The 42287-nt window shown below is 69.5% G+C and carries 31 protein-coding genes and 1 pseudogene; 11 read left to right on the plus strand and 21 right to left on the minus strand.

The features are described from left to right. From E3T49_RS08715 to E3T49_RS08730, 4 genes are all read right to left on the minus strand, one after another. A partial coding sequence (locus E3T49_RS08715) for a PadR family transcriptional regulator (RefSeq protein WP_134424548.1) occupies positions 1-486 on the minus strand: 486 nt, incomplete at its 3' end. Further along, entirely contained in the window at positions 483-1364 is an 882-nt protein-coding gene (locus tag E3T49_RS08720) for a DUF4097 family beta strand repeat-containing protein (protein ID WP_134424549.1), read from the minus strand. The genes E3T49_RS08715 and E3T49_RS08720, both read right to left, overlap by 4 nt. Positions 1365-1534: 170 nt before the next feature. Then, entirely contained in the window at positions 1535-2230 is a 696-nt protein-coding gene (locus tag E3T49_RS08725) for a universal stress protein (RefSeq protein ID WP_134424550.1), read from the minus strand. A 96-nt stretch (positions 2231-2326) separates the two neighbouring features. Then, complete coding sequence (locus E3T49_RS08730; protein ID WP_338145420.1) at positions 2327-3196, minus strand: CPBP family intramembrane glutamic endopeptidase; 870 nt, start codon at positions 3194-3196, stop codon at positions 2327-2329. 46 nt (positions 3197-3242) lie between these two features. Here E3T49_RS08730 and E3T49_RS08735 point away from each other — a divergent pair, with 46 nt between their 5' ends. Both E3T49_RS08735 and E3T49_RS08740 read left to right on the plus strand, forming a co-directional pair. Then, positions 3243-4430 carry a M20/M25/M40 family metallo-hydrolase gene (locus E3T49_RS08735; RefSeq protein ID WP_241972722.1) on the plus strand — a complete coding sequence of 396 codons (1188 nt, stop codon included), beginning with the start codon at positions 3243-3245 and terminating at the stop codon, positions 4428-4430. A gap of 251 nt (positions 4431-4681) precedes the next feature. Beyond that, complete coding sequence (locus tag E3T49_RS08740) at positions 4682-6700, plus strand: GGDEF domain-containing phosphodiesterase (protein WP_134424551.1); 2019 nt, start codon at positions 4682-4684, stop codon at positions 6698-6700. Between the two features lie 45 nt (positions 6701-6745). Here the strand turns inward: E3T49_RS08740 and yczE are convergent, their stop codons facing one another. Together yczE and E3T49_RS08750 are read right to left on the minus strand one after the other, a co-directional pair. Then, entirely contained in the window at positions 6746-7405 is a 660-nt protein-coding gene (gene yczE / locus E3T49_RS08745) for a membrane protein YczE (RefSeq protein WP_198414241.1), read from the minus strand. A gap of 136 nt (positions 7406-7541) precedes the next feature. Continuing rightward, complete coding sequence (locus E3T49_RS08750; RefSeq protein WP_134424552.1) at positions 7542-7745, minus strand: dodecin family protein; 204 nt, start codon at positions 7743-7745, stop codon at positions 7542-7544. A 126-nt stretch (positions 7746-7871) separates the two neighbouring features. Here E3T49_RS08750 and E3T49_RS08755 point away from each other — a divergent pair, with 126 nt between their 5' ends. Continuing rightward, positions 7872-11105, plus strand: a complete 3234-nt coding sequence (locus tag E3T49_RS08755) for an efflux RND transporter permease subunit (protein ID WP_134424553.1) — start codon at positions 7872-7874, stop codon at positions 11103-11105. A 135-nt stretch (positions 11106-11240) separates the two neighbouring features. Here the strand turns inward: E3T49_RS08755 and E3T49_RS08760 are convergent, their stop codons facing one another. After that, the gene (locus E3T49_RS08760) at positions 11241-11834 is read right to left on the minus strand and encodes a DUF4232 domain-containing protein (RefSeq protein WP_166785505.1); all 594 of its coding nucleotides are present in this window, start codon (positions 11832-11834) and stop codon (positions 11241-11243) included. A 179-nt stretch (positions 11835-12013) separates the two neighbouring features. Between E3T49_RS08760 and E3T49_RS08765 the strand changes: the two genes are divergently transcribed. Continuing rightward, complete coding sequence (locus E3T49_RS08765) at positions 12014-13384, plus strand: protein kinase domain-containing protein (protein WP_241972723.1); 1371 nt, start codon at positions 12014-12016, stop codon at positions 13382-13384. Between the two features lie 4 nt (positions 13385-13388). Here the strand turns inward: E3T49_RS08765 and E3T49_RS08770 are convergent, their stop codons facing one another. The 6 genes from E3T49_RS08770 to E3T49_RS08800 form a co-directional block, all read right to left on the minus strand. Beyond that, positions 13389-14687: a hemolysin family protein gene (locus E3T49_RS08770; protein ID WP_134424556.1), complete on the minus strand. Its 1299-nt coding sequence runs from the start codon at positions 14685-14687 to the stop codon at positions 13389-13391. 376 nt (positions 14688-15063) lie between these two features. Next, entirely contained in the window at positions 15064-16275 is a 1212-nt protein-coding gene (hutI, locus tag E3T49_RS08775; RefSeq protein WP_134424557.1) for an imidazolonepropionase, read from the minus strand. After that, complete coding sequence (locus E3T49_RS08780) at positions 16272-17726, minus strand: formimidoylglutamate deiminase (RefSeq protein WP_338145421.1); 1455 nt, start codon at positions 17724-17726, stop codon at positions 16272-16274. The genes hutI and E3T49_RS08780 overlap by 4 nt, the downstream gene beginning before the upstream one ends. Positions 17727-17842: 116 nt before the next feature. Then, entirely contained in the window at positions 17843-19063 is a 1221-nt protein-coding gene (locus E3T49_RS08790) for an allantoate amidohydrolase (RefSeq protein WP_134424558.1), read from the minus strand. 81 nt (positions 19064-19144) lie between these two features. Continuing rightward, positions 19145-20803: a urocanate hydratase gene (gene hutU, locus E3T49_RS08795; protein WP_134424559.1), complete on the minus strand. Its 1659-nt coding sequence runs from the start codon at positions 20801-20803 to the stop codon at positions 19145-19147. A 55-nt stretch (positions 20804-20858) separates the two neighbouring features. Next, positions 20859-21530, minus strand: a complete 672-nt coding sequence (locus E3T49_RS08800) for an IclR family transcriptional regulator (protein ID WP_134424560.1) — start codon at positions 21528-21530, stop codon at positions 20859-20861. Between the two features lie 195 nt (positions 21531-21725). Here E3T49_RS08800 and E3T49_RS08805 point away from each other — a divergent pair, with 195 nt between their 5' ends. After that, entirely contained in the window at positions 21726-22115 is a 390-nt protein-coding gene (locus tag E3T49_RS08805; protein ID WP_134424561.1) for a PPOX class F420-dependent oxidoreductase, read from the plus strand. A gap of 49 nt (positions 22116-22164) precedes the next feature. Here the strand turns inward: E3T49_RS08805 and E3T49_RS08810 are convergent, their stop codons facing one another. Beyond that, complete coding sequence (locus E3T49_RS08810; protein WP_134424562.1) at positions 22165-23913, minus strand: M23 family metallopeptidase; 1749 nt, start codon at positions 23911-23913, stop codon at positions 22165-22167. Positions 23914-24042: 129 nt separating this feature from the next. Then, positions 24043-25029, minus strand: coding sequence for an AfsR/SARP family transcriptional regulator (locus tag E3T49_RS08815; RefSeq protein WP_241972725.1), 987 nt, complete (start codon positions 25027-25029; stop codon positions 24043-24045). A gap of 219 nt (positions 25030-25248) precedes the next feature. Between E3T49_RS08815 and E3T49_RS08820 the strand changes: the two genes are divergently transcribed. The 3 genes from E3T49_RS08820 to E3T49_RS08830 all read left to right on the plus strand — a co-directional run bounded on the left by E3T49_RS08820 (position 25249) and on the right by E3T49_RS08830 (position 33267). After that, entirely contained in the window at positions 25249-30699 is a 5451-nt protein-coding gene (locus E3T49_RS08820; protein ID WP_241972726.1) for a peroxidase family protein, read from the plus strand. A 92-nt stretch (positions 30700-30791) separates the two neighbouring features. Next, entirely contained in the window at positions 30792-32477 is a 1686-nt protein-coding gene (locus E3T49_RS08825) for a multicopper oxidase family protein (RefSeq protein ID WP_134424563.1), read from the plus strand. Position 32478: 1 nt separating this feature from the next. Next, the gene (locus tag E3T49_RS08830) at positions 32479-33267 is read left to right on the plus strand and encodes a hypothetical protein (RefSeq protein WP_134424564.1); all 789 of its coding nucleotides are present in this window, start codon (positions 32479-32481) and stop codon (positions 33265-33267) included. On the opposite strand, the gene E3T49_RS08835 is transcribed toward E3T49_RS08830, so the two are convergent. The 3 genes from E3T49_RS08835 to hutH all read right to left on the minus strand — a co-directional run bounded on the left by E3T49_RS08835 (position 33264) and on the right by hutH (position 37017). Further along, entirely contained in the window at positions 33264-34601 is a 1338-nt protein-coding gene (locus tag E3T49_RS08835; protein ID WP_134424565.1) for a sensor histidine kinase, read from the minus strand. The genes E3T49_RS08830 and E3T49_RS08835 overlap by 4 nt on opposite strands. Before the next feature lie 10 nt (positions 34602-34611). Further along, the gene (locus E3T49_RS08840) at positions 34612-35259 is read right to left on the minus strand and encodes a response regulator (RefSeq protein WP_134424566.1); all 648 of its coding nucleotides are present in this window, start codon (positions 35257-35259) and stop codon (positions 34612-34614) included. 207 nt (positions 35260-35466) lie between these two features. Continuing rightward, on the minus strand, positions 35467-37017 hold the full coding sequence (hutH, locus tag E3T49_RS08845) for a histidine ammonia-lyase (protein WP_134424567.1): 1551 nt from the start codon (positions 37015-37017) through the stop codon (positions 35467-35469). A gap of 124 nt (positions 37018-37141) precedes the next feature. On the opposite strand from hutH, the gene E3T49_RS08850 reads away from it, so the two are divergent. Together E3T49_RS08850 and E3T49_RS08855 are read left to right on the plus strand one after the other, a co-directional pair. Then, positions 37142-37906 (plus strand): IclR family transcriptional regulator, encoded by a 765-nt coding sequence (locus E3T49_RS08850; protein WP_134424568.1) that lies wholly within the window; start codon positions 37142-37144, stop codon positions 37904-37906. A gap of 120 nt (positions 37907-38026) precedes the next feature. After that, positions 38027-38419 carry a DUF1801 domain-containing protein gene (locus tag E3T49_RS08855; protein ID WP_134424569.1) on the plus strand — a complete coding sequence of 131 codons (393 nt, stop codon included), beginning with the start codon at positions 38027-38029 and terminating at the stop codon, positions 38417-38419. A 201-nt stretch (positions 38420-38620) separates the two neighbouring features. On the opposite strand, the gene E3T49_RS08860 is transcribed toward E3T49_RS08855, so the two are convergent. From E3T49_RS08860 to E3T49_RS08870, 3 genes are all read right to left on the minus strand, one after another. Then, positions 38621-39646, minus strand: coding sequence for an alpha/beta hydrolase (locus tag E3T49_RS08860; protein ID WP_166785506.1), 1026 nt, complete (start codon positions 39644-39646; stop codon positions 38621-38623). Between the two features lie 138 nt (positions 39647-39784). Further along, positions 39785-40870 (minus strand): FUSC family protein, encoded by a 1086-nt coding sequence (locus tag E3T49_RS08865; protein ID WP_241972727.1) that lies wholly within the window; start codon positions 40868-40870, stop codon positions 39785-39787. Positions 40871-40947: 77 nt separating this feature from the next. Further along, on the minus strand, positions 40948-41436 hold the full coding sequence (locus tag E3T49_RS08870) for a GNAT family N-acetyltransferase (RefSeq protein WP_134424572.1): 489 nt from the start codon (positions 41434-41436) through the stop codon (positions 40948-40950). 261 nt (positions 41437-41697) lie between these two features. Here E3T49_RS08870 and E3T49_RS08875 point away from each other — a divergent pair. Then, positions 41698-42287 (plus strand): annotated as a pseudogene (locus tag E3T49_RS08875) (DEAD/DEAH box helicase); the annotation flags it as partial.

The following is a 42287-nucleotide window of genomic DNA, read 5'->3' on the forward strand; positions in this document are numbered from 1 at the left end:
ACCGGCTGCCGCGCCGGCGGCGGCTCCGGCCGCGGTTCGCGCCGCGTTGCCGGCCGCGGTCGCAGCGTACGTGCCCGCCTTGCGTGCGCTGCGGGCATCGCCGGCCTGGCGCTTGGCGGAGGCCAGGTCGAGGCGCAGACTGCGCATCGCGGCACTGACCCCCGTGCGCACCTCGTCGGCCAGTCGCCGCACGGAGTCGGCAACCTCGGTCTCGAGGTCGTGCAGATCTGCCTGGCGGGCCTGGAGTTCGGCGCGTCCGGCGTCGGTGATCTCGTAGACGGTCTTGCGGCCATCCGTCGACTTCGTGACGAGTCCTTCTTCTTCGAGCTTGGCCAGTCGGGGGTAGATCGTGCCGGCACTCGGGATGTAGGTGCCGCCGAAGCGGTCGCTGAGCGCCTGGATCAGCTCGTAGCCGTGCCGGGGCTGGTCGGCGAGCAGGCTGAGCAGGTAGAGGCGGAGACTGCCGTGGGCGAAGACGGGGGTCATTCCCAGACCTCCCCGTGAGCGTGGGCGTCGCCGGGTTCGGCGTCGGCCTGGCCGGAGGCTGCGGCCGCGGTCTCGACGTGCTGACGCACCACCGTGATGTCGCCCGAAACCGAGTTGGCCTGCAGTTCGAGCCAGTGGCCCTCGAGGGTGCCGGTGCTGGACTCGTAGCCCTTGCCGAAGGTGCCGCGGATGGTCTGGTCGTCGAGTTGCAGGGTGCCCGAGACGGTGTTCAGGCGGTAGCGGGTGGCCACGTCGGCGCCGAGGCGCACCGTGAGGTTGCCGCTGACCGTGTTGGTGTTGATGGAGTCGGGGGTGCCCTCGATGTCGAGGAACACCTCGCTGTTCACACCGTCGAGACTGAACCGGGTGATGGCCCCGCTCGCCGTGCAATCACCGGACACCGTGTGCACGATGATGCCGCCCACGTGGTCGCGCACGCTCATCTCGCCGTTCACGGCATTGAGCTCCAGGTCGCCGGTGACGCCGTCGACCACGATCTCACCCGACACCGTGCTGAGGCGCACGCCGGTCGTGAGGCCGGAGATGAGGGCCTCAGCGGAGATGACGCCGAGCTTCAGAGCGACATCGCGAGGAACCATGATGCTGACGTCGGCCTTCGCGGTGCCGCGGAACGAGGCGAACACGTCGAGGAAGTTGTCCCAGCGAAGTTGCGGGTGGTCGATCTCCAGGGTGTCGCCGTCGATCGAGATCTTGAGGTCCTTGCCGGTCACACTGTGCACCTCGATGCGCGTGCCGGGTTCGTCGTGGCCGATCACGTCGATCGTTCCGCCGATCATGCCCACCTTGAGCGTGCGCACGGTCTCGACATCGATCACCTTGGCCTGCCCGGGGGTCACGAGCCATTTTTCCAAAGCCATGGAATTCTCCTTAGTGGTGCGGCCTCCGGCTACGGATGCCCACCTCATTTTCACGATATATCGCGTCTTGGTGACATTCACGATATATCGCGTGTCACGCGGGGGCAAGTGTCCACCGGCACTCTGGGCCGCATTCTCAGGCGAGGCTCAGCGTGCGAGCGCCGCCCGCATCAGGGCTCGGGATCGGGGCTCAGCCCGCGGCCGGCGGCACGCTCGGCCGTTTCGATGGATTCGACCGGCGCAGCCCGTACGGTCAGCAGCGGGATCGAGGACTTGTTGGCGATCTCCCGGGCGACGCTGCCCAGAAAACGGGAGCGGCGCTGCCGGTGCGCGCCGAGCGCGAGGAGGTCGTAGGCGCCTGAGCCGGCCCGACGCAGGATCTGGTCCGCGGCGCTGCCCGTGGCCCGCGTGCTGTAGGGGTGCACGGCCAGTTCGGCGAGCCGGGTCACGGCACCGGACTGGATGCCGGCCGCGATGCGGTCGAGCTTCTCCGGGGCGGTGTCAAGGGCCGTGTCAAAGTCCAGAACCGTGAGCAGGGTCACCGTCTGGAGTCGGGCCCCGAGGAGCAGCACGGTCGTGACGGCGGCATGGTCGGCCGCCTCCGAGCCGTCGATGCAGACCAGAACGCGCACGTCTCCCTCGAGGGACTCGCCGGGCACCACGGCGGCCTCGGCCAGCTCCTCCCGCTCGAGGAAGACGGCCAGCCCGGCCAGCGCGATGGCGAACGGACCCGCGGCCAGACCGAGTGCCAGCCAGATCAGAGCGTCGTGGCCGCGTCGGATCATCACGAACGCTGCCGCGAGTCCCACCAGGACCCAGCCGATGACCACCAGGAGCGGTGTCACCCAGACGCCTTCTGCCCACATGCCTTCAGCATTGGCGGCCTGTGCCGAACCCGCAAGGGTGGCGGGCGGGCATCCGTGTGCCTGCTCACTCGCCGAGGGGGCTCCGGCTCCCTTCCCTTAGTACAGGAAGATCGGCAGCCACTCGCGGGTGTGCGCGTGCACGATCACGAGGAAGACCACCGCGTCGAAGAGCAGGTGCACCACCACGACGTAGGTGAGCGAGTTGGTGAGCTTGAATGTGTAGCCCTGCAGCAGCGCGAAGGGGAACGTCATCAGCGGCCCCCAGCTCTGATAGCCCAGTTCCCACAGGAACGAGGTGAAGATCACGGCCTGCAGCAGGTTGGCCTGCCAGTCGGGAAAATGCCGCCTGAGCAGGGCGAAGGCTGTGCAGATGAAGAAGAGTTCGTCCCAGATGCCGACGAAGCCGACGCCCACGAACAGCCGGGCGATCTCGTCCGGGGCGGTCACGGTGGGCCAGTTCAGGTAGGCGCCGGAGCGGATGAAATAGGTCGGCAGGATCAGGTAGCCCAGCAGCAGCACGAGCGGCAGGTACCACTTCTCCACGGTGGTCCAGCGCTGGCCGGTGCGGATCGGGAACCGGATGGCATGGTCGCCGAACACGTAGCGGGACAGCAGGTAGGGCACGAGCACCGCGAGGGTCAGCACGGTGCCCATCAGCACCATGTTCGGGTAGCTGATGTCGGCCTCGACCGAGATGGTGCTGACGATCAGCAGCCCGATCGCGAGCAGCAGCAGGTCCTTGAACAGGGGACGGTCCAGCACGAACGCGAGCCCGAGGCCGGCGGCAAGGAGCGCATAGCCGGGGACCGGTTCGCGCAGGCCGAACAGCACCACGGCCGACGCGGCGAGCAGCGCCGCGGGCACGAGTCCCCAGGAGGCGCGGGGGCGCATCCGTTCGCCTGGTGTAGCCGGCCCGGCGCTCGCGTCCGAGCCGGTGCCGGTTTCCCGTTTCGCGCCATCATCCATGGAATATGGTACCCAACCGCCCTGGCGTCGCCGCTAGGTTGGGGGTGTGAAAGCGCAGAGCGAAGCGGTGGGGGTGCTGCAGGCGCTCGTCGGCATCGATTCGGTCAACCCCGACCTGGTTCCGGGGGCCGCCGGCGAACGGATGATCGCAGCCTGGTGCGCCGAGTGGCTCACCCGGCGCGGGTTCGAGGTGCACCGACTCGAGGAGCACCCGGGGCGCCCCACGATCGTCGGCATCCGGCGCGGCACCGGGGGAGGACGCTCCCTGATGCTCAACGGGCACCTCGACACCGTGGGCGTCGGCGGATATGCAGGCGACCCGTTCTCGGGCGAGCTCCGGGACGGGCGCGTCTCCGGCCGGGGAACCTTCGACATGAAGGGTGGCGTCGCGGCGATCCTGGTCGCGGCGGCCCGGGCGACCGGGGTCGGGGCTCCGGTGCCCGACACCGCGGCGGCGACCGGCGCATCCGTTCTCGCCGGCGACGTCATCGTGACCCTGGTCGCCGACGAGGAGTTCGGCAGCCTCGGCACCATGGAGGTGCTGCGCCGCTTCCGCGCCGACGCGGCGATCGTGGCCGAGCCGAGCGAGCTGGCCCTCACGCTCGCGCACCGCGGTTTCGCCTGGTTCGAGGTGGAGCTCACCGGGCTGGCCGCCCACGGGTCCCAGCCCGAGCGCGGTGTCGACGCCATCGCGCACGCCGGCCTGGTGCTGCGCGCCCTCGACGAACTGCGGGCCGGGATCCAGGCGGCGCCGGCGCATCCGCTGCTCGGGCACGGCACCGTGCGCGTCTCGACCATCGCCGGGGGCACGGATGCCGCCACCGTCGCCGCCGCCTGCACGCTCACGATCGAGCGGCGCATGCTGCCCGGACAGAGCCCCGATCAGGTCGAGGCCGAACTCCGGGCGCTGCTGGAGCGGCTCGCCGGGAGCGTCGCCGGGTTCCGCTTCCGGCTGAGGCGGCTCGTGGCGCGCGGGGCGTTCGAGGCCGATCCCGAGTGGCCGATCGTGCGCGCCGTCAGCGCCCACGCCACCCACGTGCTCGGGCGCTCGCCGGAGATCCGCGGCGAGCCGTTCTGGACCGATGCCGGACTGCTGCACGAGGCCGGCATCCCCTGCCTGGTCGTGGGCGTCGACGGGGGCGGGGCGCACGCCGACACGGAGTGGGCGGACGCGGAATCCGTCGATGCCCTCACTGACATCCTGACCCGCACGATCGCCGACTTCTGCGCGTAGCCGCGGCGTCTCTCGCCGGCGTCGTCTTCCTGCGCATTGGCCGCGGAGACGAGCGGATTTGAACGCGGCGGCCCCGGCCGGTAATCTTTCCATTGAACTTATGGTTCGACCGGTGCCGGTCCTGGCTGGCGGTCCGGGTGGGGGAGACAGGTTTTGGCCGCATCCGTACACATCGGGAAGGCCGGGCCAATGAGAGAAACCTCTGAGGGTCGTTCGACGTCGTGACCCATCATTGGCCCGCGCGCGCGCGAATGTCAGTTGCGTCCGAGTCCGGCCTGCGAGCCACCTTCCCCGACCTGCCGCCGGTCGGCCCGACCGGGAACGAGACCGGGGGAGTGTTGGTTCGGGCGTTTGCCGCCACGTCCCAGGCCTCCCTGATCACCGATCCGCAGCAGAGAATTCTTCACGTCAGCGCGTCCTTCACCGCCATCACGGGTTATGGCGAAACCGAGCTCCTCGGCCGCGACTGCCGTGTGCTGCAAGGGCCAGGGTCGGACCCGGCGGTCACGGCGGCAATCCGGCGGGCGCTGAACTGCGGGGAGCCGTACGAGGGCGAGGTTCTCAACTACCGAAAGGACGGTTCCCCCTTCTGGAATAGCCTGAGCATCAGGCCGCTTCGTGACGATGACGGAACCATCACCCACTTTGTCAGCGTCCAGCGTGACATCACCGCACGCATGGCACACCAGGAGGAATTGCGGTTCCAGGCCAGCCACGATCCGGTGACCACCCTGCCGAACCGCCGCGCTCTGGATCTGCATCTGTCCGAGCGCGGAGCGCGTCCGGGGGCAGCCCTGGCCATGGTCGACGTCATCTCGCTCCGATCGATCAACGGCGCTTTCGGGTACGAGGCGGGCGACAGCCTGCTCAAACAACTCGGGCGCCGGATGCGGGATCGGCTGGCGGATGGGGACTTCCTGGCGTGTCTCGGCGGTGATCGGTTCGCCGTCGTCCTCGAGAACATCGACGGAGGGACCCGGTTAGCGGACTCTCTGGCGCGCCTGCACGGGGCCGTGGAGGCGCCTTTCTCGATCGCGCATCGGGGCCGGGGCCAGGACTGCGCCATCGCCGTGAGCATGGGATTGGCCCGCATCCCGAGAGACGGCCCGGCCGGTTCCCTCCTCCATCGAGCCGACGCCGCGCTCCGTCAGACCCGTGCGTCCCGGCCCGCGGGCCTCTGGTGGTCGCTGGCCCCGGACCCTCCCGAGGCTGCGCTACACCGGCACGTCGACACTGTCGCGGAAACGACCGATGCGCCTGCCGCCCGGTCCCTTCGGGATCGGCTGTTCGCCGGGGGGCTGTCCATGTTCATGCAACCGGTGCTGGACCTGCGCACCGGCGGGCTCCACCGGGTCGAGGCACTGGCCCGGTTGACGTTGGCGGACGGCACGGTGCTGGTGCCGGCACGGTTCCTTCCCGCCCTGGATGAGGCCGATCTCGACGAGCTGTTCCGGCGGGGCCTGGACCAGGCTCTCGCCTGCCTCACCCAGTGGGACCATGAGGGCCTCTCAACCGGGGTGTCGGTGAATCTCTCGCCGTCGACACTCCGGCATCCGGACTGTGCACGATGGGTCGGCGACGCGATCCGGCGCCATGGCATCGAGCCTGGCCGGCTCGGCCTGGAGCTGCTGGAGACGCTGGCGATGGATGCTGATGTGCAGATCGAGGCGATCGACCGACTCCTCCACCTTGGCGTGGGGCTCTCCCTCGACGATCTGGGCTCGGGCTACAGCACTCTCCAGCGCCTCTTCGCGCTTCCTTTCGATGCGATCAAACTCGACCGTGGCCTGCTCGACGAGATCCGGTCCAGGCCGGTGGAGACGCTGCGTGTCATCTCGGCACTGACCCAGATGGGTCGCGACTTCGGCGTCGGCGTCGTGATCGAAGGACTTGAGGACGTCGGGACGGCGGAGGCCGCGAGCATTCTCGGAGTGCCGCTGGGGCAGGGGTATGTCTTCGCCCGTCCCATGCCGGCAGCGGAGGTACCTGGCTGGGTGGCCGCGTTCGTCGTCCCGTTGCAACCCAACACGGTGCGGAGCGCTCTCGGCGCCCTCGCGTACCACTGGCAGTTTCTGTGCTTGGCATCGCCGCACCCGACCGGGCTCGACGGCTGTCCGCTGACCGACTTCATCTCGCGCCATTCGACGACCTCCGCGGATGCGCGGCGCTGGCACGCATATCAGCACGACCGGGCCGCTGACCCGGTGTACGGACGGATGCTGGCGGATTGGCTGGTCGATCTCGTCCGGGATGAACCCCTGGTCGAGTAGTTCAAGCGCGAATGGTGCGGGTGTAACCCCAATTTCGCGCCCGGGTCAGTTCGCCGGGCTGTCGATCGACGGATCGGAGGGATGCACCGAACCCTCGAGGGTCTCCTCGAGCCGGGCGTCTTCAGCTGTGGGCCGGGTGATCGCGAAGAACGGGATGGTCCAGTGGCAGAGCGGGCCGACCAGCAGTGCGAACAGCACCGTGCCGATGCCCACGTTGCCACCGAGCGCCCAGCCGATGCTGAGCACGGTCACCTCGATGCCCGTGCGCACGATCCAGATGCGCCAGCCCGTGCGCCTGTGCAGACCCGTCATCAATCCGTCGCGCGGGCCGGGACCGAAATGAGCGCCGATATAGAGGCCCGTGGCGATCGCCAGAACCAGCAGCCCCGCCGCGAACAGGATGATGCGTACCCAGAGATCGAGACCCGTCGGGATCAGCCAGAGGCCGACATCCGCCGCCGGCCCGACGAGGAGGGCGTTCAGCACGGTGCCCACGCCCGGTTTCTGACGTAGCGGGATCCAGAGCAGCAGCACGACGCCGCTGATCAGGACGGTGACCAGCCCGAAGCCGAGGCCGGTGCGGCCCGAAATGCCCTGGGTGAGGACGTCCCACGGGGCAACGCCGATCTCTCCGCGCACGATCAGCGCGATCCCCAGGCCGTACAGGAAGAGGCCGATGAGGAGTTGGGCGAGGCGACGGGTCATGGAAGTCCACACTATTGGTCCGCCACCACGCAACGGTCTGACCTGACGTTGCCGGGCCGACCGTGCCCGGCGTCGCGGATGCCGCCCCCGCGACGCCCGCGACCTGTCGGGCCGGCTGCTCGGGCGCTGCCCGGGCTCAGTCGTCGAGCACGAACGTGACCTCGATCACGACGTCGAACGAGGTGATCTCGCCGTCGGTCACCTCCACCTTCTGCTCCTTGACCCAGGCGCCGGAGACCCCACGCAGGGTCTTGCTCGCCCGGGCGATGCCGGCGGCGACGGCGTGCTCGAAGGATTCGTCGGACCGGACGCTGAGCGTGGTTACGCGTGCAACAGACATGGTTTCTCCTTGTCGTTCGGGTTGATGGGGCTTCTTGCGGGTGAGGGTACGCTCCTCCGCCGTCCTCGGCAGCAACGGCTGCCCCGGCCGGGAAGTCTGCACTCTCTGCAATGAGATACTGAACGAGTGCATTTTCTCGCTGTCTTGAGCATGAAGAACCGGGCGCTGATCGCGCTGATCACCATCGTCGTTGCCATTTTCGGCAGCCTCGCCCTGACCAGCCTCAAGCAGGAGCTGATTCCTTCCCTGCAGCTGCCGCAGCTGGTGGTTTCCACGAGCTATCCGGGCGCATCTCCCGAGGTGGTCAACGACGACGTGTCGACGCCGATCGAGACGGCGATCCAGGGCATCCCCGGCCTCGAATCCACCTCGACGACCAGCAGCACCAACGCGTCTCTGGTGAGCGCCACCTTCACCTACGGCACCGACCTGGTCAAGGCCGAATCGCGCATCAGCCAGGCCGTCAACCGCATCAAGTCGACCCTGCCGGAGAACCTCGACCCGCAGGTCCTCTCCGGCAGCATCGACGACTTCCCGGTGCTGTCCCTCGCCGTGTCCGGCGACTCCGAGACCCTCGCCGACGACCTCAAGCGCAGCGTGCTCGGCGACATCCGTGACGTGGAGGGCGTGCGCGAGGCGGCCCTCGTCGGTGACGCCGGCCGCCGGGTGACCATCACACCGGATGCCGCGCAGCTGGCCCAGCGCGGCCTCACCAGCCAGGACATCCGCAGTGCGCTGCAGCAGAACGGGTCGCTGATCCCGGCCGGGTCCTTGACCGAAGGCGACACGACCCTGTCGGTGCAGACCGGCGCGAAGCTGAACCAGGCCGAGGACATCGCCGCGCTGCCGATCATCGCCCCGGTACCCGGCGGGGGACCCACCACCATCGGTGACGTCGCGGGCGTCGCACTCGGAGACAACCCGGTCGCCAGCATCTCCCGCGTCGACGGAAAATCGGCCCTGACCATCGCGGTCACCAAGGTTCCCGCGGCGAACACGGTCGACGTGTCCGAGGCTGTCCGGGCGATCCTGCCTGACCTGGAGGCGGCCGTCTCCGGGGCGACCTTCACGGTGGTCTTCGACCAGGCGCCGTTCATCCAGGAATCCATCGACGCGCTCACCGAGGAGGGCCTGCTCGGGCTCATCTTCGCCGTGCTCGTGATCCTCGTCTTCCTGCTCTCGGTGCGGGCCACCCTGGTCACCGCGATCTCCATCCCGACCTCGGTGCTGATCACCTTCATCGGGCTGCAGAGCGTGGGCTATTCGCTGAACATCCTCACCCTCGGCGCCCTGACCATCGCGATCGGCCGTGTCGTCGACGACTCCATCGTGGTGATCGAGAACATCACCCGCAACCTGGTCGAGGGTGCCGATCGCGCCGCGACCATCGTGCGAGCGGTGCGCGAGGTTGCCGGGGCGATCACGGCCTCCACCATCACCACCGTCACCGTCTTCCTGCCGATCGCGTTCGTCGGCGGCTCGACCGGGGAGCTGTTCCGCCCGTTCGCGCTCACGGTCTCGATCGCCCTGCTCGCGTCGCTGCTGGTGTCGCTGACCATCGTGCCCGTGCTCGCGTACTGGTTCCTGCGGCCGGCCAAGGCTGTCGCTCCCGCTGCCGTCGTGCCGGCCGTCGAGGCTGCACCGGTGGTCGAGCCTGCCGAGACCCCCCGCGCACTGGCTTCACCGGTCTCGACAAGCTCGCCGGTCTCGACAAGCTCGACCACCGGATCGCGCCGCACCCGCCACAACGGCGTCGCCGCGGCCGCAGTCGCTGAGCGCCCGAGCCGACTGCAGACCGGCTACCTCCCGGTCATCCGCTGGACCCTGAACCACGCCGTCGCGACGCTCCTGGTCGCGGTGCTCGTGCTCGGTGGCACGGTGGCCCTGATTCCCTTTATGAAGATCAACTTCCTCGGCTCGAGCGGGCAGACCACCTTCCGGGTCACCCAGACGCTGCCGGTGGGAACCAGCCTCGCCGCGCAGGACGAAGCCTCCACGGCAGCCGAGAAGACCCTGCGCGGCACCGACGGCGTCGAGATCGTGCAGGTCTCCATCGGCGGCGGCAACGCCCTGGCTGCTTTCGGGGGCGGTGTCTCCTCGAGCACCGTGACCTACTCGATAACGACCGACGGGGAGGCCAACCCCGATGAGGTGCAGGATGTCGTGCGCGACCAGCTCACGGCCCTGGACGGTACCGGAGAATTCTCCGTCTCGTCCGGCGGCGGGTTCGGCGGGTCATCCGATATCGCCGTGGACGTAACCGCCGCCTCGAACGCCGACCTGCAGACGGCCACCGACGCGGTGCTCGCCTCCGTGAAGGACCTCGACTCGATCAAGGAGAGCTCGAGCAACCTCGCAGCCTCGCGTCCGTACATCGCGGTGACCGTCGACCGGGGTGCCGCAGGCGCCGCGGGCCTGAGCGAGCTCGCCCTCGGCACGCTGGTGTCGCAGGCGATGCAGCCCAGTGTGATCGGATCCATCGTGATCGACGAGACGACCCTGTCGGTGTACCTGCAGACGGATGCGCCGCCGACCACGACGGCCGAGCTGTCCGCCCTGCAGATCCCGACTCTGGCCGGACCCGTGGCCCTCGACACGCTGGCCACCGTCGCGCAGACCGAGGGTCCGTCGACCCTCACGACGACGAAGGGGCTGCGCACGGCGACCGTGTCCGCCACCCCCAACATCGACGACCTGGGCGCGGCCAACGCAGAGATGACCGCAGCCCTGGCCGACACCGACCTGCCGGAGGGGGCGACCGCCACACTCGGCGGCGTCACGGCCGACCAGACCGAGGCGTTCGCGCAGCTCGGGCTGGCCCTGCTGATCGCCATCCTGATCGTCTACATCGTGATGGTGGCGACGTTCCGCTCGCTGCTGCAACCGTTGCTGCTACTCGTGTCGGTGCCGTTCGCGGCGACCGGCGCGATCGCCCTGCAGGTGATCACCGGCATCCCGCTGGGTGTGCCCTCGCTGATCGGCGTGCTGATGCTGATCGGCATCGTCGTGACCAACGCCATCGTGCTGATCGACCTGGTCAACCAGTACCGGCGCAGTGGGCAGTCGGTGCGCGATGCGCTCGTCAACGGCTCGTCCCGTCGTCTGCGGCCGATCCTGATGACGGCGCTCGCCACCATCTTCGCGCTGCTGCCGATGGCGGCCGGGCTCACCGGAACGGGCGGCTTCATCTCGCAGCCGCTGGCGCTCGTGGTCATCGGCGGGCTGGTCTCCTCGACCGTGCTGACCCTGGTGGTGCTGCCCGTGCTGTATTTCCTGGTCGAGGGCGGCCGGGAGCGCCGGGCCGAGCGGCGCGAGCTGCGGGCATCCGCCGGCGCCATCTCGGACGTCTCCCGGGCCTGACCCGCGCCGGGGCTGGCGCCGGTTGCTCGTCCCCGGCGTGCATAACTCCTGCAAATCCTGAGTCGCGGGTCTGACTGCCGCGGTTTTCCGGGGCAATGGCCGAGGCTGCAGCGAAATTGCAGGAGTTATGCGGCGCTAGAACGTGACCGGGGCCGGCGCCAGCGGGCCGGTGCGCACGATCTCCGTGCTGTCGTCGTCGCAGCCGTCGATGGGGTTCGGCGTGGCCACCCGGCTCGCGGTGTCCCAGCCGGGCAGCGTCACGTCGAGAGCGTCCACCGGAACGAGGGGGCAACCGTACGCGCCGGCCTGGCCGAGGTGCAGCAGGCTGTAAGCGGATGTCCCGGGCTCCAGTGCGACGACCGTCACCGTGTACCAGCGTCCCGGCTCGGTGCCGGAGACGGCCCCGACCGGCTCGCCCGTGGCCGCGCTGACCAGAGTCGTCACCGGGTAGCCCTCGACCGTGCACGCCGCTTCGCCGGTGTTCGTCAGTCGCAGGTCCCAGAAGAAGTTGCCGGCGCCGCTGTCCTGCGGCCGCGACTGCAGGGACGCCTCCAGATCGGCTCGGCCGCACGGGACCGGGCCGGCAGCAGAGTCGGGGGCAGGGGTCGTGGTGGTGGCCGCGGACGGAGCCGCGGACGGCGAAACGGTTGCGGAAGGAGTGGCCGTCGTTCCGGTGCCGGGCGGGGGCGAACTCGGCCCCGCGCATCCGGTCAGAAGCACGGCAACCACGGCGAGTGCCGCTGGTGATCGCCCCCTCGATGCAGACCCCCGACTCCCACTCCGCGTCTTCGACATGACGCCAGTTTCACACGCTTTGGGCGCGCTCGCCGGGCGGGACGCCGTCGCACAGAAACCGGCAGTGGACCCAACCGATCCTGACCTAGACTCAATCCCAAAGGGGGGGTCTGTTGAGCACGCAATTTCCGAAGTTCCTGAACGCACGCTACCGGGTGAAAGACCTGATCGGGCGTGGCGGAATGGCCTCCGTCTACCGTGCCACCGACGAACGCCTCGGGCGGGACGTGGCAATCAAGATCTTTGAACTCCGCGCCACCGACGAACCCGACATCCAGCGCCAGCAATCCGAGATCAACGTGCTGGCGAGCCTGAACCACCACAGCCTCGTCACCCTGTTCGACGTCGGCGTTGATCGGACGGAGGCGAAGCATCCGCAGATCTACCTCGTGATGGAGCTCGTGGACGGCGTCGACCTGCGCCGGAGACTCGATGGGCCTCCGATGTCGACCCGGCATATCGCCCAAATCGGCTATGACCTGGCCGAAGGGCTCGACTACATCCACGGGCGCGGCGTCATTCACCGCGATATCAAACCGGCGAACATCCTCCTCGCGGAATACAGCTCGGATTCTCGGGCGCGCGCCAGGTTGACCGACTTCGGCATCGCACTGTTCCCGGATAGTGCGCGGGTGACCAGCCAGGGGATGACCACGGGAACGGCCGCCTATCTCAGCCCGGAGCAGGCACGGGGAGAGGACGTCGGTGCGGCGAGCGACATCTACGCCTTGGGGCTCGTTCTGCTGGAGTGTTTCACCGGCGAGGCGGCGTTCCCCGGGGAACCGATCCCGTCGGCCCTGGCCAGGCTCCACCGCGACCCGACCATCCCGGAGGAACTCCCCCCGGAGTGGCGGCACCTCCTGTCGACCATGCTGGCCCGCGAGCCGGAGCAGCGGCCGCCGACCGCCGAGGTTGTGCTCGCCCTGCACCAGGCCGTCATCGCGGAAACCGGTCGTCACCGCAGTGCCGCAGATCACCACCTCGCCAGTGACGAACGAGAGCGGCTGCAGGAAATCACCCGCCTCGATATTCTCGACACGCCCTCCGACGGCACATTCGACCGGATCACGTCACTGGCCGCCCGGCTGTTCTCCGTACCGATCGCGATCGTCAGCATCGTCGATACCGATCGCATCTGGTTCAAATCGCATCACGGCCTCGACATCGAGGAGATCCCACGCGATCCGGGCCTCTGCGCCTCGGCGATCATGTCTGATGGCCCCTGGATCGTTGAAAACGCCCGCGCCGACCCGCGTGCGCTGGCGAACCCTCTCGTGGCCGAGCAATTCGGTCTGCAGTTCTACGCCGGGGTTCCCCTGACGACCCGGAACGGCTACAACCTCGGCACGCTGTGTGTTCTCGACTTCGAACCGCGCCTCATCACCGAGGCGGAAATCCGCACCCTCACGGATCTCGCCGCCCTGGTGGTCAGCGAACTCGAACTGCGCCTGGAAAGCCGGCGCCTCGCCCTATCTGATGACTGAGCGGTCAGGCTGAGTCCTCTTTCGGCCGGGCACCGACCTCAATGCTGCTGATGCGTAACCCGTCGAGGGCGGCGACCCGCAGCTGGTAGTCCCCGGTCATAACGGTGTCGCCCACCTGGGGCAGGCGTCCGAGCAGGTAGGTGACGAAGCCGGCCGCGGTCTCGTACGGGCCGTCCTCGAGTTCGACTCCCGTGGCATCCGTGAAGTCTTCGATGTTCAGGTCGCCATCGGCCAGCCGGGCATGACCGAACTCGGCCGCAGGATGTTCCTGGGCCGGTAGGTCGTACTCGTCGTGGATCTCACCGACGAGCTCCTCGACGAGGTCCTCGAGCGTGACGATGCCGTCGGTGCCGCCGTACTCGTCGACGACGATTGCGATGTGCACGCCGGCGCGGCGCAGCTGGGTCATGGCCGGCAGGATGCGATTGTTACCGGGCAGGAAGACAATCGAACGCGCCACTTCGGCGACCGTCGTCGCACCGGGGTGGGCGTCGGGGTCCAGGAGGTCGCGCACGTGCACGAAACCCAGCACCTCGTCGACGGAGCGGCCGATCACCGGGTAACGGGAGTGTGGCAGCGAGCGGATCTCCTCCAAGGCGGCGGGGATCGACTGGCTGCCGACCAGAAAGTCAACGTCCCCACGATGGCGCATCACCTCTTGGACCAGGCGGTTGGTCGCGTCGAGCACCTCGCTCAGGATGTGCCGTTCCTCGATCGCGAGGCCCTCGTGCGCGTCGACCAGATCGCGCAGCTCCTCATCGGTCATGAGTTCACTCCGGGCGTGCGGGTCTCCGCCCAGCAGCCGCACGACGGCGTTCGTGGAGACGGACAGCAGCCAGATCACGGGGCGCATCAGGGTTGCGAATACCTGGAGCGGCGGTGCGAGCGTGAGCGCGAAGCTGCTGGCTTTCTGCAGCGCGAATCGCTTCGGCACGAGTTCCCCGAGCACCAGGGAGAGGTAGGCGACGACAAGAGTCATGCCGATCACGGCGACCGTGTCCGCAGCCCCTGGTGAGAGCCCGAGCCGCTCGAGCAGCGGGGCGATATCGGGTGCCAGGGTGGACGCGCCGTAGGCGGCAGACAGGAACCCGGCGACGGTGACGCCGATCTGCACCGCCGCCAGAAACCGGTTCGGGTCCCGGGCCAGGCGGGAGACGGTCGCACCGCGCCGACCCTCTCGTTCCAAGGCGTGCAGCTGGCTCGCGCGCAGCGACACCAGAGCGATCTCGGTCGCGGCGAACACGCCTCCGATGAGCACGAACAGCAGCACGAGCCCCAGGTTCAACAGGGTGTACCCGTCCATCAGGCGACCGTTCCCGGCTGGCCGCTTCGGCTGGTCGGGTGGGGATTTCGGGAATGCTCCACCTGATCAGTCTAAAGCCGGGTCCGCGCTACTGCCGCTTATGGTCTTCCGGGCCGGGCACGCCGGGCAGGATGTCGGAGATCCCGGTGTCGCGTGACCAGGGCCGGCCGATGCCGCTCCACATCGGTACCCGGCGGATGAACCCCGGGGTGCCCGGTGGCGAAGCCGGCCAATCTCCTGAGTGAGCCACGGTCAGGCGGGCCACCGGCCGCCCGCCAGCGGATCCCGTGCATAACTCCTGCAATATCCGTAGCCTGCTCCGGACATCCGCGGAATTCCGCGGGAGACTGGCCGGCAGCTGAGCAATTTGCAGGAGTTATGCACGAGGGGCTGGGGCGAGCGGCGCCGGGCTGCGACCGACACCGGAGCGAACGCCCTGCCGCCAGACCGCCCAGGTCAGCGGCACGCCGGGGCGGTAGGCGAGATGGGCGACGGATGGCGCGTCGAGCACCTGCAGGTCGGCCCGCCCGCCCACGCGGAGGGCTCCGACCGCGTCCGAACCCGTGTCGCGGTTCAGCGCCCGGGCGCCGCCGCGGGTCGCCGCCCACACCGCCTCCTCGATCGTCAGGCCCATCTGCAGCACGGCGGTGGCCACGCAGAACCCCATCGACGTCGTGTAGGAGCTGCCCGGATTGCAGTTGGTGGCCAGGGCGATGCTCGCGCCGGCGTCGACGAGTCGCCGCGCCGGCGGGAACGGCTGCCGGGTGGACAGGTCGCAGGCCGGGAGCAGGGTCGCCACGGTGGCCGAGCCGGCGAGGGCGTCGATGTCCGCCGACTCCAGGTGATTGCAGTGGTCGACGCTGGCCGCGCCGAGTTCCACCGCGAGCCGAACCCCGCCGCTGAATCCCAGCTGGTTGCCGTGCAGTCGCAGGCCGAGTCCGGCGGCGCGGCCGGCCAGCAGCATCTCCCGGCTCTCCTCCACATCGAACGCGCCCACCTCGCAGAACGCGTCGACGAACTGCACGTGCGGCGCCACGGCGGCGAGCATCGGCCCGGTGACGAGGTCGAGGTAGTCGCGCCGGTCGATGCCCGGGGGCACTATATGCGCGCCAAGGAATGTGACCACATCGGCGACGGATGCCGCCACGCGCGCCGACCGCACCTCGCTCGCCAGATCGAGGCCGTAGCCGGTTTTGCTCTCGAGGAACGTGGTGCCCTGCGCCTCGGCCTCCTGCCTGAGCCGGGCCGCCGAGGCCTCGAGCTGATCCTCGGTCGCGGCGCGGGTGGCGGCCACGGTGGTCAGGATTCCGCCGGCCGCATACGGCTGCCCGGCCATCCGGGCCTCGAATTCGGCGGCCCGGTCGCCCGCGAACACCAGGTGGGTGTGGCTGTCGACCCAGCCGGGCAGGGCGGCCCGGCCGCCGACATCCGTGCGGAGGTCGGCCGCCGGCGCCGCTGACGCCGGACCGATCCAGGCGATGCGGCCTTCCGCGATCACGAGGGCGGCGTCGGCGAGGCGCGGGGTGTCATCCGCCTGGGTGGTCAGCTCCCGGATACCGGTGATCAGCTCGGTCGGTTCGGTGGTCACGGTCGTTCTCCTGACGCGGGTGTGGTGGGTTCGCCCAGCATGGCGAGGGCGTCGCGCAGCAGAATCTCGGGTCTCAGCGCGCCCGGCGGATGTCCGTCGAGCACGCCCGAGCCGCCTGCCACCAGCACCCCGGAGTCGGCGACGACCCGTCCGCCCACGATCACCCGGCGCACGTCGGCGGCCGTCGCCGTCAGCGGCAGCTGCCCCGGCAGCGATCCGGCCGTGCGGATGCTGTCGCCCGCCACCTCCACCAGGTCGCACAGGTCACCGGGCGCGAGGCGCTGCCGGCCGAGTCCGAGCGCCGCGTAGCCGTTGTCCGATGCCGCCGCGAGCAGTTCGGCGGGAGCGAACCGGCCGCGCCGGCCCGAGGCCAGGCGTTCGCCGGCCTCCAGGCCGCGCATCTCGAGCAGCGGGTCGATGACGGCGTTCTGGTCCGAGCCGAGGGCGATCCGCGCGCCCGCCCGTTGCAGAGCAAGGGCCGGCCCGATCCCGTCGCCGAGGTCGGCTTCCGTGGTCGGGCAGATCACGACCGTCGCCCCGGATGTCCCGATCAACGTCACATCCCCGTCGGTGAGGTGCGTGGCGTGCACGATGCTCAGCCGCGGAGCGAGCGCCCCGAGCCCGGCCAGCACCTCGGTCGGGGTGCGCCCGTACGCGGCCCGGCAGTCCGCGTTCTCCTGCGGTTGTTCCGACAGGTGGATGTGCAGCGGCACGGCATCGGGCAGCCCGGCGAGCGACTCCTCCATTGCGGCGTCGGTCACCGCCCGCACGGAGTGGATGGCGGCGCCCAGGGTGACGCGGGAGTCCGTGCCGCCGGCGACCGGGCCGTCGTCAGACCCGCCGAGCGCCGCACGCAGCGCGTGCCACCGGGCCAGCCAGGCTGCTGCCGACCCGTCGCTGAAGGCGCGTTGCTCGGGGGCGAGCGGAACGCCGATCCCGCCGTCGAGGTAGAGCGTGTCGAGCAGCACCAGACGGATGCCGACCTCGCGTGCCGCGGCCGCCAGCGCCAGTTCCATGGCGTGCTCGGCCGGGTACCGGGAGCCGTCCGGCCGGTGGTGCAGATAGTGGAATTCACCGACCGCGGTGTAGCCGCACACCAGCATCTCGGCGAAAACGGCCCGCGCCAGCCGGAAATACCGTTCGGGATCAAGGTGCCCCGCCACGGCGTACATCGCCTGCCGCCACTGCCAGAAGTCGCCTGCGGCGTCGTGCGTGCGGCCCCGCAGTGCGCGGTGGAAGGCGTGCGAGTGCGCGTTGGCCAGCCCCGGCAACACGGTGCCGAGGCGCACGTCGCCGGGCTGCGGTGCGGAGTGCGGGGTGACGGCGATGAGTCGTCCGTTCCAGCCCACCTCGAGGCGCACGCCCGGCAAGGCCACCCCGTCAAGCAGCGCCAGTTCGCACCAGAAGGCGACGGCCGGCAGCCGAGCATTCGACAGCCGAGCATTCGGCAGTCGAGCCGCAGCCGGTGGTCGAGCCGCAGCCGGCAGTCGAGCCGCAGCCGGTGGTCGAGCCGCAGCCGGCAGTCGAGCCGCATCCGGTGGTCGAGCCTGTCGAGACCCGCCCCCGCTCACAGCAGGCTCCGCAGCAGGCTCGCCAGGGCGTCGATCCCGGCCACGCAATCATCCACCTCGGCGAATTCCTCCGGAGAGTGCGAGACCCCCGTGGGATTGCGCACGAAAAGCATGGCGCTCGGCACACTCGCCGCAAGCACGCCCGCGTCGTGTCCCGCGCCGGTCGGCAGGGCCGGAACGAGTGCCCCGCCGCCCAGCACCGCCCGGAACCGCCCCACGAGCACCGCGTCGAACGTGACCGTGCCGGTCCAGGATTCCTCGGTGACGGCCACGGAACATCCGTTCACCGTCACGGCCTCGCCGACGGCAGCCTCGATCGCGGTGACCAGGTCGCGGGTCGCGGCGTCGGTCGGCGCCCGGGCGTCGAGCCAGGCGTGCACGGATGACGCGATCACGTTGGTTCCGCCGGGCACCACCTCGAGGCGGCCGACCGTGGCGCGCGCGCCGGGGTGGTTCAGGGCTTCATCCTGTACGGCGACGACCGCGCGGGCGGCTGCCAGCAGCGGGTCGCGGCGGTCGCCCATGAGGGTGGCGCCGGCGTGGTTGCCCTGCCCGGTCACGGTGAGGCGCCAGCGTCCGTGCGCGAGGATCGACGACGCCACGGCCACCGGCCGTCCCAGGTCGATCAGGCCGCGGCCCTGCTCCACGTGCAGTTCGATGAAGAGTCCGATTCGGGCCAGGGCCTCGCGGTCGACGCCGAGGTGCGCCGGGTCGAGCCCCGCCCGGTGGGCGGCCTCCGCGAGGGTCACGCCGTCGGCGTCGACGAGCGCCCGGGCCCGGCCGGCGTCGATCCCGCCGGTCAGTAGCCGCGAGCCCAGGCAGGCGATTCCGAAACGCGAGCCCTCCTCCTCGGCGAAGACGAGCACCGCCAGCGGGCGAGACGGTGTGAAACCGGATGCCCGCAGCCGCGCCACGGCCTCGAGCGCACTGACCACACCGAGGGGTCCGTCGTAGGCGCCGCCGCCGGGAACGGAATCCAGGTGGCTGCCGGTGACCACGGCATCCGGCCCCGGCTCGCCCCACCAGGCCCAGAGGTTGCCGTTGCGGTCTGTCTCGACGCCGAGGCCGAGTCGTTCGGCGCGCTCGGTGAACCAGGCGCGCAGCTCGAGGTCGGGGCCCTGCCAGAGGTGCCGGGAGTAGCCGCCGCGGCGGGCATCCCGGCCGGTGTCCGCGATCTCGGCGAGCCCGGCGAGCGTGCCGTGGGCGAGCTCGCTCATGCGCGGGCCCCGCTCACTGCGACCCCTCACACAGTAAACGGGGGCGCTGGAGCGGCAGGCCCGACATGCCAGGACTCCCGCTCATTCAGACTCCCACATGGGCACGCGCAGGCCGCGTTCGCGGGCCACCTCCTCGGCCCGCTCATACCCGGCGTCGACGTGTCGCATGACCCCGGTGCCGGGGTCGTTGGTGAGCACCCGCGCGATCTTCTCGGCGGCGAGGGGGGTGCCGTCGGCCACGATCACCTGGCCGGCGTGGATGCTGCGGCCGATCCCGACACCGCCGCCGTGGTGGATCGACACCCAGGTAGCGCCGGAGGCGGTGTTCAGCAGTGCGTTCAGCAACGGCCAGTCGGCGATCGCATCCGAACCGTCTTTCATGCCCTCGGTCTCCCGGTAGGGCGAGGCGACCGAGCCGGAGTCGAGGTGGTCCCGGCCGATCACGATCGGGGCGCTGAGCTCGCCCGACGCCACCATCTCGTTGAACTTGAGGCCGGCCAGGTGCCGTTCCTGGTAGCCGAGCCAGCAGATCCGGGCCGGAAGACCCTCGAAGTGCACGGTGTCCTGCGCCTTCGTGATCCAGCGGCGCAGGTGCTCGTCGCCGGGGAACAGCTCCACGATGGCCGTGTCGGTGGCGGCGATGTCGGCCGGGTCGCCCGAGAGCGCCACCCAGCGGAACGGCCCCTTGCCCTCGGCGAACAGGGGGCGGATGTACGCGGGCACGAACCCGGGGAAGTCGAACGCCCGGGTGCAGCCGCCGAGCTCCGCCTCCGCCCGGATCGAGTTGCCGTAGTCGAAGACCTCCGCGCCGGCATCCTGGAATCCCACCATCGCCGTGACCTGCCGGGCCATGGATGCGCGGGCCCGCTCGGTGAACTCCGCCGGGTCCGCGTCGGCGAGGGCATGCCATTCCTTCACAGTCACGCCCTCCGGCAGGTAGGCCAGCGGGTCGTGCGCGCTGGTCTGGTCGGTGACGATGTCGATCGGCACCCGGCGCTCCAACAGCTCGGTGAACACGGTCGCCGCGTTGCCGACCACGCCCACCGAGAGGGCGCGTTTCTCGGTCTTCGCCTGGATCACCCGGGCGACGGCGGCGTCGAGGTCGGGCGCCAGCTCATCGAGGTACCCGTGCTCGACCCGGCGCCGCAGCCGGGACTCGTCGACGTCGACGATCAACACGGCGCCGTCGTTCATGGTCACGGCCAGCGGCTGCGCGCCGCCCATGCCGCCGGCCCCGCCGGTCAGGGTGAGGGTGCCGGCCAGGGTCCCACCGAACCTCTTCGCGGCCACGGCGGCGAAGGTCTCATAGGTGCCCTGCAGGATGCCCTGCGTGCCGATGTAGATCCACGAGCCCGCCGTCATCTGGCCGTACATCGTCAGGCCGAGGGCCTCCAGGCGCCGGAACTCCGGCCAGGTGGCCCAGTCGCCGACCAGGTTGGAGTTGGCGATCAGCACGCGCGGCGCCCACTCGTGCGTGCGGAACACGCCCACCGGCTTGCCGGACTGAACGAGCAGCGTCTCGTCCTTCTCCAGCGTGGTGAGGGTGCGCACGATGGCGTCGTAGGCCTCCCAGTTGCGGGCGGCCTTGCCCGTTCCGCCGTAGACCACGAGGTTCTCCGGGTGTTCGGCCACCTCGGGGTCGAGGTTGTTCATCAGCATCCGCAGCGGCCCCTCGGTCTGCCAGCTCTTCGCGGTCAACTCGGTGCCGCGGGCGGCGCGCACGGGGCGGGATTTCGACATCGGTGTCTCCTTGCGGGTTCGGGGCGTTCGGGGGTGCGGGTGCTTGTGTGGTTGGTCAGTTCGAGGGGACGGCGGGAACGGTGCGGCCGAGTCCGGCCGAGACCTGCGCGGCGGCGTTCGCCAGCAGCGGGCCGTAGCGACGGATGTCCGCGGGCTCCACCCGGTAGCTCGGGATGACCAGGCTCAGGGCGGCGACCGTTCTCGCTTCCGAGCGGATCGGCGCGGCCAGGGCCGTGACATCCGTTTCGACGCCGCGCTCGACGACCAGGTAGCCGGCGTCGGGGGTGTGGCCGGTGAGAACCTGCCCGGCCGCCGAGCGCTCCAACGGCACGGTGCGGCCGACCCAGCTCGCGTGCCGCACCGAGTGGGTGCCCTCGACGATGGCGATGTACAGCCCGGTGGCGCCGTGGCCCTCGATGCTGAGGTAGACGGATTCGCCGGTCTCGGCCACCAGCCGTTCCATCGACGGGCGTGCGAGGGTGACCAGCGACTCGCTGCTGAGCGACTGCGCGCCGAGTTGGATGATGCGGCTGCCCGGCCGATAGGCGCCGTCGTCGGCCTTCTGCACGAAGCCGCGGGTCTCGAGGGTGCGCAGCAGGCGCAGCGCGGTACTCGGGGCAAGGTCGACCGCGCGGGAGCTCTCCGAGAGCGTGAGGCCGTCGGCGTCGCAGATCACGGCGAGCAGGTCGAGGGCACGCTCCACGGTGCGGGTGGATGACTCGGCCATGGTTGCGCTCCCGGTGCTCGTTCTGGTGTCACCCAGTAAAACGCACTTGCCATCTAATGGCAAGAATCAGCAGGAAAATCCCTGCGCATCGCTCTCCGTCGGTCAACCGACGAGTTTGGGGGGTGCGCGTGCCGTCGCACCCCTCAAAGCTGTCGGTTCACGGCCGGTGCCGGGGTGCGCGCGGGATAATCAGGGATGACATCTGCGCTGCTGGCCCTCGGGGCCGAGGAGTACGTTCTCCTGACCACGTTCCGCAAGACCGGTGACCCGGTGAAGACCCCGGTCTGGATCGTGCCGGGCACCGACCGGTTGCTCGTCTCGACGGGTGGCGCGAGCGGCAAGGTCAAGCGGCTCCGGCATACCGCCCGGATCGAGCTGACCCCTTGCCATGCGCGGGGCGCCGTCCGGGCGGGAGCCGTGACGGTCGCCGCCCAGGCGCTGGTGCACAGCGACGCCGACACGCTCGCCGCCCTGGACGCGGCGCTGCTGGCGAAGTACGGCCTGAAGTATCGGGCCTTCCGTGCGGCTCAGCGCCTGCGCCGCTCGACGGACGATTCGGTGGCGCTGGTCATCACGGCGTCCTAGCCGCCTTGGGTGTGGGTGACGGATGCCGCGGCATCCGTCACCGGATGGCTCACTCGAACCGTACGCCGCGCTGCAGCAGGAACGGCTGCGGGTCGACGGCGGCGCCGTTCACCCGCACCTCGAAGTGCAGGTGACAGCCGGTGGAGGCGCCGGTGCTGCCGACGCTTGCGATGACCTGCCCGGCGATGACGCTCTCGCCCACGCTGACGACGGTCTGGCCCTCGGCCAGGTGTGCATAGCCGGTGGCGGCTCCGTTGCCGTGGTCGATCAGGATCCAGTTGCCGTAGGTGCCCAGCCGTTCGGCGGCGGCCACGACCCCGGCGCTCGCCGCGTAGACGGCCGCCCCGCACTCCGCTGCGATGTCGGTGCCACCGTGGAACTCGTTCACTCCAGGCAGCGGGCGATCGGGTCGGGGGCCGAAGCCATCCGACAGGGAGCCGTGAGCGGGTGCGGCCCAGCCCTGGTTGCCGGGCTGACCGCGGAGCAGGTCGTCGTCGTCGTCGTCGCTGCCGGCAACGACCGTCGGTTCCGGTTCCGGCAGCGGCGTGAGGGAGAGGGCGACCGGTGTGCTCGCGGCGAGATCGGCCACCTCGGCGATGGCCGCATCCAGTTGCTGCTGAGCCTCTTCCATGGCGAGGCGGGTGTCGGCGAGCGGGATGGCCTCGATCGTCGACCGTAGTGCGGCATCCTGGTCCTGCAGGGTCTTCTCGCGCCTGGTATCGGCGTCGACGCGGGCCTTCACCTCGTCGAGGCTGTTCGTGAGCCGGTCAAGAGTGTCGATTGTGGCCAGTCCGGCGAGCAGGTCGTTGCCCGTGCGGTCGCCGGCGAGCAACACGTCCATGGCGTCGGGGGCCGACTGCTGCAGGGTTGCGCGCACGAGTGTGGCCAGTGCCCGGCGCGATGCCTCTGCCCTGGCCGCCGCGGCCGCGCCGAGGCCGCGCACGAGGTCTGCCTGCACCACCGTGGCGTCGTAGTCTGCTCTGGTCGTGGCGTAGATGAGTTTCGCGGCGTCGTAGGTGTCCTGGGCACGACTTTGCAGAGTCAGCGCGGCGCTGTAGGCGGCAGCGTGTTGGGCTCGGGCCTGGTCGGCGGCGGTTTGTTCAGCCGCACGGCGGTCAGCAGTGGCAGCGGCCTTCGCGGCGGCAGCCCGTGCGGCGGCAGCCTGCGCGGCGGGCGCCTCGGCTGAGGTGTCCCGCTGCGCGACGGGCGGCTCGGCGGTCGGCGCCGGCCCTTTCGTCGCGGGAGGGACTGCCGGCGCCGGCGGGGGAGCGGTCGTGGGCGGTGCCGGGGGAGTCGAGGGGCCGGGTGTCGGCGTGGCGTCCGGGGTCGGCGTCGGAGTAAGAGTCGGAGCCGGAGCCGGAGCCGGAGTGGGAGAGGGAGTGGGCGTCGGCGTCGGCTCCAGGGTCGGAACCGGCGTGGGCTCCAAAGTCGGAACCGGCGTGGGCTCCAAAGTCGGAACCGGCGTGGGCGTCGGCTCCAGAGTGGGAGCCGGAGTGGGGGCTGGAAGCTGTGTCGGCTCCGGAGAGGGGGCAGGTTCAGGTGGCGCCGGGGTGGGCGCGGCCGACGGGGCTGGGCCGATTTCGGGGCCGGTCGGCGTTGCCGGACCCTCTGGGGGATTCGTATCCGTCACGACCTCGACCCCCGGGACCGACGACGTATCGTCGGCCAGGGCCGGTTGCGGCACTCCGACGAGTGCAAGGGCGACGATCAGGATCGACGCCAGGGCGAGCGTCGGACGACGACCGGCAGGCGCAATCAGTCGACGGGTGGGTCGATGAGCTCTCAGGGTGAAGTTCATGAGCCAGAACGATCCGTTTTCAAGGGGTGGACGAACAGGTCGACGGCGTCGGCGGGTGACATCATGACATGGGCTCCGAGGGTCGACAAGCGGTGGCAGCGTCGCCCGCTCGGGATGGCGGAAAGCATGTCAGGCTTCGATCCGGACACGGCGCAGGAAGGCGTCGAGAACGTGTTCTGCTTCCCGGAGAGACGCTTGCACCAGCCGGTCCGCGTGCGGGTACGAGGCTCCGAATGGCGTGGCACGACGATGCTGATCGTGCAGCATCAGCAGGGCCGCGAGCACAGTGGAGAACTCGCCGTCGGCCGTGGCCTGAAGGAGCCTGACCTGCGCGGCGCGCAGAACGTCACCTGGTGCGCAACCGAGCTCTCGATCGAGGGCCAGGCGGAAGCTCTCGTAGGCCTGCAGCCCCTCGGCGGGCCGGCCGGCCTGTTCCAGCCCCAGAATCAGGGCTGTCCAGGCGTGCTCGTTGAGTGGGTCGTCGCCCAGCGCCAGCTGCGCCCAGCCCACAGCCTCCTCAGCCAGGTTGAGCTCGGCAGCCGATTCGGCGGCCATGATCCGGGCTGCTGTCACGCGGGCGGAATGCAGGGCGCGCTCCTCGGCGGCCCAGAGCGGGAGCAGCTCGTCCCCGAGCAGCGGGGCGGTCGCCAGCGCCAGTGCCTGGCGCAGCATCGGCAGTCTTTCCGCGGCAGCGGACTGCTGCGCGTGCCGATACAGGGTGTCGAACCGGTCCAGGTCGAGTTCGACGAATGACCGCTCGATCACGTAGCCGCCGTTCACGGTTTGAAACGGACCGGTTCTGCCGCTTCCGGGTTGAAGGTGCCGGCGCAACACGCACACGTAGCTCTCCAGGGTCGGCAGGGCTTCAGCCGGCGGATGTCCCTCCCAGAGGAGTTCGATCAATCGCTCCTTGGAGATGGGGCGCCCGAGTCGGAGGAGGAGGATCTCCAGTACCTGACGGGGTTTGGGGCCGCCCAGGTCGTGGGCGCCGAGGACGGTGCCGTTTCGGTCCACGCGGAGGGTGCCGAGCAGGCGAATCGTGAGGGGTGTGGTGGCGAGCAGTTGCATGGGGAGCGGATCGTCTGATGGCCCGGGTGAGCCGTGGGTTTGTTCCATGACGGCCTCCAGCTGATGGATTGACCTTCATCGTCATCACACCGACGGGGGGCGGTAAGCCGCAGTTGGGGGGACCGCCATTCCCCAAAATTGGGGGGTGTCGGATTCGCGCACCCACGCCGTCTGGCGACAGTCGAGCCGGCGGCGGAGTTCTCAAGAAATCCACAAGGTGGCCGCCACATCCTGCAACTCCCATCACTTTCAAGAGGCAGGTGTGTCATGAAACTTCCCGAGAGCCAGAACGGCGCCGCCAACAATCGATCCACTGGGTTCCTGCGTCGAGAACGAGCGTCGGGCCAGGTTCCCGCCGCATCCGCAGCCCGCACCTTCTCCCGATCCGTCCGGGCGCTGGCGGCAGGAACAGCAATGGCGCTGTTCGCCACCCTCGGACTGTCCACGACGGCGATGACCGCCGCCGCAGCCCCGGTCGGCCAGGGATTCACGGTCACCGCGGCCGACCTCGCCTACATTCTCAAGCAGATCAAGATTTCCGAGGCCCACGTCGCCAACACCACGTCGGCCACCGGTCCCTGCGGTGCTCTCGTCGGCACGGGGGCCAACCAGGTTCCGGATGCCCTGACGTCCTACGGGCTCCGCACCGTGGACGGTTCCTGCAACAACCTGCTCCCCGGGCGGGAGACCTACGGTGCCGCGGACGAGGTGTTCACCCGGCTGACCACCCCGGTCTTCAGCGCGGCGGAGGCCAACCCGCCCCTCTTCGGGCCCCCGGCAGCGTCGTCCTACCAATCGACGTCCGGAAATGTCTTCGACAGCCAGCCGCGTTCGATCAGCAACCTGATCGTTGACCAGACCTCGACCAACCCGGCGGCGGTCGCCGCGGCCGGCACGCCCGTGCGCACCCAGGGCAACCTCGGGATCGTGCCGTGCACCACCGACCCCCAGCCGCTGGCCGACCCTGCCGTCGACGGCGTCCCGGCGGGGTGCGTGCCGTCCGGGGACACCCTGTTCATCCCCAACGTCACCACCGACGTCGGCCTCTCGCCGCCGTACAACTCCCTGTTCACCCTCTTCGGCCAGTTCTTCGACCACGGTGTCGACCAGACCGTCAAGGGCGGTGGAACGGTCTTCGTGCCACTCAACGAGGATGACCCGCTGCGGACCAAGGGTCCGGACGGCATCGCCGGAAACGGCGACGAGGTGCCGGCCAACCAGGCCTTCATGGTCCTGACCCGCGGCCAGAACCAGCCCGGCGCTGACGGCGTCCTGGGCACCGGCGACGATGTGCGCGACGCGGACAACACCGACTCGCCCTTCGTCGACCAATCTCAGACCTACACGTCCCACGCCTCCCACCAGGTATTCCTGCGGGAATACACCAACAACGTCGACGGCTTGCCGGTGTCCACCGGGAAGCTCCTCGGCGGGCCGGCCGGTCCCACCGCCGGCGGCATGGCCACGTGGGCCACGGTCAAGGCGCAGGCCCGGAATCTCCTCGGACTGGACCTTGCGGACCAGGACGTCACCAACATCCCCCTGATGGCGGTCGACCCCTACGGCAAGTTCATTCCCGGCCCGGTCAGCGGACTCCCGCAGTATGCGACCGAGACAGGTCTGGTCGAGGGCAACCTCGCGGCCCCGGTGCCGGTGCCCGCCAACGCGCTGCACTTCAACACCCCGTTCCTGACCGACATCGCGCACAACGCTGAGCCCAAGGCGGGCCTCGTGCCCGACGGGGACTCCACGGCCTCGGCCGACTTCGCCAGCCAGCCGGCCGGCACCTACGACAACGAGATGCTGGATGCGCACTTCGCGGCCGGTGATGGACGCGTGAACGAGAACATCGGGCTCACCGCCATTCACCAGGTTTTCCACTCCGAGCACGACCGCCTGGCCGAGGAGTTCAAGACCACCCTCACCAACGACACGTCCACCAAGGGTGTTGCGGCGCTGGCCGAATGGAAGCTGGCCGCGGGCGCGAACGGCTGGAACGGTGAACGACTGTTCCAGGCTGCTCGGTTCGTGACCGAGATGGAGTACCAGCACCTGGTGTTCGAGGAATTCGGACGCAAGATTCAGCCGGCCATCCAACCCTTCCTCTCGTACAACACCGACGTCAACCCGGCCGTCACGGCGGAGTTCGCCCACGCGGTCTACCGCTTCGGTCACTCGATGCTGACCGAGACGATTTCCCGCACCAACTCGGACGGAACCGACAACTCCATCTCCCTGCTGGAGGGCTTCCTGAATCCGCCGTCCTACACCGACGGCGGTAGCGCAGGCTCCCTCACCTCCGAACAGGCGGCCGGCAGTGTGATCATGGGCATGAGCGACCAGGTCGGCAACGAACTCGATGAGTTCGTGACCGACACCCTCCGCAGCAACCTGCTCGGTCTGCCCCTGGACCTCGCGGCGATCAACATGACCCGTGCCCGGTCGGAGGGCGTCCCCCCGCTGAACGAGGTGCGGCGCCAGATCAACGAGGTCACGAGCGACGGCCAGCTGGCCCCGTATACCAGCTGGGCCGACTTCGGGCAGAACCTCAAGCACCCGGAATCGCTGACCAACTTCGTGGCGGCCTACGGCACCTACCCGACCGTCACCGCCGAATCGACGCTGGCCGGCAAACGGGCGGCAGCCACGGCGATCGTCGACCCAGGCCCGGGCATCTCACCTACCGCCGACGCGCTGGACTTCATGAACAGTGCGGGGCCCTGGGCCGGCCAGGAGACCGGCCTGAACAAAGTTGATCTCTGGGTCGGTGGACTCGCCGAGAAGACGAACCTCTTCGGCGGCCTCCTCGGCAGCACGTTCAACTACGTGTTCGAGAACCAGATGACCGACCTGCAGAACGGTGACCGTTTCTACTACCTGGTGCGCACCCCCGGCATGAACCTGCGGGCCGCACTCGAGGGCAACTCGTTCGCCGAGATGATCATGCGCAACACCGACGCGCACACCTTGAAAGCGGATGCGTTCGCAACGGCCGACTGCAAGTTCCAGCTGGGAAATCTGGCCGGGACCGAAGCGGGATATCTCGCCTCCGGGCCGGCCGTGACCGATGACCCGGCCTCAGAATGCAACGAGGGCGCGCTGCTCCTGCGCAAGCCGGACGGCACGATCCAGTACCGGGCCATCAACTCTGAGGACCCGTCCGGCATCAACGGCCAGGGCGTCTACAACGGCACCGCTGGAGTCGACCGGGTCGCCGGCGGCAACGACAACGACACCGTCCTCGGCAACGAGGGCGACGACGTGATCGACGGCCAGGGCGGCGATGACGTCGTTCTCGGCGGCGAGGGCAACGACCGGATCACCGACTCCGCCGGTGACGACGTGCCGAAGGGCGGTCCGGGCAACGACTACATCAACGCCGGTATCGGCCTCGATATCCTGATGCCCGGTGACGGCAAGGACTTCACCCTCGGTGGCGGCAACGACAACGAGACCTTCGCCGGCGAGGGCGACGACTTCGCTCATGCGGGTGACGGTAACGACGTCGTGTTCGGCGACGGCGGCGACGACTGGATCCAGGGCGGATCGGGCATCGACCTGCTGATCGGTGACCACGGGGCGCCGTTCTTCGACGACCCGGCCCAGACCAAGCCCGGCAACGACGTTTTCGTCGGCCAGTCCGGCGCGAACGATTACGACGGTGAGGGCGGCGACGACATCATGTCGTCGAACGCGACCATCGACCGGTACGCTGCGGCCGCCGGGTTCGACTGGGTCATCCACCAGTACGACACGGTGGCGGCCGACGACGACATGATGATCAACAACAACCTGGTGGGCGTCCCGCTCCCGGTCGTGGTCAACCGCGACCGGTGGCAGGAGACGGAGGCCAACTCCGGCTCCCGGTTCAACGACGTCATCCGCGGTGACGACGCAGTGCCCAGCACCGTCGGTGGTGCCGGCTTCAGCGGCTGCGACGTGCTCGACCAGGCCGGCATCGACCGCATCAGCGGTCTGGGAGCCATCCTCCCAGTGCCGAGCACACCGCTCGGACCCGTGGAAGCGGCATCCGCGATGGGTGCCTGCCCGCTCGAGGGCCCCGTCTGGGGCGATGGCAACATCCTCCTCGGCGGTCTCGGCGGCGACACTCTTGAGGGTCGCGGCGGCGACGACGTCATCGACGGCGACCGGTACCTGCGGGTGCGGATCAGTGTTCGAGACGGCGCCGGCACCGAGATCGGCAGCACCGAGCTGATGGAACGTCCCTACCAGGCCGGCAACACGCGCACCCTGGCAGCGGATGTCGCATCCGGCGTCATCGACCCCGGCAATCTGGTCGTGATGCGCGAGATCGTCTCCCCGACTGCGGCCGAGACCGCCGGCCAGATCGACTCGGCCGTGTTCTCCGATGTGGCCGCGAACTACACCGTGACGACCGTCGGAGGAGCCCTCGGCTCTCCCGGAGCCGTCACGACCGTGGTGCACAACGGGGCTGGCCAGAACGGCACCGACACCCTGCGCAACGTGGAACGACTGCTGTTCTCCGACAGTGTGGTCCCCGGTGTTCCCACCATCGGCCCCGCGGTCGCCGGCAACGCGCAGGCCACAGTGAGCTGGACCGCATCCGCTGTCGGCGTTCCCACCGGCTTCCTGGTGCGGGTGCTCGACGCGGCCGGGGCCCCGGTCGGTGTCGACCGGGTGGTCGTGGCCGGTCAGACCAGCCTGATCGTGACCGGTCTGACCAACGGCTCCAGCTACACCTTCCAGGTGGCGGCGACCAACGAATTGGGCACGAGCGCATTCTCGGCTCCGTCCAACGCGGTGACACCGCTCGTGCCGCCGGCCGTAGCCGGAGCACCCACCATAGGAACCCCGACAGCCGGCGTCGCCTCGGCGACCGTCAACTGGACCGCCCCTGCCGCCAACGGCGGATCGGCGATCACCGGATACTCGGTGCGGGTGTTCTCCGGAACCACACTGGTTCGCACCCAGGCGGTCACCGGAAACGTCGGAACGGTCGTGGTGGCCGGTCTCACCAACGGAACGGCGTACACGTTCGACGTGGCGGCGGTCAACGCGGCGGGAACGAGCGCCTTCTCGGCTCGCTCCGTGGCGGTGACTCCGCGAACGGAGTTCGTCGCACCCACCGTGACGACTCGGACGCCGGCCTCCGGCGCCCGTGCGGTTAGCCAGACCGCGAATCTGAGTGCAACATTCAGTGAACCGGTCACGGGAGTCAACGGCACGAGGTTCGTGCTGCGGCTCGGCGCCACGGTGATCCCCGCCGTGGTGACCTACAACGCGGCGACCCGGGTGGCGACTCTGAACCCGAACGCGACGCTGGCGGCCGACACGACCTATACGGCCACCCTCTCGGGCGTGACCGACACGGCGGGCAATACGATGACGGCCAGCTCCTGGACCTTCATCACCGGCCCGGCACCGACCATCACCTCGATGAATCCCGCACCGGGAGTCACCGGGATCGCGCGCGACCGGAACGTGGTTGTGGGCTTCAGTGAAGCCATCACCGGCGTCACCGCGACGACGGTGCGGATCACCCGGGTCTCGAACGGATCCGTGGTCGCAGGCACGATCACGCTGACGAACGCGAACCGACGCCTGACGATCAACCCGAACGCCACGCTGCTGGCCAACACCCGGTACCGCGTCACCATCACCGGTGGCACGGGCGCTGTGCGGGACCTGGCCGGCAACCCGCTCGCCACCCGCACCTGGGTGTTCACGACCCGCTAGGCACCACCCCCTCAACCGGCCGGCGGCGCATCCACTGGTCGCCGGCCGGTTGTCCCCCTCTCACCCAACTCGCGTAGCCGCAGGGAGAGATCATGACCACACGCAGGGAAGTTCTTCAACTGGGAGCCCTCGGCGCTCTCGGAATCGTCGGCACGAAAGGTGGCGACGACACACCGGACCCGGCTGTGCCGCTTCAGACCACGAGCCTGCTGGCTGCGCAGAACATGCCCGTTCCCTACGCGGGCGTCTTTCGCCGGCCGCCGGAGCTGGTGCCCTATGAAACCGGCTTCGATGATGGGGACCCGGCACGGCCCTACGAACGCTTCGCCCTCACCCAGAAACTCGGTCAGGCCCAGCTGGTTCCCGGCCTGTCGACGACGATCGCCGGTTACAACGGGATCTTTCCCGGCCCGACCATCCGTGCGCGTCAGGGAACGCGCACCGAGGTGCGCATTCGCAACGGCCTCCCGCAGGCCGGCCTGCTGCATCCGGGCGCCTTCCGCACGGTCACGCACCTGCACGGTTCCGCCTCGCTGCCGCAGTACGACGGCTACGCCAGCGACTTCACCGCGCCCGGCAACGTCAAGAACTATCACTATCCCAACTGGCAGACCGCCCGCACGCTCTGGTACCACGACCACAACCAGCACGTCACGGCCCAGAACGTGTATGCGGGCCTCGCCGGCTTCTATCCGATGGCCGATCGATTCGAGCAGGCCCAACTCCCGCAGGGGGAATACGACGTGCCGCTGATGGTGTCGGATGCCATGTTCAAGGCCGACGGGTCGCTCGGCTACAACGACAACGGCCGTAAGGGTCTGTGGGGCGATGTCATCCTGGTCAACGGGGTGCCCTGGCCGACGATGAAGGTCAAGCCACGGATCTACCGGTTCCGGATGCTGGTCGCGTCCATAGCCCGCTCCTATCGCCCCACCCTGTCAACCCGCGACCCGGTGTACATCGTCGGAACGGATGCGGGCATGGTGCCCGTCGTCCAGGCTGTCCAGTCCTGGCGGCAGGGCACGGCCGAACGGTATGAGGTGCTGATCGACTTCCGCAAGTACCGCGCGGGACAGCTGATCGAACTCCGCAACCTGAGCAACAAGAACAACATCGACTTCGCCAACACCAACAAGATCATGCGATTCGAGGTCGTGGCGGATTCCGGCCCTGCGTCGCTGAACCGTATCCCCAGCACGCTGGACGACGGTGGCGCCTTGAACCCGGCTCGCGGTGGAGTGGCGACCATGAGCCTTCAGCCGGCAATGGCCAAGGCCAAGCGGAGCCTCACGGTGGATCGGACCGGGGGTGAGTGGTCGATCAACGGCGTGACCTGGGCCGATGTCGAAAAGTCCGGCTACTCCAGGTTGTTCGGCAACCCGCAGCCCTACGACATCGAGGAGTGGACGCTGATCAATGCGTCGGGTGGTTGGTTCCATCCGCTTCATGTGCACCTGGTCGACGCGAAAATCATCGGCCGCAACACGAATCGTGGGAAACCGTTCGCGTGGGAGAACGGACCCAAGGACGTCGTCTACCTCGGAGAGAACGAATCAGCGACAATTCTGACGCAATTCGACACCGGCCCCGGCGCGGGCGGCCGCTACATGATCCACTGTCACAATCTGGTCCACGAGGACCACGACATGATGGTGCAGTTCGCGGTCGGCGACTGGCGGGTCAACGATCCCGTCACCACGGACCCGCCCGTGCCGGACACCACCCCTCTCGGCTCCTTCCCGCCGGCCTACCGGCCTGGCTATCCGGCGGGATATTGACATGTCTGCGGTTTTGAGGCCGGTCGCGGTCGTGCTGCTGGTCATCGGGTTGACCGGCTGCTCGACCGTTGCCCAACCTGGCCTCAAATCGGAGCCGCCGGCCGGCACCGCGGTGCTGGCCGGCGAGCCGGGAGCGGACCTCGGAAACGGACGCCCCGCGGTGACCTTCGACGGCTTGATGGTGCGTCGACGGGTCGTGGTCGCCATCCGCCCCCGGGAGAGCGCAGATCTGGTGTCGCTCCGCGGGCAGCTGGATCAGGCGGCGCACCGCCTTGGGCTGTCCCTGGCGGATATCTCACCCACGGTGCTCGACGCCGACGTGCTGGAAGAGCTGGGGCCGCAGTTGGTCGTCACGCTTCCCGAGGGCGGCACCGTCGACGATGCCGGACGCCTGATCGACCTGACCCCGTCGTTCGGCGGAGCGTTTCCGGATGCCGTCCAATTCCAGATCGGTCCAGTGCTGGTCCATGACCTCCGATTCGCGGTGCGCACGGCTGATCCGCGGACGCTTCGAGAGGCGATCGAACGGGAAGGGATCCTCGCGGACGCGCTCGGCACCTATTCCAGCACCACGGGAACCGAGGAACTGCGGATCGACTACACCGGTCCGCTGCTCAGCGACGACCTGATCCAGTCGATCCGGGCGGGGATCGCGGGTCCGGCGCGGTCCGAGCCGGGCGACGTCTCCGTGTCACCGCGATCGACCGAGGGGGACGGAGTGCAGATGGAGTCGGAGCCGCCACCCGGTTCCGCACCGCCGCTGACGCCCCATGGCCACACCGGAGGTTAGGCGCGATCGACTGCAGCGACAATGCGGGTTCCGTGACCGACCCGCGACGCGATCTCCAGGGTGCCGCCGGTCACGAGGATGGTGTCCCGGATGATCCGCAGACCGACATGCCCGTCCGGGGGGTCGGCCTCCGGATCGAAACCGCAGCCATCGTCTCGGATGGACAGCTCGATGCGGTCGGCATCCTGCTCCACAGAGAGTTCAAGGCTCTGTGCCCCGGCATGCGTCATCGCGTTGGTGAGCGCTTCCCGGGCGACCCGGTACAGGATGGCCGATCGATCTCGGTCGAGGTCCAGGCGATCCGGAAGGTGGAGCCGCACCTCGATTCCGCGCTCCGTCAGTGGATCGGCAAGGCGCCGTAACCCTTCGATCAGGCCGAGTTGCTCCAGGCCGGGTGGGTAGAGTTCTCCGGTCATAGCTCGCAGGGTGCTCACATTGCGTTGCAGGATCACGCGGGCTCGAATGATCAGAGAACGTCGTGCGCCGGATTCGAGCTTGTCCTCCGCTTCCAGTGCATAGGAGAGCCCCGCCAGGTCCTGGATGACCTCGTCGTGCAGGTCGCGCGCGATGCGCCGGCGTTCCAGATCCGAGGCCCGGATCGCGTGCTGGAGCAGCTGCCGCCTGGACGCCTGGTCCACCTGGATTCTGCGGGCGAGTCGGATCGCGGGCGGCAGTTGCGCCAGTTGCAGCACCATGAGGGCCAGCAGGAAGGCCGGGGTCATGCTGAGGAGCAGGCTGGCCTGCTCGTCGTGCACCGTCTGGTCATCGAAGTAGGCCTCGAACATCAGCGGGCGACCGGCGGCGTCCACAGCCCGCACATAGATCTCCACCAGCTCGCCCGAATCAGCCTCGTGGTCATTGTCCAGGCCATCCTGGAGTTCGAGGGAGGCACGCTCGGCCCCGCCGGCCAACAGGGGGCCGCTCCAGCGAGGAATGTCAAAGGTGCGCCCGATCAGGGACGGGACGTCGGAGTAGAGCACGCGGCCCTGCGGATTCCACACCTTGATGCGCACGATCGATTTGTCGGCCAGCCAGGGGGCCACCCGGCTGTCGATTAATTTCAGCGCCGCCGGGTCTCCGGCGATGACCTCGTCCGTGATCAGCGGTCCCACGGTGTAGTCGGCCAGGTGATGGGTGATCACGGTGGCGTCGTCGAGGGTATGGTTCTCCGCCTGCGCCCGAATCCAGAGCGCAACCGGGACGGACACGGAGATCAGAACGAGCAGGCCGATCATCAGAAAGCGGGAGACGGCGGAACGTACCTCGGACTTCTCCGCCGCAGTGGCGCCGTCGGGGTGGCGGAAATCCCAGGCACGGGCGGCCGGCCTCGGCATCCGTGCCCGGCTACGCACGGTCCCGAACCATCACAAGCCCGAGTCGCGACGCGGTGACGACCGCCTCGAGCTGGGTATGAGCCTCCAGCTTCGCGAGGATGGTCTTCACGTAGCCGCGGCAGGTGTTCTCGGAGATGCCGAGTGCGAGCGCATTGGCCTTCACGTCACTGCCCGCGGCCATCAACTGGAGCACGTCCAGTTCACGCCGGGTCAGCGACGCGGCGGCCAGGGCATTTTCGTGCAGCCGACGCCGGGCGCTGAGCTGTGCCACGAGGGAGGGGTGCACCAGGAAGGTGCCGTTGCGGGCGTGCCGGAGAGTGTCCAGCAGGCCGGCGAGAGACCCGTCCTTGGGGAGGAAAGCGCAGACTCCGATGGCGGCGGCCTGCTCGATCGTTTCGGGGGTCGGGTCGCCGGTCAGCATCACGATTCGGGTGGACGGTGTCCGGGCCAGGATGCGTGCCGCGGCGGAAAGGCCGCTGCCGTCAGGCAGGTGGAAGTCCATCACGACAAGGTCGGGAGACAGGCTTTCGGTCAGCTCGATTGCGCTCCGCGCGCTACGGGTCGTGCCGACCGTGCACAGGTCCGGTTCCCGGTCGAGGGCGCCGAGCAGGAGTTCGGTGAAGGTGGTGTGGTCGTCGACGATGAGGACGCGGATCATGGTTCTCCGATGAGTTCCAAAGCTGACATCTGCGTCGACAGGTGCTCGGGTGCCCCGCCTGTGCAGGTGATCAGGCTTTCAGTATGCTCGCGACCGCGACTGCCGTCCAGCCTCATTCGGGGGGGGGTAGCCGGGATCGTGATTGCGTGCCGCGGCCGCGGCCGCCTGCCCGGGCCGAGGGCCGTGGGCGGATGCCCGCGCGGCAGCTCAGGCGAGAGGCCCCGTGACACCCGCCGCCGCATCCCGCACGGCACCCGTTGCCACGAGATCCACGATCGCCTCGATCTCGGGGGAGAGGAACCGGTCGTGGCCGGGGCCGGCGGCAACCGTGCGCACGAGGTTCCGCACCGCATCGGTGGCCGGGCCGGGAACCAGCGGCATGCGCAGGTCGAGCGAGCGTGCGGCCGTCATCACCTCGATCGCGAGCACCCGGCCGAGCCCGTCGATCGAACGCCGCAGCTTTCGGGCGGCCGCCCAGCCCATGGACACGTGGTCCTCCTGCATGGCCGACGACGGGATCGAGTCGACGGATGCCGGCACCGCCAGCCGCTTGAGCTCCGACACGATCCCGGCGGCGGTGTACTGGGCGATCATCAGCCCCGAATCGACGCCGACCTCGTGGGCCAGGAACGGCGGAAGCCCCTTGTTGCGGGTGGCGTCGAGGTGCCGGTCGGTGCGCCGCTCGCTCATGCCGGCGACATCCGCAGCACTGATGGCGAGGAAGTCGAGCACGTAGCCCACCGGGGCGCCGTGGAAGTTGCCGTTGGAGCGCACCCGGCCGTCGAGCGTGACCACGGGGTTGTCCACCGCGCTGGCCAGTTCCCGACCGGCGATCAGGGCGGCGTGGTCCATCGTGTCGCGGGCCGCGCCGTGCACCTGCGGGGCGCAGCGCAGTGAGTAGGCGTCCTGCACGGTGGGGTCGTCGGGGCCGGCGTGGCTGGCGAGCAGGGGAGAGCCGGCCAGCAGTGCGCGCAGATTGGCCGCGCTCCGGGCCTGGCCGAGCTGGGGACGAAGAGCCTGCAGGTCGGCGGCGAAGGCGGCATCCGTGCCGAGGAGGGCCTCGACGCTCATGGCGGCGGCGACGTCGGCGGTCGTGAGCAGGCTGGACAGGTCGGCGAGGGCGAGCACGAGCATGCCGAGCATGCCGTCGGTGCCGTTGATCAGGGCGAGTCCCTCCTTCTCGGCGAGCACGACGGGCTCGATGCCGGCCGCTGCCAGGGCTTCGCCGCCGCCCAGCAGGGTGCCGGACGCATCCCGCACCCGGCCCTCACCCATCACCGCGAGCGCGCAGTGTGCCAGCGGCGCGAGGTCGCCCGAGCAGCCGAGCGAGCCGTATTCGTGCACGACGGGGGTGATGCCGGCGTTGAGCAGAGCCGCGTAGGTCTCGGCGACGACGGGCCGCACGCCGGTGCGCCCGGTCATCAGGGTTGAGAGGCGCAGCAGCATCAGCGCGCGCACCACCTCGCGCTCGACCTCGGGGCCGCTGCCGGCGGCGTGCGAGCGCACCAGGCTCGCCTGCAGTTGGGCGCGGCGGTCGCTTTCGATGAACGTCGTCGCGAGCGCGCCGAAGCCGGTCGAGATGCCGTAGTGCGGGTGCACGTCCTGCGCGAGCCCGTCGATGATGCGGCGGGTTGCGGCGACGCCGTCGAGGGCGTCACGGGCCAGAATGACGGGGGCGTCATGCCGGGCCACCGCGATGACGTCGGCGAACTCGAGTGGGCCGGTGCCCACGGTGACGGATGCTCTGGCGATGTTCATACCTTTGATTCGACACCAGCCGGGTGGTGCGCACGACGGGTTTAGGCTGGGTGCTGTCCGGGATACCGGACAGTTACGGGCCGACGTGGGCCCGCATTGACCACCAGGGGAGCGAGGCGAGCGGATGACCCGGTCGAAGGTTCCGGCGGCGCACGGCACGCTGCGCATCCTCTCGCATCTGGCCACCCAGCGCGGCCCGGTGCCGGCGTCCCAGATCGCCACGACCCTCGGCCTGGCCCGCTCGACCGTCTACGACCTGCTCGCCGTGCTCGCCGACCAGGGATTCGTCGTGCACCTGCCGGAGGAGCGGCGCTACGGCCTGGGCGTGGCCGCCTTCGAGCTGAGCTCGGGCTTCTCCCGGCAGCAGCCGTTGTCGCAGCTGGGCCGTCCACTGGTCGCCGCGCTCGTCGACCGGCTCGGCGAGAGCGCCCACCTCGTGGTGCTGCACGGGCGCGACGTGATCTACCTCGTCGAGGAGCGTGCGCCCCGGCGCCCGTCCCTGGTGACGGATGTCGGCGTGCGCCTCCCGAGCCACCTCACCGCGAGCGGGCGCGCCCTGCTCGCCGCGCTGCCGGCCGCCCAGCTGCGGGCGCTCTACCCCAACGCCGCAGCCTTCGCCGCGCGTGACGGCCGGGGACCCCGCACCGGCACCGAGCTGCGGCGCCTGCTCGAGCAGGTGCGCCGGGACGGGTACGCCCTGGAAGACGGCGAGATCACCGAGGGGATGGCATCCGTCGCCGTGGCCGTGCGCGACCACGCGGGCTGGCCGGCCGCGGGCGTGGCCGTCACCTTTCCGCGGGAGCGCATCCCCGAGGCGGAGTGGCCGGCGCTCGCCGCCCAGCTCGGCGGCACCGCCGCCGAACTCTCCCGACGCATCCGGGGCACGTAGCCCGGCGCTGCACGGCGCTCGCGGCGGGAAGCGGGCGCGGGATAGAACGTGCGCCCGCTTCCGTAACCTGCGCCGAGAGGCAGGGCCGCCGCGGCAGGGGGGGCGCGCTAGGGTTCTGCCATGGCTGTCACCTATCGCACGGTCGCGGAGTTCCTCGTCGCCCAACCGCCCGATCGCCGCGCGGAAATCGAGGTGCTGCGGCAGATCGTGCTCGGGACCAACGGCGAGCTCTCGGAGCACATCAAATGGAATTCGCCGAGCTACGTGTTGAACGGAGTCGACCGGGTGACCGTGAACGCGCACGGAAAGGGCGTGCGCCTGATCCTGCACTGGGGCACCCGGATCGCCGAGGACAGGAGGGCTGCGCACACCTTCGACGGTGATCCGTTCGGGCTTCTGACCTGGCACTCGAACATCCGGGCCAGCGTCAGCGTCGCCGACCTGGCTGACCTTCTGGAGAAGCAGGACCAGATCAGCGACGTCGTGCGCCGCTGGCTCGACGCCGCACGTTAGCTGCCCCGAACCTCCGCGGCGGTGCCCGTCAGCGACATCCCAAGCGCATTCGCTGGCAGCACCAACGGGGGGCCGCGCAGGTCGACGGCGCTCGCGGCGCACCCTGTGGAAGCGGGCGCGGGTTAGAACGTGCGCCCACTTCCGTAACCTGCGCCGCGAGGCGGAACCGCGAGGCGGAACCGCGAGCCCGGGCTGCTGGGGCTACTCGCCGAGCGCCCCGTGCAGGAAGGCGGATACCTTCTCGCGCATCGCGGCGTCAAGGATGCCGATCGAGTGCAGGGTGCCCGGCACCGTGACCAGCTCGTGGTCGATGCCGGTGCGCTCGAGCGCGGCCGCATACCCGGTGGCCTGCGCCAGTGGAATGTACTCTTCGGTCGACGTGCCGAGGAAGACCGGCGGATCGCTGCTGTCGAGCGTGCTGGCCGGCGAGGCTGCTGCGGCTTTCGCGCAGTTCCGCAGCGTGTCGCAGCCGAGGTAGTCGAGCACGATGTTCTGCAAGCCGGCCGGTGCCCGGCCCCTGACCAGGGCCTGGTAGCTGAGGTCGAGGGGCGCGGAGAGTTCGGCGACCGCGGCCACCCGGGCGCCGTCGGTCAGTGACCCCGAGCCGCGGGTGCCGAGCAGCGCGGCGAGGTTGCCGCCGGCGGAACCGCCGAAGACGCCGATCCGATCGGGGTCGATGCCATAGGTCTGTGCGTTGGCGGCAGCGCGGGCCCACTCGACGGCGAGGGCGACGTCGTCGAGGGCGGCGGGGAACACGGCATCCGGAACCAGCCGGTAGTTCACCGAGTAGGCGACGAAACCCTCGGAGGCAAGCCAGGTGCAGACCATTCGCCAGTCCCTGTTGCCCTTGTCGCCCCGGGCCCAGCTGCCGCCGTGGATGGAGATGACGGCCGGGCGCAGCGCTGCCGCCGTTTCCGTCGCTGAGGCCGTTCCCGTCGGCGCCGGATCAGCCGGATCGGCGAGATCGGTCGGAGCCGTCGCGATCGGCGGCGAACACACGTCGAGGGTGAGGACGGCGCCGTCCGCCTGGGTGCCGTATTCGACATCTTCGTCGACCGTGATTCCCTCCGGCCGCTCGAACGTGCGGATGCCGACGATCTGGGTCGTGACCAGCTCGCTGCGCTGGTCGCCGGGTTCGTCGGGCGTCACGGAATACAGTTGCGGGCGGAAGCCGCCGAGGAGGGCCGTCGCGGCGACGGCGATGCCGACTGCGCCGGCAACAGTCACCAAGCGGATGCGACGAGAGCCGAATCGAGGATGGCCTGGGCCGGTGTTCACGTGTGCTCCGAGCTGCGGGGTAGGGCTTCGAGCCTAATTCCTGTCGCGCGCCGCACCGAATCCTCCGGGGGAGGGGTCTCGCCTGGGTCAGTGCGCCGCCGCAGCCGAAGCGGCGTCGGCCTCCTCGGTCTCCGGCAGAATCCGCGGCCGGAGGGCCGCGAGAATGCGGGTGACGTCCATTGCAACCGTCGAGGCAACGCCGAGTGACGTGGCCGGCGCCGAGCCTCGGCGCTCGTCCAATTCGGCCATCAGGTCCTTCAGGGCGGCATCCGCTTCGGCGAAAGCGGTCTGCTCACCATCGTCCGGGTCCCAGTCCTTCAGCAGCGCGGCCAGCGTCTGCAGCGTGCGGCTGAGCGCGGGCCGCATCTCCGGGCGCAACTCGAGCTGGATCGGCAGCCCCCAGACTGCCCCGGCCAGCACCTCGGTCAGGTCGCGCACGTGGAACGTCACATTCTCGAGGGCCGCCAGATCGTCGTAATCCGAACGGAGGTTGCGCTGGTTCGTGCGGGCGCGCGGGTTTCCCTTGCGGCTGTCGTCGGCGTGGCTGACGGCAGCGCGCACGGCGCGGCCGACCGCCACGAGGTCCTGGCTGCGGGAGGCCCAGCCGTCCTGTTCGGGCGGCCAGCTGTCGGCCAGGGCCTCGGCCACCTCCGAGAGGTGGTCGGCCAGGGTGCAGCGAAACCGGGTCAGCTGATGGCCGACGGCTTCCAGCGCCAACGGCGGGAAGAAGACCAGGTTCACGGCGAGGCCGACCAGGATCCCCAGCGTCATCTGCACCAGGTACCCGATCGAATAACCGTCCGCATTCGGCCCGCCGACGATCAGCACGAACAGGGCCGTGACCGGGATGTACTCCCGGTTCGCCCCGAACCACCCGGTGGCCGCGATCACGGCGCCGACGCCTACCGCGAGCGAGATGGTGAACACGTTCGGCTCGCTCAGGATGATGACCAGTCCGGCGAGCAGGATGCCGACGGTGAGGCCGCCGAGGGTCTGCAGGGCGTTCCGTACCGAACTCATCAGAGTCGGGTACATGCTCACCAGCGCGCCCAGCGGGGCGTAATACGGATAGTCGTCCGCGACCCCGGGCAGCAGCGGCGCGATCGTCCACGCGATGGCGACGGCGACGGCGGCCTTGAGCGCCTGGACGATGCGCGGGCTGGTCGCGGTCACGCCCAGCCAGGACGCGGTCGATCGTGCGTGCCGAACACTCGCCTGTGCTGATCTGTGGGCAGTGGCCCGGGCACGGGTCATTGCGCGTCAGCCGGCAGGACCTTGGCGAAGCAGACGCTGAATTCTTCGCCGACGTACTGTCCGAACAGGGGAACCTCCCGGTAGCCGACGCTCCGATAGAAGGCGAGCGCCGCATGGCTCGCCGGCCCGGTCTCCAGTATGATTTCACGGATGCCGCGGGTCGCCGCATCCGCTTCCATCTCGGTCAGCAGGTGGCCGGCCACGCCGTGGCCCCGGGCGTCCGGGTGCACGAACATGCGCTTCAGCTCCGCTGCACCGGGAGGGCCGGCCGCATCGGCCCCGCCCACCAGGGCGGCGATCCCCAGGGCGTGGCCCGCCGCATCCCGCGCCACGTACACGGCTACGCCGGGCTGCTCAAGTTCCTCGACGCTGAGCAGGAAGTTGCTCTCCGGCGGGTACAGGGACTGGGCGTACTCGCCGCTCAGGCGCAGTAATTCGGCGAGTTCCGGCTGCCGCGGGGACTCGATTGAGATGGTGGTCAGCATCAGAACAGAGTAGACGGTGAAGATAAGCCCGTGACATTTCGGCATCAATCAGGTAACGTGGATAAGTCGGCTCTTGACACCGTGTGTTTTTTTGTGTGCGCGGATGGGTTTGTAAGTCAGGATGGGCCGGTTTCCCAGTAATCCGCTGGTGAAAAATCACTGTATGTGAACGGCCCCGGCCATAGACTGCCCGGGTTCTCAGGTTGCGTCGCTGTGCGGCGTTGTTCTGCCATGTACCCAATACAACCCAGGAACACTTCCATGCCTAAGAACTTCGATCCCAAGTACTCCGCCAAGGGCGGACCGTCCAAGGGCGGCAGCAAGAGCCCCGGACACCGCGGCCACAACGCTGCCGAGGGTGCACCCAAGAAGGCCCGTTGGAACGCCGGAGAGCGTGCCGACCGTGCCGCCGGCCGGCCCGCCGGCAATGACCGCCCGGCCTACGGCCAGCGTTCCGAGCGTCCCGCCTACGGCGACCGCCCGAACCGCACCGATCGCCCCTCCACCGGTGGCGCCCCGCGCGGCGACCGCCCCTCCTACAACAGTGACCGTCCCCGCACGGACCGTCCGTCGTACAACAGCGACCGTCCTCGCACGGACCGTCCGTCGTACGGCAACGACCGTCCCCGCACGGATCGTCCCGCCTACAACAATGACCGCGCCCCGCGCACCGATCGCCCGTCGTACAACAGCGACCGTCCTCGCACCGACCGTCCGGCGTACAACAACGACCGTCCGTCTTACGGCAACGACCGTCCTCGCACGGACCGTCCGGCGTACAACAACGACCGTCCGTCCTACGGTGACCGCGCTCCGCGCACGGACCGACCGTCGTACAACAGCGACCGTCC

The organism is Cryobacterium cryoconiti, from assembly GCF_004403065.1.
GTDB lineage: Bacteria > Actinomycetota > Actinomycetes > Actinomycetales > Microbacteriaceae > Cryobacterium > Cryobacterium cryoconiti.

What these genes read in the sequence shown, in the direction of transcription:
- E3T49_RS08805 (WP_134424561.1), top strand. Translation starts at nt 21,726, where the DNA reads ATGACATCTGCGCTGCTGGCCCTCGGGGCCGAGGAGTACGTTCTCCTG.
- E3T49_RS08720 (WP_134424549.1), bottom strand. Translation starts at nt 1,364, where the DNA reads ATGGCTTTGGAAAAATGGCTCGTGACCCCCGGGCAGGCCAAGGTGATC.
- E3T49_RS08825 (WP_134424563.1), top strand. Translation starts at nt 30,792, where the DNA reads ATGACCACACGCAGGGAAGTTCTTCAACTGGGAGCCCTCGGCGCTCTC.
- E3T49_RS08840 (WP_134424566.1), bottom strand. Translation starts at nt 35,259, where the DNA reads ATGATCCGCGTCCTCATCGTCGACGACCACACCACCTTCACCGAACTC.
- E3T49_RS08815 (WP_241972725.1), bottom strand. Translation starts at nt 25,029, where the DNA reads ATGGAACAAACCCACGGCTCACCCGGGCCATCAGACGATCCGCTCCCC.
- E3T49_RS08770 (WP_134424556.1), bottom strand. Translation starts at nt 14,687, where the DNA reads ATGGACGGGTACACCCTGTTGAACCTGGGGCTCGTGCTGCTGTTCGTG.
- yczE (WP_198414241.1), bottom strand. Translation starts at nt 7,405, where the DNA reads ATGACCCGTCGCCTCGCCCAACTCCTCATCGGCCTCTTCCTGTACGGC.
- E3T49_RS08800 (WP_134424560.1), bottom strand. Translation starts at nt 21,530, where the DNA reads ATGGCCGAGTCATCCACCCGCACCGTGGAGCGTGCCCTCGACCTGCTC.
- E3T49_RS08740 (WP_134424551.1), top strand. Translation starts at nt 4,682, where the DNA reads ATGTCAGTTGCGTCCGAGTCCGGCCTGCGAGCCACCTTCCCCGACCTG.
- E3T49_RS08730 (WP_338145420.1), bottom strand. Translation starts at nt 3,196, where the DNA reads ATGGATGATGGCGCGAAACGGGAAACCGGCACCGGCTCGGACGCGAGC.
- E3T49_RS08790 (WP_134424558.1), bottom strand. Translation starts at nt 19,063, where the DNA reads ATGAGCGAGCTCGCCCACGGCACGCTCGCCGGGCTCGCCGAGATCGCG.
- E3T49_RS08810 (WP_134424562.1), bottom strand. Translation starts at nt 23,913, where the DNA reads ATGAACTTCACCCTGAGAGCTCATCGACCCACCCGTCGACTGATTGCG.
- E3T49_RS08725 (WP_134424550.1), bottom strand. Translation starts at nt 2,230, where the DNA reads ATGTGGGCAGAAGGCGTCTGGGTGACACCGCTCCTGGTGGTCATCGGC.
- E3T49_RS08830 (WP_134424564.1), top strand. Translation starts at nt 32,479, where the DNA reads ATGTCTGCGGTTTTGAGGCCGGTCGCGGTCGTGCTGCTGGTCATCGGG.
- hutH (WP_134424567.1), bottom strand. Translation starts at nt 37,017, where the DNA reads ATGAACATCGCCAGAGCATCCGTCACCGTGGGCACCGGCCCACTCGAG.
- E3T49_RS08835 (WP_134424565.1), bottom strand. Translation starts at nt 34,601, where the DNA reads ATGCCGAGGCCGGCCGCCCGTGCCTGGGATTTCCGCCACCCCGACGGC.
- E3T49_RS08855 (WP_134424569.1), top strand. Translation starts at nt 38,027, where the DNA reads ATGGCTGTCACCTATCGCACGGTCGCGGAGTTCCTCGTCGCCCAACCG.
- E3T49_RS08750 (WP_134424552.1), bottom strand. Translation starts at nt 7,745, where the DNA reads ATGTCTGTTGCACGCGTAACCACGCTCAGCGTCCGGTCCGACGAATCC.
- E3T49_RS08870 (WP_134424572.1), bottom strand. Translation starts at nt 41,436, where the DNA reads ATGCTGACCACCATCTCAATCGAGTCCCCGCGGCAGCCGGAACTCGCC.
- hutU (WP_134424559.1), bottom strand. Translation starts at nt 20,803, where the DNA reads ATGTCGAAATCCCGCCCCGTGCGCGCCGCCCGCGGCACCGAGTTGACC.
- E3T49_RS08820 (WP_241972726.1), top strand. Translation starts at nt 25,249, where the DNA reads ATGAAACTTCCCGAGAGCCAGAACGGCGCCGCCAACAATCGATCCACT.
- E3T49_RS08850 (WP_134424568.1), top strand. Translation starts at nt 37,142, where the DNA reads ATGACCCGGTCGAAGGTTCCGGCGGCGCACGGCACGCTGCGCATCCTC.